53 protein-coding genes and 2 pseudogenes (1 of these 55 cut by a window edge) are annotated in these 55,033 nt (G+C 69.0%); 29 read left to right on the top strand and 26 right to left on the bottom strand.

Annotated features, from left to right (window positions below; all coding sequences use genetic code 11):
* Positions 1–105 precede the first annotated feature (105 nt).
* Positions 106–861 carry a hypothetical protein gene (locus ACWCP8_RS24075; RefSeq protein ID WP_451118030.1) on the top strand — a complete coding sequence of 252 codons (756 nt, stop codon included), beginning with the start codon at positions 106–108 and terminating at the stop codon, positions 859–861.
* A 184-nt stretch (positions 862–1,045) separates the two neighbouring features.
* Here ACWCP8_RS24075 and ACWCP8_RS24080 read toward each other — a convergent pair whose 3' ends face one another.
* The 11 genes from ACWCP8_RS24080 to ACWCP8_RS24130 all read right to left on the bottom strand — a co-directional run bounded on the left by ACWCP8_RS24080 (position 1,046) and on the right by ACWCP8_RS24130 (position 13,178).
* Positions 1,046–1,885 (bottom strand): LLM class F420-dependent oxidoreductase, encoded by an 840-nt coding sequence (locus tag ACWCP8_RS24080; protein ID WP_451118032.1) that lies wholly within the window; start codon positions 1,883–1,885, stop codon positions 1,046–1,048.
* A gap of 171 nt (positions 1,886–2,056) precedes the next feature.
* On the bottom strand, positions 2,057–2,275 hold the full coding sequence (locus tag ACWCP8_RS24085; protein WP_352267147.1) for a hypothetical protein: 219 nt from the start codon (positions 2,273–2,275) through the stop codon (positions 2,057–2,059).
* The gene (locus ACWCP8_RS24090; RefSeq protein WP_382838819.1) at positions 2,275–2,673 is read right to left on the bottom strand and encodes a hypothetical protein; all 399 of its coding nucleotides are present in this window, start codon (positions 2,671–2,673) and stop codon (positions 2,275–2,277) included. The genes ACWCP8_RS24085 and ACWCP8_RS24090 overlap by 1 nt, the downstream gene beginning before the upstream one ends.
* 57 nt (positions 2,674–2,730) lie before the next feature.
* Positions 2,731–4,224: a sensor histidine kinase gene (locus ACWCP8_RS24095; RefSeq protein ID WP_451118035.1), complete on the bottom strand. Its 1,494-nt coding sequence runs from the start codon at positions 4,222–4,224 to the stop codon at positions 2,731–2,733.
* A complete protein-coding gene (locus ACWCP8_RS24100) occupies positions 4,221–4,928 on the bottom strand; it encodes a response regulator transcription factor (RefSeq protein ID WP_451118037.1) in 708 nt (235 codons plus the stop codon). The genes ACWCP8_RS24095 and ACWCP8_RS24100 overlap by 4 nt, the downstream gene beginning before the upstream one ends.
* Before the next feature lie 201 nt (positions 4,929–5,129).
* Complete coding sequence (locus ACWCP8_RS24105) at positions 5,130–7,355, bottom strand: FUSC family protein (protein ID WP_451118039.1); 2,226 nt, start codon at positions 7,353–7,355, stop codon at positions 5,130–5,132.
* 616 nt (positions 7,356–7,971) lie between these two features.
* Positions 7,972–8,877: a 3-hydroxyacyl-CoA dehydrogenase gene (locus tag ACWCP8_RS24110; RefSeq protein ID WP_352267142.1), complete on the bottom strand. Its 906-nt coding sequence runs from the start codon at positions 8,875–8,877 to the stop codon at positions 7,972–7,974.
* Positions 8,874–9,863 carry a 3-hydroxyacyl-CoA dehydrogenase NAD-binding domain-containing protein gene (locus tag ACWCP8_RS24115; RefSeq protein WP_352267141.1) on the bottom strand — a complete coding sequence of 330 codons (990 nt, stop codon included), beginning with the start codon at positions 9,861–9,863 and terminating at the stop codon, positions 8,874–8,876. The genes ACWCP8_RS24110 and ACWCP8_RS24115 overlap by 4 nt, the downstream gene beginning before the upstream one ends.
* A gap of 71 nt (positions 9,864–9,934) precedes the next feature.
* Positions 9,935–10,717: a crotonase/enoyl-CoA hydratase family protein gene (locus tag ACWCP8_RS24120; protein ID WP_352267140.1), complete on the bottom strand. Its 783-nt coding sequence runs from the start codon at positions 10,715–10,717 to the stop codon at positions 9,935–9,937.
* The gene (locus ACWCP8_RS24125; protein ID WP_451118042.1) at positions 10,714–11,946 is read right to left on the bottom strand and encodes a CaiB/BaiF CoA transferase family protein; all 1,233 of its coding nucleotides are present in this window, start codon (positions 11,944–11,946) and stop codon (positions 10,714–10,716) included. The genes ACWCP8_RS24120 and ACWCP8_RS24125 overlap by 4 nt, the downstream gene beginning before the upstream one ends.
* Before the next feature lie 5 nt (positions 11,947–11,951).
* On the bottom strand, positions 11,952–13,178 hold the full coding sequence (locus ACWCP8_RS24130; RefSeq protein ID WP_352267137.1) for an acyl-CoA dehydrogenase family protein: 1,227 nt from the start codon (positions 13,176–13,178) through the stop codon (positions 11,952–11,954).
* 372 nt (positions 13,179–13,550) lie between these two features.
* Between ACWCP8_RS24130 and ACWCP8_RS24135 the strand changes: the two genes are divergently transcribed.
* Positions 13,551–14,834, top strand: a complete 1,284-nt coding sequence (locus tag ACWCP8_RS24135) for a hypothetical protein (protein WP_451118044.1) — start codon at positions 13,551–13,553, stop codon at positions 14,832–14,834.
* A 180-nt stretch (positions 14,835–15,014) separates the two neighbouring features.
* A complete protein-coding gene (locus ACWCP8_RS24140; protein WP_352267134.1) occupies positions 15,015–15,197 on the top strand; it encodes a DUF6381 family protein in 183 nt (60 codons plus the stop codon).
* Positions 15,198–15,352: 155 nt separating this feature from the next.
* On the opposite strand, the gene ACWCP8_RS24145 is transcribed toward ACWCP8_RS24140, so the two are convergent.
* Positions 15,353–15,712, bottom strand: coding sequence for a peptidoglycan-binding domain-containing protein (locus tag ACWCP8_RS24145; RefSeq protein ID WP_352267133.1), 360 nt, complete (start codon positions 15,710–15,712; stop codon positions 15,353–15,355).
* A gap of 144 nt (positions 15,713–15,856) precedes the next feature.
* Positions 15,857–16,414, bottom strand: a complete 558-nt coding sequence (locus ACWCP8_RS24150) for a TetR/AcrR family transcriptional regulator (protein ID WP_451118047.1) — start codon at positions 16,412–16,414, stop codon at positions 15,857–15,859.
* 173 nt (positions 16,415–16,587) lie between these two features.
* Here ACWCP8_RS24150 and ACWCP8_RS24155 point away from each other — a divergent pair.
* Together ACWCP8_RS24155 and ACWCP8_RS24160 are read left to right on the top strand one after the other, a co-directional pair.
* Positions 16,588–16,788 (top strand): annotated as a pseudogene (locus tag ACWCP8_RS24155) (short-chain dehydrogenase); the annotation flags it as partial.
* A 61-nt stretch (positions 16,789–16,849) separates the two neighbouring features.
* On the top strand, positions 16,850–17,911 hold the full coding sequence (locus ACWCP8_RS24160; RefSeq protein ID WP_352267130.1) for a hypothetical protein: 1,062 nt from the start codon (positions 16,850–16,852) through the stop codon (positions 17,909–17,911).
* A 98-nt stretch (positions 17,912–18,009) separates the two neighbouring features.
* On the opposite strand, the gene ACWCP8_RS24165 is transcribed toward ACWCP8_RS24160, so the two are convergent.
* The 3 genes from ACWCP8_RS24165 to ACWCP8_RS24175 all read right to left on the bottom strand — a co-directional run bounded on the left by ACWCP8_RS24165 (position 18,010) and on the right by ACWCP8_RS24175 (position 19,786).
* Positions 18,010–18,795: an HAD family hydrolase gene (locus ACWCP8_RS24165; protein WP_451118050.1), complete on the bottom strand. Its 786-nt coding sequence runs from the start codon at positions 18,793–18,795 to the stop codon at positions 18,010–18,012.
* A 65-nt stretch (positions 18,796–18,860) separates the two neighbouring features.
* Positions 18,861–19,301: a CBS domain-containing protein gene (locus ACWCP8_RS24170; protein ID WP_352267128.1), complete on the bottom strand. Its 441-nt coding sequence runs from the start codon at positions 19,299–19,301 to the stop codon at positions 18,861–18,863.
* Between the two features lie 182 nt (positions 19,302–19,483).
* Complete coding sequence (locus ACWCP8_RS24175; RefSeq protein ID WP_352267222.1) at positions 19,484–19,786, bottom strand: hypothetical protein; 303 nt, start codon at positions 19,784–19,786, stop codon at positions 19,484–19,486.
* 284 nt (positions 19,787–20,070) lie between these two features.
* Here ACWCP8_RS24175 and ACWCP8_RS24180 point away from each other — a divergent pair, with 284 nt between their 5' ends.
* From ACWCP8_RS24180 to ACWCP8_RS24205, 6 genes are read left to right on the top strand one after another with little or no spacing between them, the layout of a single operon-like run.
* Positions 20,071–20,808 (top strand): DUF1684 domain-containing protein, encoded by a 738-nt coding sequence (locus ACWCP8_RS24180; RefSeq protein WP_451118052.1) that lies wholly within the window; start codon positions 20,071–20,073, stop codon positions 20,806–20,808.
* A gap of 45 nt (positions 20,809–20,853) precedes the next feature.
* The gene (locus ACWCP8_RS24185; protein ID WP_352267125.1) at positions 20,854–22,374 is read left to right on the top strand and encodes an ABC transporter substrate-binding protein; all 1,521 of its coding nucleotides are present in this window, start codon (positions 20,854–20,856) and stop codon (positions 22,372–22,374) included.
* Positions 22,374–23,339 (top strand): ABC transporter permease, encoded by a 966-nt coding sequence (locus ACWCP8_RS24190; protein WP_352267124.1) that lies wholly within the window; start codon positions 22,374–22,376, stop codon positions 23,337–23,339. Before ACWCP8_RS24185 ends, ACWCP8_RS24190 begins: the two co-directional genes overlap by 1 nt.
* Positions 23,336–24,163: an ABC transporter permease gene (locus ACWCP8_RS24195; protein ID WP_326601935.1), complete on the top strand. Its 828-nt coding sequence runs from the start codon at positions 23,336–23,338 to the stop codon at positions 24,161–24,163. Before ACWCP8_RS24190 ends, ACWCP8_RS24195 begins: the two co-directional genes overlap by 4 nt.
* Positions 24,160–24,960 carry an ATP-binding cassette domain-containing protein gene (locus tag ACWCP8_RS24200; RefSeq protein ID WP_451118055.1) on the top strand — a complete coding sequence of 267 codons (801 nt, stop codon included), beginning with the start codon at positions 24,160–24,162 and terminating at the stop codon, positions 24,958–24,960. The genes ACWCP8_RS24195 and ACWCP8_RS24200 overlap by 4 nt, the downstream gene beginning before the upstream one ends.
* Positions 24,957–25,721, top strand: coding sequence for an ABC transporter ATP-binding protein (locus tag ACWCP8_RS24205; protein WP_352267122.1), 765 nt, complete (start codon positions 24,957–24,959; stop codon positions 25,719–25,721). Before ACWCP8_RS24200 ends, ACWCP8_RS24205 begins: the two co-directional genes overlap by 4 nt.
* Before the next feature lie 78 nt (positions 25,722–25,799).
* Here ACWCP8_RS24205 and ACWCP8_RS24210 read toward each other — a convergent pair whose 3' ends face one another.
* Entirely contained in the window at positions 25,800–26,498 is a 699-nt protein-coding gene (locus ACWCP8_RS24210) for a response regulator (protein WP_326632669.1), read from the bottom strand.
* A complete protein-coding gene (locus tag ACWCP8_RS24215) occupies positions 26,495–28,093 on the bottom strand; it encodes a sensor histidine kinase (RefSeq protein WP_352267121.1) in 1,599 nt (532 codons plus the stop codon). The genes ACWCP8_RS24210 and ACWCP8_RS24215 overlap by 4 nt, the downstream gene beginning before the upstream one ends.
* A 218-nt stretch (positions 28,094–28,311) precedes the next feature.
* Here ACWCP8_RS24215 and ACWCP8_RS24220 point away from each other — a divergent pair, with 218 nt between their 5' ends.
* From ACWCP8_RS24220 to ACWCP8_RS24240, 5 genes are all read left to right on the top strand, one after another.
* On the top strand, positions 28,312–29,127 hold the full coding sequence (locus ACWCP8_RS24220) for an ABC transporter ATP-binding protein (RefSeq protein WP_352267120.1): 816 nt from the start codon (positions 28,312–28,314) through the stop codon (positions 29,125–29,127).
* Complete coding sequence (locus tag ACWCP8_RS24225) at positions 29,117–29,980, top strand: ABC transporter permease (protein ID WP_352267119.1); 864 nt, start codon at positions 29,117–29,119, stop codon at positions 29,978–29,980. The genes ACWCP8_RS24220 and ACWCP8_RS24225 overlap by 11 nt, the downstream gene beginning before the upstream one ends.
* A 95-nt stretch (positions 29,981–30,075) precedes the next feature.
* On the top strand, positions 30,076–31,119 hold the full coding sequence (locus tag ACWCP8_RS24230; protein WP_352267118.1) for an ABC transporter substrate-binding protein: 1,044 nt from the start codon (positions 30,076–30,078) through the stop codon (positions 31,117–31,119).
* 183 nt (positions 31,120–31,302) lie between these two features.
* Positions 31,303–31,767, top strand: a complete 465-nt coding sequence (locus ACWCP8_RS24235; protein ID WP_352267117.1) for a hypothetical protein — start codon at positions 31,303–31,305, stop codon at positions 31,765–31,767.
* Between the two features lie 154 nt (positions 31,768–31,921).
* Positions 31,922–32,431 carry a mycothiol transferase gene (locus ACWCP8_RS24240; RefSeq protein WP_451118059.1) on the top strand — a complete coding sequence of 170 codons (510 nt, stop codon included), beginning with the start codon at positions 31,922–31,924 and terminating at the stop codon, positions 32,429–32,431.
* Positions 32,432–32,503: 72 nt separating this feature from the next.
* Here ACWCP8_RS24240 and ACWCP8_RS24245 read toward each other — a convergent pair whose 3' ends face one another.
* From ACWCP8_RS24245 to ACWCP8_RS24255, 3 genes are all read right to left on the bottom strand, one after another.
* Positions 32,504–33,469 (bottom strand): aldo/keto reductase, encoded by a 966-nt coding sequence (locus ACWCP8_RS24245; RefSeq protein WP_352267221.1) that lies wholly within the window; start codon positions 33,467–33,469, stop codon positions 32,504–32,506.
* An 89-nt stretch (positions 33,470–33,558) separates the two neighbouring features.
* Positions 33,559–33,951, bottom strand: coding sequence for a hypothetical protein (locus ACWCP8_RS24250; RefSeq protein ID WP_451118061.1), 393 nt, complete (start codon positions 33,949–33,951; stop codon positions 33,559–33,561).
* 241 nt (positions 33,952–34,192) lie between these two features.
* Complete coding sequence (locus tag ACWCP8_RS24255) at positions 34,193–35,593, bottom strand: amidase (protein ID WP_451118063.1); 1,401 nt, start codon at positions 35,591–35,593, stop codon at positions 34,193–34,195.
* A gap of 172 nt (positions 35,594–35,765) precedes the next feature.
* On the opposite strand from ACWCP8_RS24255, the gene ACWCP8_RS24260 reads away from it, so the two are divergent.
* From ACWCP8_RS24260 to ACWCP8_RS24295, 8 genes are all read left to right on the top strand, one after another.
* Entirely contained in the window at positions 35,766–38,210 is a 2,445-nt protein-coding gene (locus ACWCP8_RS24260; RefSeq protein ID WP_451118065.1) for a SpoIIE family protein phosphatase, read from the top strand.
* A 643-nt stretch (positions 38,211–38,853) separates the two neighbouring features.
* Positions 38,854–39,219, top strand: a complete 366-nt coding sequence (locus tag ACWCP8_RS24265; RefSeq protein ID WP_451118067.1) for a hypothetical protein — start codon at positions 38,854–38,856, stop codon at positions 39,217–39,219.
* A 42-nt stretch (positions 39,220–39,261) separates the two neighbouring features.
* Positions 39,262–40,725: a basic amino acid/polyamine antiporter gene (locus ACWCP8_RS24270; RefSeq protein ID WP_352267109.1), complete on the top strand. Its 1,464-nt coding sequence runs from the start codon at positions 39,262–39,264 to the stop codon at positions 40,723–40,725.
* Between the two features lie 48 nt (positions 40,726–40,773).
* Complete coding sequence (locus ACWCP8_RS24275) at positions 40,774–42,033, top strand: arginine deiminase (protein WP_352267108.1); 1,260 nt, start codon at positions 40,774–40,776, stop codon at positions 42,031–42,033.
* A 124-nt stretch (positions 42,034–42,157) separates the two neighbouring features.
* Positions 42,158–43,384, top strand: a complete 1,227-nt coding sequence (locus tag ACWCP8_RS24280) for a PP2C family protein-serine/threonine phosphatase (protein ID WP_451118069.1) — start codon at positions 42,158–42,160, stop codon at positions 43,382–43,384.
* Positions 43,385–43,491: 107 nt separating this feature from the next.
* Entirely contained in the window at positions 43,492–44,670 is a 1,179-nt protein-coding gene (locus tag ACWCP8_RS24285) for a low temperature requirement protein A (protein WP_451118071.1), read from the top strand.
* 110 nt (positions 44,671–44,780) lie between these two features.
* On the top strand, positions 44,781–45,449 hold the full coding sequence (locus ACWCP8_RS24290) for a TetR/AcrR family transcriptional regulator (RefSeq protein WP_451118192.1): 669 nt from the start codon (positions 44,781–44,783) through the stop codon (positions 45,447–45,449).
* A gap of 107 nt (positions 45,450–45,556) precedes the next feature.
* Complete coding sequence (locus ACWCP8_RS24295) at positions 45,557–45,787, top strand: DUF6296 family protein (RefSeq protein ID WP_267006842.1); 231 nt, start codon at positions 45,557–45,559, stop codon at positions 45,785–45,787.
* 310 nt (positions 45,788–46,097) lie between these two features.
* Here ACWCP8_RS24295 and ACWCP8_RS24300 read toward each other — a convergent pair whose 3' ends face one another.
* Positions 46,098–46,286 carry a DUF6381 family protein gene (locus ACWCP8_RS24300; RefSeq protein ID WP_030973195.1) on the bottom strand — a complete coding sequence of 63 codons (189 nt, stop codon included), beginning with the start codon at positions 46,284–46,286 and terminating at the stop codon, positions 46,098–46,100.
* Between the two features lie 141 nt (positions 46,287–46,427).
* Here ACWCP8_RS24300 and ACWCP8_RS24305 point away from each other — a divergent pair, with 141 nt between their 5' ends.
* Both ACWCP8_RS24305 and ACWCP8_RS24310 read left to right on the top strand, forming a co-directional pair.
* Positions 46,428–47,120: a ribonuclease H family protein gene (locus ACWCP8_RS24305; RefSeq protein ID WP_451118073.1), complete on the top strand. Its 693-nt coding sequence runs from the start codon at positions 46,428–46,430 to the stop codon at positions 47,118–47,120.
* A 131-nt stretch (positions 47,121–47,251) separates the two neighbouring features.
* A complete protein-coding gene (locus ACWCP8_RS24310; RefSeq protein WP_352267102.1) occupies positions 47,252–47,983 on the top strand; it encodes a CDP-alcohol phosphatidyltransferase family protein in 732 nt (243 codons plus the stop codon).
* Here the strand turns inward: ACWCP8_RS24310 and ACWCP8_RS24315 are convergent.
* A complete protein-coding gene (locus ACWCP8_RS24315) occupies positions 47,949–48,398 on the bottom strand; it encodes an adenylyltransferase/cytidyltransferase family protein (RefSeq protein ID WP_267006845.1) in 450 nt (149 codons plus the stop codon). The genes ACWCP8_RS24310 and ACWCP8_RS24315 overlap by 35 nt on opposite strands.
* A 213-nt stretch (positions 48,399–48,611) precedes the next feature.
* Between ACWCP8_RS24315 and ACWCP8_RS24320 the strand changes: the two are divergent.
* Together ACWCP8_RS24320 and ACWCP8_RS24325 are read left to right on the top strand one after the other, a co-directional pair.
* A pseudogene (locus tag ACWCP8_RS24320) lies at positions 48,612–48,815 on the top strand (glycosyltransferase WbuB); the annotation flags it as partial.
* A 148-nt stretch (positions 48,816–48,963) separates the two neighbouring features.
* Positions 48,964–49,947 carry a GDP-L-fucose synthase family protein gene (locus ACWCP8_RS24325; RefSeq protein ID WP_352267101.1) on the top strand — a complete coding sequence of 328 codons (984 nt, stop codon included), beginning with the start codon at positions 48,964–48,966 and terminating at the stop codon, positions 49,945–49,947.
* Positions 49,948–50,059: 112 nt separating this feature from the next.
* Here the strand turns inward: ACWCP8_RS24325 and ACWCP8_RS24330 are convergent, their stop codons facing one another.
* On the bottom strand, positions 50,060–51,610 hold the full coding sequence (locus ACWCP8_RS24330) for a sugar transferase (protein WP_451118194.1): 1,551 nt from the start codon (positions 51,608–51,610) through the stop codon (positions 50,060–50,062).
* 325 nt (positions 51,611–51,935) lie between these two features.
* Between ACWCP8_RS24330 and ACWCP8_RS24335 the strand changes: the two genes are divergently transcribed.
* The gene (locus ACWCP8_RS24335) at positions 51,936–53,201 is read left to right on the top strand and encodes an FAD-binding protein (protein ID WP_352267099.1); all 1,266 of its coding nucleotides are present in this window, start codon (positions 51,936–51,938) and stop codon (positions 53,199–53,201) included.
* Between the two features lie 51 nt (positions 53,202–53,252).
* Here ACWCP8_RS24335 and ACWCP8_RS24340 read toward each other — a convergent pair whose 3' ends face one another.
* Both ACWCP8_RS24340 and ACWCP8_RS24345 read right to left on the bottom strand, forming a co-directional pair.
* On the bottom strand, positions 53,253–54,248 hold the full coding sequence (locus ACWCP8_RS24340) for an MASE1 domain-containing protein (RefSeq protein ID WP_451118076.1): 996 nt from the start codon (positions 54,246–54,248) through the stop codon (positions 53,253–53,255).
* 65 nt (positions 54,249–54,313) lie between these two features.
* Positions 54,314–55,033: the 3' portion of a PP2C family protein-serine/threonine phosphatase gene (locus ACWCP8_RS24345; RefSeq protein ID WP_352267097.1), read on the bottom strand. Its footprint extends 111 nt past the window's final position; the window shows 720 of its 831 coding nt (coding positions 112–831); its start codon lies beyond the right edge, outside the window; the stop codon is at positions 54,314–54,316.

Genomic DNA, 55,033 nt, shown 5'->3' on the forward strand with positions numbered 1-55,033 from the left:
TGCGTCCTTGCAGGTTGCTCGGCCGGTGCGGGGCAGTCCGGGAAGCATCTCGAAAACCCCGCGGCGCAGTCCCTCCGTATCCCCACGGCCGTGGAAGCCGCTCGCATGGAGGTGCCGCTGGCCCGTTACACCGTCGGCCTGGCCGACGGGCGCGCCATCAACGCGGCCGAGAGCCGCCTCGTCGCGCAGTGCGCGGCGCGCTACGGCCTCACCCTGGCGCCCGAGCAGCGGGACGGCGGCGCGGAGCCCGGCACCAGTGTCGAGCGCCGGTACGGGATAACCGACCGGAAACTGGCCGCAGTGAGCGGGTACGGAATGGGCGACAAGCCCGCGAAACGGACCGCCGAACCACATGCGAAGATCCCCGAATATCTCCGGACGGCAATTCTTTCCGGCCGTGGACCGGCCACCGTGAACGGCCGTAAGGTGCCGGACCAGGGATGCAGCGGAGAAGCCCGCGAGACGCTAGCAAAAAGAGCGGCTCCCAGTCGGAACCAGAATCTTGCCCTCAGTCTCATGGACGAGAGTTTCTATGTGTCACAACGTGACCCCCGGGTGCGGAAAGTGATTTCCGGATGGTCGGCCTGCATGCAGCGGAGTGGTTACGACTACAACGATCCGCTCGACGCGGCAGGAGATACCCGTTTTGGTACCGGACAGACCCGGCTGGAGCGTGCTGTGGCCTTGGCGGACATTGACTGCAAGGAAGCGGTGAATCTCACCGGGATCTGGTTCGCGGTGGAGTCCGAATATCAACAAGGACAACTCGCCGAGAACCGGGCACAGCTCGAGGACGCCCGTCGAGCAGGTCGTGCACGGGTCGTCGCCGCACAAGGGATTCTCGATCGGGCCGGGAGCTGAACGGGGTCCCCTGGTCCGCTGGGTCGGCCCCGCCCGAATATGGCGAGTTCATCGTGGCCACGCTCAGATCGTGCGACCGCCCGCACTCGTGTCGCGCACCGCTCAGTTACCGCCTCTCGTCACTTGACTGCGCGCCCTCCCCATCGGACGTTCCGGCGCCGACGAACCAGCAGGCTGAGCCGCCTCAGCACAGCTCCGACAACGCGCGCGCCACCGGCTCCAGCACAGCCGGTGTGTACGGCGGCCGCAAGTAGACGATCGCGAGCTCCGCGCCTGCCGCGTGGAGGGCCACGGCTGTTGCGGCCGTCTCCGCCGGGTCTCCTGTGAACTGCACTTGGCCGGACAGCAGGATCTCCGCCGGGTCGCGACCGATGTCCGCGCAGTGCTGGTGCAGCACGTCCCGCGCCCGGCTGAATTGTTCGGGTGTGCCGGTGTCGAAGTTCCAGTGCTGGGCGAATCGGGCCGCGGTGCGGAGTGTGCGTTTCTCCCCACTGCCGCCGATGCATATCGGCGGGTGCGGCTGCTGCACCGGCTTGGGGTTGCATCGCGCGTCGGTCAGTTCGTAGTAACTGCCCTTGAACGTGGTGGTTTCCTGCGGCGACAGCAGCCCGATGAGCACCTCGCAGGCCTCTTCGAACCGGTTGCTGCGCTGCCTGGGCGTACCCAGCTCGATGCCGTAGGCGCCGGACTCCTGCTCATTCCAGCCGGCACCGAGGCCGAGCTCCAGTCGTCCGCCGGAGATGAGGTCGAGCGTGGCTGTCATGTTGGCCAGCACCGCCGGATGCCGGTAGTGAATGCCGGTGACCAGTGTGCCCATCCGCAGCCGTCGCGTTGCCTGCGCAAGTGCGGTCAGCGTGATCCAGCCCTCCAGGCGGGGGTCGGCGGGGGAGGAGGTGTGGGTCGGGTGGAAGTGGTCGGAGGTCCAACCGGACTCGAAGACCTCGATGTCGTCGGCTGCCCGCCAGACATCGAGCATGGCGTCCCAAGTGGTGTTCTGGGGCGAGGTCTTGAAGGCGAATCGCATGGCCCCAAGCTAATTGGGGAACCCCGTGCAAGGTCGCAGGACCCTCAATGAACTCCTGTGGCGGTTCACGGGGGTTGACTTTCCAGCCGTTTCGGTGGGCGCCGGTGCGGTCCCGGCGGACGATCTCCGCCCCGAGGTGGCCGGCAGCCACGTGGGGAAGGCGGCGCTGCGTCAGCCCTTGCCGTCCTCTGCCGCTGCGGAATCCGCTGCGGCGGCGGCCGATTCGGCGGCATCCACGAGACGTTTCATGCGAGTGACCTCTGCGGGGCCGGTGGTCACGGGGCGGTCGGCGGTTCCGCTGCCCTTGCCGTCACTGCCCTGACTGCAGCCGGTGACGGCGGTGAGAAGCAGGAGGGCGGCCGCGACAGCGGTGGCGGTGCGGCGGGCCATCAGTTCTCGCTCCCGTTGTTGTTGGTCTTGCACCAGGTCTTGACCGCGGTCAGGTCCTTCTGGCGCTTCTCGATGGTGGGAACGAGGGAGCGGCGGAAGGTGAGCTTGTCGTTGAGGTAGGTCTCGATCTCGGTGTGACCGGCTGTCTTTGCGTTCTCCACCCGCTTCGCCAGCCGGGCGATTGAGCCGCGTCGCGTCGCGTCCGCGCCGAGGCGGTTCAGGGCTCGCTCAAGACGCTTCTCGATCTTCGGTACCCGCTTGCACAGCACCTGCGCTCCGTCTCCGGCCGGCGTGGTTTTCGGTTCCGGCGTTCCGCCGCCGGCCGAGGCCGTGCCTGCGGCGGCGAGCAGTGCGCTGACGGCGGTGAGAGCCAGGGCAGCGGTCTTGGTGGTCCTCATGACGGTGTCTCCTCAGGGAGCGGGCGCGAGGCCCATGTGCCTGCGCATGCGGAGAAGTTAGGAGCCATCTTTGTGGAAACCTTGTGGGCGCCCGGCGGTCGCGATCAGCCAGTCCCGCTCGGCCGGCAAGGGGATCTCGTTCTTTCTGTTGTCTCGCACGGGGAGCCGGACCTCGATCCGCGTACCCGGGCCGCCAGGGCAGTCCTGGATCCGGACGCGGCCTGTGTGCAGGGCGGTCTGTTGCGCGACCAGGGTCAGGCCGAGTCCGGAGCCGGGGCTGTCCGGTCTGCGCTCGAAGCGATGGAACACAGCATCACGCTGCGACGGAGGGATGCCGGGGCCGCGGTCGTCGATGGTCAGCACGGCAGTCGACCCCGTGGGGTGTCCGCCCGCTCGAAGACCCAGTTCCACTCGTGCCCGTCCGTCCCCGCTCCGTCCGTGGAGCAGGGCATTGCCCAGGAGGTTGTCGATGATGGTTCGCACCCCGGGCTCCCATGCGTGCACGCTCAGACGCGGCATGACCGGCACAGTGATCTCCGCCGTGGGGTACCTGCGCCTGGCGTCGGCGACGGAGGCGTCGATCACTTCGGTGAGGTCCACGGGGCCGAAGGCATCGGCCTCGACCAGGTCGCCCCGTCCGAGTTCCCTGAGCATCACCAGCAGGCCCAGGAGCCGAGCGTGCTCGGCCTGGAGATCTCCCAGGACCTCGTCCCGGTCCGCCGATGCGAGGTCGGGATGCTGGGCGAGGATCTCCAGGTTCGTCTGCATGCTCATCAGCGGGGTGCGCAGTTCATGTGCCGCGGCGGCGGCGAACGACCGGGCGGTGGTCAGGGCCTCCGTGGTCCGCGCGGCCTGTTCGTCGTAGCGGGCCAGCACGGTCTGCAGAGTCCGGGCCAGGTCGTCGACTTCGGTGACCCCGGTCCGTGTGTGGTCGAGCCTCGCCGCATCCACCCCCGGGTCGAGGCCGCTGGTGCGCTGTTGCAGTCGGCGCAGCGGGCGGCCGGCCCGTGAGGCGACAGCCAACGCCATCAGACCGGACGTGACGGCTGCCAGCAGGGCCACGGTCACCACGCGTCGGCGTACGAGAGCCAGTTGGTCCTCGCTCGCGGTGTCGGGGGAGAACAGCCAGAGTGTGCCCCGGACGCCGGGGCGCGAGCCCTGCACGCGGACCGACAGCACCCGCCAGCTCCTGGCCCCGTCCTCGACGGTGACCGGCGTCCGTGCACGGGCCGGCAGGGGCACGGAGGCGTCGGGCTGCGGGCCGCCCGAGACGGTGCCGTGCGGTCCCGCCAGCCGGATGCCGACATCCAGGCCGGAGGCGTACAACTGCCGCTCGCGGGCTTGCTCAACTGCTGCGGGACGGTCGGCGGCGGTGACCCGCAACAGCTGGCGGGCGTTCACGGCAGCTACCTTCGCGCGCTCTCGCAGATGCGCGTCCTGCTCAGCATGCAGGTCATGGGCGACCAGCAGGAGCAGCAGCCATCCCGCGGCCAGCACCAGCACCGGCACGGTGGCGCCGACGGCGAGCGCAATACGCGTGGCCAGTTTCACGCGTTCCCACCCCCGTTGTCCGGGCGCAGGACGAAACCGACTCCCCGCACGGTATGGATGATCCGGGCCCGACCGCCGCTCTCCAGCTTGCGCCGCAGATAGCTGACGAAGGTGTCGACGGCATCTGTACGCACCTCGACGTCGTACCCCCAGACGCGCTCCAGCAGCTGGTCCCGGGTGAGTACGATCCCCGCATTGCGCGCGAGGATCTCCAACAGCTCGAACTCCCGCCGGGTCAGCGCCAGCAACTCGCTGTCCAACCGTGCTTCACGGGAGGCCGGCTCCAGCACAAGACAGCCGACGCGGACCATGTCCGTGTTCCTGGGCGGCCGTCGGCGCAGCAGAGCATCCAGCCGCAGCACCAGCTCCTGCAGCGAAAACGGCTTGATCAGGTAGTCGTCGCCACCCGCCTGCAGTCCGGCGATGCGGTCCGCCGTCTCGTCCAGCGCCGACAGCATCAGCACGGGCAGGTCGTTGCCGTCCTCGCGCAAGGCCCGGCACACCTGGATTCCGTCGAGATCGGGCATGGAGATGTCGAGGACGACCACATCGGTCGGTTCCCGGCGCACATGGGCCAGAGCAGGCCGCCCTCCCCCGGCAAGGGCTACCGCGAAACCGGCCAACCGAAGTCCCCGCTCCAGCGAACGCCGGATCGCCGGATCGTCGTCCACCACCAGCACCTGTCCGCGACCGACGCCACTCATCCGGCCCTCCCTCTTGCGGTCCCTGCACCGGAGTGGTGCACCCCTGACCGTGCTTACCGGACAATGCCAGAGATGTGTCTCGCTCATCCCTGGATGCCTGATCGAGGATGTGGGAGGGAGCGGTTGTCCGGGCGAGCACCGTATGACTGCGGCGAGCGGACGGCCTGCTCAGAAGGGCAGTTGGAGTGCGGCTGTCCTGAGTCAGGATGGGCCGCCCGGCCTCGCCGCAGCTGTCAGGATCGGCTGGAGGCGGCGGGCGGCGTTGAGGTGGTCGGCAGTCCAGATGATGCGGACAGCGGTGGCTGTGGCCAGCCCGCTCTCGTCACGCAGGTCGTGGCGGAGGGAGTCGACCAGGCGAGCCTCGGCGGCAGGATTGCATGGCAGCGGATCCGGGAGCGAGGTGTGCCGACCGAGACTGGTCGCCAGGTCGCGGTACCAGGTGGACACTCGACCGGCGGCGTCCAGCAGTACGAGGCGGGCTTCGGCCCGGTCCGCTTCAATGCGCTGTTCGCTGTCGCGCTGCCATAGTCCGAGCACGGCGTCGGCGGCGAGGCGCAGTCCGACGACGCCGGTGACCAGGGCGGTCATGTCCGCCAGCGGCACACGTTTCGGACCGCGTTCGGCCAGATAGCTGCGGAAGGCGTCGTCGAGTCTTCGGGCGGCGGCGGCAGCCTGGCGTCTCTCCTGCAGCGGAGCGTCGGCTGGTGCAGGACCGGAGCTGCAGCGGCTGACCGCGTAATCCACCGCCCCGGCCAGATACCGGGCGCTGTCCGTGTACGCCTCGGCGAGGGCCTGGTTGACGGCTGCGGAGGCGCCGCGCGGCCAGAAGAACAGGCCCACCAGGACGCTTACCGCGCAGCCGATGCCGATGTCCTGGATCCGCAGCAGCGCGATGTGCCAGTCCGGGCTCTGGCCGATGTTGAACATGATCACCAGCGTGATGGTGAAAGCCGCCTGGCCGGCGGCGAAGGAAATGGCTGAGGGGGCGATGCCGGCGATCAGTACGGCGAGCGGCAGCAGGAACCAGAGCAGAGTGCCGTGGTGGCCGATGAGATGCAGCAATCCGGCCCCGATGAGCGAACCCGCGATCGTGCCGCCCAACGCGCGGACCGCGTTCTGCCCGGTGTTGAGCGCGTTCGAGCGCAGCACGGAGAGGGTCCCCAGGAGTACCCAGAACGAGTGCTGAACGCTCGTCAGGTCAGCCAGGGCAACCGCGATGCCCAGGCCGACCGCTCCCCGGAGGCTGTTGTGCAACCAGACCGAGTTCGGCCGGAGATGGGCGGCTGCCCGCTCGCGGGCCGAGGCCAGTGGTCGAGTCAGGGCGCCGGGCTCGCGGCCGAGCAGCCGATCCCGCCAGCTGCGTCGTTGGGCCGCCGCTGCCAGGTCCACGTTGTTTGCGATCTGGAGGGTTGCGAAACCCAGTTCCTGGGCGCGGAATGACAGGTCCAGGGTTTCGATGAAGGCGCGGGGTTCCCACTCCGTGCCAGACGCGGGCGGGTGCACTGGCAGCCGGGTGGTCGCGCTGCGTTCCATGGCGGTCATGGCCTCGTGCAGGTCGACCGAGGCAGTTCGGAGCGCGTCGGGTGCGCCGTACGGTGCGTCGAGCAGGTCGGCCGCCTGGTCCAGGACCGCGGCGGCACCCTGCCGAACGGCGTGTGCCTCGGGATCGCAGGTCGGGCGGCCGCTGTCCGGGGGACTGCTGTCGGCCACGATGGTGCTCAGCCAGGTGAGTTCGTCGACCAGGCGGACCAGGGCGCGGGAGCTGGTGGACAGTCCGGTGGGCCGATAGGGGGTGGCGTCGAAGGCAGTACGGAGGTCGGATGCCGCTGCAACGGCCTGATCGGCGGTGTCCTTGCACTGCCGGGTGCTCGGTGCGTCAGGCTCTCCGGTCAGCCGGTAGGCGTCGGCGCGTAGTTGTGCTGCGGCGGTCCGGCAGACACGGGCGGCGTGCGGACCGAGCGGGTCGGTGGCGGGCCGGGGCCACAAGAGGGAGATCGCGAGCATGGCGCCGGCCGCCGCAAGGCCCGCTCCAGCGAGTCGGTCGGGCAGCTGGGACAGTGGTGCGGGCGAGGTCACCGGCAGGACGAAGGCCAACAGCAGAGCGGTCGTCGCTTCCGCGAGGACGGAGCTGACCACGCCGGAGAAGAGCACCAGGAAGCCGACCACGACGGTGATGGTGACCGCGAGCCAGGTCGCGCGGGCCACGAGCGTGCTCAGGCAGATGAGCACCGCCCAGGCCAACGCGAGCCCCAAGTGCGCGCGCAGCCGCTGCACCATCGGGCCGGTGAACTCCACCAGCAGCAGCATCGAGAACGAGCCGAAGGCTGCGAAGGTCGCCATCGTCGGCGAGTGGAGCACCTGGCTGCAGAATGCGAACAGCGCGGGCATCACCAGCGCAGTGCGTGCGGCCCGGCGGGTCGCAGCCAACTCCGGATCATGGGTACGCAACCACGCAAGTGGCCGCCCGAGCCGGATGTGGCCAGGTGTCCGCATTCGCTCGCACACCTCCTGTCACGGGGTCCCCGCCTATCCCGTCGATCGAGAGTATCTGCCCGGCCGGTCTGCCCGGCTCGGGGCTCGCGCGGCGTTGAGTGACGCTCCACCTACGGTCGTCGCTGCTGCTGCCGTACCGGGTGCACGCCCTGAGGGAGCAGCGGGCACACGAACTGTTGGGGGACGGCCCCCGCCAGGTGTGCAGCCGCGTCTTTCCGGCCGCTGCCTGTCACGGCGAACTGTCTGTGATCGGGCGGGCAGTTGGCGTCGTGCGGGCCTGCTGCTCGACGACGGCAGTGCTCAGGCTGTGCGGCCGGCTCACCCGGACCACGACATGGGCGGGGATTTCACGAGGCGTCTTACCGCAGGCGCTCCCGGGGCCCTGGTATGCGCTCCGCGCACGACCTCGGGGCCGGGGAGAGGGACAAACACGTATGCGCAGGACAACGGGCGTAGCTGTGGCGGCGGGGGCGGCGGCGCTGACGCTCGTCACCGCGAAGGGCGCGCACGCCGAGGGTGAGGCCCGGCGATGCACGGGTCAAGGATCAAGTCAGACCCTCGTTCCGGTCGGCAGGACGGCACGGGTGATGCCGGTGAGGTTGCCCTGCAGGACGAGGATCTCCCTCCGGTTCGATCCGTCGAGATCGGCCGCGTAGACGTTCCCGGCCAGGTCGGTCACGTACATGCGGCCGTCGTCCGGATCGAGGGCGAGGCCGATCCCTTCCATCAGGTGGGTCAACAGGATCTCGGGTGCCCGCCGCCCGTCCGGCGGGTCCATCGGCGAGCGGTTCACGCTGTTGCCCCGCGGCGGGTCCCCGCGATCCGTCCAGTACAGCGTGCGCTCCGCGAGGTCGAGCTCGAGGTCGATCGGCTCCGGCAACCCGTCGAACAGCACCTCGATGTCGCCGCGTTCGGCCGCTCTCTCCCCGGCGGGCAGGTCGACTCCGGCCCGCAGGATCTTCCCGAGCCCCGCGTCACTCGGGCCCTTCTGCGTCCAGTAGAGGTGTCCGCCCACAGGGTCGACGGCGACTCCCACGCACCATCTGGTCTCGTCGCGACGGTCGTCCTCTCCCTGTCCCGTCTGCACGAGGGTTTCGACGTTCGAGCCGTCGAGGTCGCAGCGCATCACGCGCATGCCCTCACGATCACCCCAGTACAGCTTCCGGCCGGCGGCCTCGAAGTGGAGTTGCTTGGGCGTGTGCGTGACGCCGCTGGGGACGATCGTCGTCCGGTTGCCTCCGTCCAGGTCCACGCGTTCGATCGAGCCGTCGTTCTCCGGTGGAAGGCCCATGTTCGTCCAGTAGATGTGCCCCGCCACGACATCGGCGGCGACCCCGTCGGGAATCCTGCACCCGGTGACGACGACCTTCTTGTCGGAACCGTCGGGGTTCACGGAGAACAGCCGACCGCCACTGCTGGCCTCGAGCACGAACAGTTTCTCCCGGCCCCCCGTCACGGTCCCTCCTTCGCCGGGTGACCGGCTGCGGCGCTCGGCGGGCCGGACGGGTCGTACTGGGCGCGCACGGCCAGCAGGGCCGAGAGCATCGCGTCGCGCCGAGCGGCCAGTTCATCGACCGAGTGGCCGTCCGCCTCTTCCAGGACGCCGCCCACGATCTTCTCCTTGAGCTCGGGCGTGAACTCGGGCGTGCCCAGTTCCTGCCAGGACGCCACCATCCGAGGCATGAGGGTGTCCATGAAGTGCTCGATGCCGCCCTCTCCTCCGCCGAGATGCCACAGCAGATGGGGGCCCATGACGCCCCATCTGAGCCCCGGTCCCCAGGACACGGCGTCGTCGGAGTCCGCCACGTCGAGCACTCCCTCCTGCACCAGGTGGACGACCTCGCGGTACAGCGCGGCCTGGATACGGTTGGCGACGTGCCCGGGAAGCTCCTTCTTGAGGTGGATCGGCTTCTTGCCGATCGCGGCGTAGAACGACATGGCGTCGCGGATCGTCTCCGGGGCGGTCTTCGTGCCGCCGACGACCTCGACCAGCGGGACGATGTGCGGGGGGTTGAAGGGATGACCGATGACGGTCCGCTGCGGACGCCGGCACTCGGCCTGGATGACGCTCATCGTGATGCCCGACGAACTCGACGCGATGATCGCGTCCGGCGGCGTGGCGTCGTCGATGTCGGCGAACAGCCGGACCTTGAGCTCCGGGCGCTCCGGCGCGTTTTCCTGTACGAAATCGGCGTCCGCGACGGCCTGACGCAGGTCCGCGGTGAAGCTCAGGCGATCGGGCGAGGCTTCGGGTGCGAGCCCGATCGAGGCCGCCGCGTCCCATGCCGTGTCCACGTACGCACGCAGGGCTGCCTCCGCGGTGGGGGAGGGGTCGGTCGCCGTCACGTCGAAGCCTCGGACGAGATAGTGCGTCGCCCAGCTCGCACCGATGGTGCCCGTGCCGACGATTGCCACGCGGTGGACGGGTCTGTGCGCGTTCATGGCTGGTCACTGCTCCTTGGATTGGGACACGGGCTGTGGGGGAGGTAGGCGGCTGGTATCCGGCCAATGCATCAGCGGCCGTGCCAGACAGGGGCGCGCTTCTCGGCGAACGCCCGTGCGCCCTCCTGCGCGTCCTCGCTGGAGAACAGCCCGCTCGTGAGCTCGTCCTGGCGTGTGAAGGCGTCACTCTCGTTCAGGCCCTGTGTTTCACGCAGGACTTCCTTGACGGCCGCCAGCGCCAGCGGCGCGTTTCGCGCGACACGCCCCGCCAGCTCGCGGGCCGCGTCCAGCGCGGCGCCGGGTGGGGTCAGCTCATCGACGAGGCCGAACTCCTTGCCTTCGGCTGCGGTCAGCGGTTCGCCCGTGAGCAGTACGCGCGCGGCTACGTGGTACGGAAGGCGGCGCGGCAGCCTGACCAGTCCGCCCTCTGCTGCCACGAGACCACGCGTGACCTCGGGAAACCCGAACCGGGCGTCCTTCGCGGCGACGATCAGGTCGCAGGCGAGCACCAGCTCGAAGCCGCCGCCGAGCGCCCAGCCCTCGACCGCGGCGATCAACGGCTTGCGCACCACCGCGCGGGTGAGCCCGCCCAGTCCCCGGCCCGGCAGCAGGGGCAACTCACCCTTGGCGAACGCCTTCAGGTCCATGCCCGCGCTGAACACCCCGCCCGCGCCCGTGAGTACGCCCACCGACAGCTCCGGGTCCGCGTCGAGCAGATCCAAAGCCGCGGCGAGCCGTACCGCGACCTCGTGGTCCACGGCGTTCTTCTGCGCCGGGCGGTTGATGGTGATGGTCAGCACGCCGTCGCGGCGCTCGTGGAGCACCATGTCGGACGCTTCGGACGCCGTGCTCATTGCGACGCCTCGCCTTCCGTCGTGCCGGGGATCGTTCCCTGGGCGCGCAGCTCGGCGATCTCGGCGGGACCGAATCCCAGCTCGACGAGGATCTCGTCGTTGTGCTCGCCCAGATCGGGTGCTCGCTTCGCCGGCACCTTCGGCACCCCTCGGAGGTTGACCGGACTGCTGATGGTTTCCTCCAGCCCGCTGACTCCTTCCAGCGGCACCACGATGTCGTTCGCGCGCAGCTGCGGGTCCTGCGCGGCCTGCTCCGGCGTCTGAATGAGGCTGTAGGTGACGCGTTCCCGGCCCAGGGCGTCCTTCCAGTGGGCGAAGGGCTGCGTGCGGAACTCGGCGTCGAGCAGCTCGCTCAGCGCGGTGGAGTTCTTGACGAAGCCCTCGACGTCCGCGAAACGGGGGTCCTCGAGCAGCTCGGGGTGCCCGATGGCCCGCGTCAGCCCCGGCCAGTGCGGAGGTGAGGCGACCAGCATGAACCACTCGCCGTCCGCGGTCCGGTAGGGGTTGATCAGCGGGTTCGCCGGCGCCTTCCGGTCGTGCAGCTCGAACGGAGTGCCGCCGGCGAGCGCGCCGGCCACGAGCGTTCCCGTGGCCCAGACGCCCGCAGCCAGCAGCGACGTCCCGACACTGGCCCCTTGCCCCGTACGCTCACGGCGGTACAGGGCGGTCACGATCGCCGCGTAGATCGCGATCGCCGACATGTAGTCGCCACTGCCCCAGACGGGCACTGTCGGCGGGGCTCCCGCGTCCCGGGTGGAGGCCAGCAGTCCGCTGCGCGACCAGGCGGCGGTCAGGTCGAAGCCCGGCTGTCCGGCGTCCGGGCCGGTGTCCCCGAAGCCGGTGATGTCGGCGTAGACGACCTGCGGATTCCAGCCCGCGACCTCCTCGTAGCCAAGGTGCAGCTTCTCGCGTGTGCCGTGCGGGAAGTTGGTGATCACCACGTCGGCCCACTCGACGAGGCGCTTGAGGACCGTGGTGGCCGCCGGTGACTTCAGGTCGATCACCATGCCGCGCTTGTTGCGGTTGGCGAGGTGCCAGCTGTAGTTGGCCTGCGCCCGGGGACTGGGCGGCACGGAGCTCAGCCGCCGCTGGGGATCGCCCGTCCCCGGCGGCTCGATCTTGATGACGTCCGCTCCGAAGTCGGAGAGCACGGTGGCCGCGGCCGGTCCTGCGATGAAGCTCGACGCGTCGAGGACCTTCAGGCCGGTGAAGACGGATTCGGTGGTCATCTTCGTCACCTCACGAAGGCGCTCAGGCCGCCGGTCACGGCACGTCCGACGATGAGGGTCTGGATCTCCCGCGTGCCCTCGTACGAGTAGATGGCCTCGGCGTCGGCGACGAAGCGGCCGATCTTGTAGTCGAGGAGGATGCCGTTGCCGGCCAGCAGTTCCCGCGCCCACCCCACGTTCTCGCGCATCCGCACGGTGCAGTAGGCCTTCGCCAGGGCGGATTGCTCGTCCCGGTACACCCCGGCGTCCTGCAGCTGGGCCAGGCGCGCCATCATCCCGCACGAGGCCGTGGCATTGCCGAGCATCTTGACCAGCAGGTCCTGTACGAGCTGGAAGCCCCCGATCGGGCGCCCGAACTGCTCGCGCTCCTTCGTGTACTGCAGGGCGATCTCGTAGGCGCCGAACATCACTCCCACGGCCTGCCACGCCACGCCGCTGCGCGTCTGGCGCAGGATCTTGGCGGTGTCCTTGAACGAGTTCGCGTTCTGCAGCCGGTTGGCCTCCGGCACGCGGCAGCCTTCGAGCACGATGTCGGCGTTCTGCACGATCCGCAGCGCCATCTTGTTCTCGATCTTCGTCGCGGTGAACCCGGGGGTGTCCTTCTCCACGACGAAGCCCAGCACGTGCTGCGTCTCGACATCGCGGGCCCAGATGACGACCAGGTCGGCGAACGTCGCGTTTCCGATCCACCGCTTCGCGCCGTCAAGGATCCATACGTCGCCGTCGCGGCGCGCGGTCGTCCGCAGGCCGCCGGCCACGTCGGAGCCGCCGTGCGGCTCGGTCAACCCGAAGGCGCCGATCTTCTCGAAACGGCTCATCGCCGGCAGCCACCGACGCTTCTGTTCGTCGGAACCGCAGGTGAGGATGGTGCCCATGGCCAGACCCGTGTGCACGCCGGCGAACGTCGCCATGGACGCGTCGACATGCGCCAGCTCCAGCGCGATGAAGCCCGCGAGGAGGTTGCTCGGCCTGGATTCCGGGGAGTCCGGGTCGGCCCAGTCCATCGTGCCCAGTTTCCCGAAGCCCTCGACCAGCTGGAAGGGGAACTCGGCCCGGGCCCAGCAGTCGTCGACGATCGGGGCGACCTGCGTGCGGAGGAACGCGCGAAGGGACTCGACCTTCTCCCGCTCGCTGTCCGACAGCAGTTCCTCGTAGGCATAGAAGTCGGCGGGCAGCAGCCCTTCGTCCAGGTAGGGACCGGATGGTGTCGGCAAGGCCGTCGTGCCGCTCATGGCAATCTCCCTCAAGCGCTGTGGGGCGTGGCCCGGGGATCCGCGCCCGTCAGCGCTCTCCGTGCCCGGCGTTTCGGTTCTCGGAGGCGATTAAACGCGGATCCGGAGCCGGTCCCCAGGACCCGCGCCGCCCACGGGTGCCGTGTCGCCGCGGACCACCCCAGTGGCCCGTAGAGGTGAGGCAGGACTGAGAGGACTGACGGAACGTCATGTCAATGGTGGTGCTGCTGCTGGTGGGCCGTTTCTGCTGCGATCCCGCTGCCGCGGGCCGGGCGCGCGCCGAAGCGGCGGTGGGCAATGCAGGCGACGGCCTCGATCCACTCATGTCCGGTGCTAGCGTCAGGGAGAAGTTCCGGGACACGGGGGAACCGAATGCAGGAACTGAATCGGCTCACCACACTGCGGCGGCGAATCGTCCAGTACGAGCAGGGCGGGCGCGACGCGGTGACCGACCCGACGGCAGTGACCGCCGCCGAGGAACTGTTGGCCCGGGCACCTCAACTGGACCTGGAGGCGACCGCCGTACTGGCCTGGTTCTACTGGTATCTGCGTCTGGAGGTTACCGAGCACGCGCACGAGGAGGCGACAGACGCCGCCGTGCGGCTGTTCTTCCGGGTGCGCGACCTGGATCCCGATGCAGTGCTGCCACCGGTGATGGAGCAGCAGTATGCGGCCCGTGCCGCTGCTCGGGAGCTGGACACAGCCTTGGCGGCGGCGCTCGCGCGCGATGCCTCGCACGGGCGGGATCCGGACGCGATGTATTGGGCGATCGCGGTGCTGACCGAGGCCGAGGTACTGGCCATCGAGGCCGGCGCGCACGCCGACCGCGTGGTCTACCGGTGCCTGCGCGGCCATCAGCTGTGCGCGCTCTACGAAGTGCTCGGACGGGCGCAGGACCTGGACAGAGCTGTCGCCGATCTGAGCAACGCACTGCGGCACGCCCCCGACGACCCGGCGACGGCGGCCGTGATGCACGGTTACCTGGGCCGGGCCTTCTTGCGGCGCCACCAACTGCAGGGCCGGCCGGAGGACCTGGAGGCGGCCCTGGCCGAGCTGCGCCGGGCCCACCGAGGGCTGGCCCCCCTCGGTCCGGACGACCGCAGGGGCGGCAGGAAGACCGCGCCGGCGGCCGTGACCCAGCCGATGGGAACCACCCCCAGCACCAGGATCCGAACTGTCCAGTGGGTGAGAGCGTCGCATCGCGCGACGAGCACGAGGACGGGTCTCGCAGTGGGTGCCCTCCAGACCCATGAGGAGTCCGTGAAGGGCCACCGCAAGAGCCAGCATCGTGGCCGTCACCCCACCCAGCACGCGAAGCGCGATCGTTACGGCACGCCGGTCGGATCGACTGTCCGTCATGACCGAAACGTAGAGGGAGGCGGCCTGATGGTGCATCAGTACGGGTACTCACTTTGCCGTTCAGCCCTCTGCTCGGAGGCCGGAGGGCAAGGAACAAGTGAGGCGGACGACATACGTAACGTCGTCACGTCGCAGCGTGAACGTTCTCCATGCGAGCGCCCGAAAAGGCGATCAGGGCAACCGCAGTCATCACGGCGCCTATCGGTCCGGCCCAGCCGCGCACGAGCGCGTGCACAGGTGATCGTCCTCGCGACCGGGCAGGACACCAGAGACTGGTTCGACCGTCCGCGCCCGTAGCGGAGACGTCTTCCATCGGCTCGGTTGCCGGTCTGGTCGGCCCCGCGGATGCGTTCGAACCCTCATGTGCGTACCGCGGCCTGCGCGGATAACGGTGGGTGAGCCTTCGAGATGCGAGGGCACAGGTGCGCTGCTTCGCTGGTGTGGCCCGCTCTTCCCCGATGACACCAAGGAGTGATCATGAGCGTTGCAGGCGAGTCCGGTGCCCGTGCCCAGCAACTTCTCCAGAAGGCACAGGAGATGGAACAGGCCGCAGAGCGTATCTCCGACCCGCAGGAGCGTCAGCGGCTGAAGGACAAGGCCCGCGAGCTCAAGCAGCAGAGCAAGCAGGCGAGCAGCGGGGACATCGACCCCACGGTGTAACAGCCGTGTGCATGCGCCAGCCGGTGGCTGCCGCGCGACCTTCCAGGCGCGCGAGGCCATCGGCTGGTCATTTGTGCGGGGCCACCCCGACAGCACACCTCCACTCACTCTTCGCGCGATTTCCGCTCCAGCCGTCGCGGCCCGACCTGGGCAGGTCACTTCGGATACGGGTCGTAGCAGTCCAGTGCGGGGTGGTAAAGCACCTGCCAGGTGTCCCGGTCGACGACCCCGGTTCTGCCCAGGCCGTGACATCCCTGAATCCAGATGATCTTCTTCGACGTGGCTGTGCCGAAGACCCCGTCGACCGCGAGTTTCGGAACGCCGCCCCACACGTTGCTCAGACACTGCGCCTGCTTCACGGAACGACCGGTGCTCACGTACGTGAGCGCGGGGCGATCGATGGAGGACGTGTAGGGGCATGTCTTCTCGGCGGCGGCCGCCTCGGGCGTCGTCGCCGCCAGGGCCCCGGCGGTCAGCAGCGCTGCGCCGAGGACCGAACACTTGCGGCGGATCATCTCGCGCACTCCTCTCCGTGCGGGCCATGTGCACACGCATCCAGCATGGGGGTGCAAGCGTCGTCTCGCGCATTTTCGAGCCGTTGCGCCCGCGCAAGGGGTCCTGACAAACGCCGCGTCGGTGGGTAACGAGGCCCGGACGGGTCAGCTGTCGCCCGACAGGGCCGCGTGGGCGGCGTGGAGGATCTCGTCGGACAGTGGGGAGCCGTTGGTGGCGCGGGCCAGCAGGAGGGCGCCGACCAGGGTGGCCAGACGGGCCAGGCCGTCTTCGTCGTCGGTGGCGAGCCACTGGGCGAAGTCGCGCACTCCCTCGATGTAGACGTCGTGGGCGGCGTCACCCGCGTCCCGGGCCATGTCGGCGGCGAGCGCGGCGGCGGGACAGCCGTCGCCGGCGTTGTCGCGGTGCCGGGTCGACAGGTAGTGGTCGATCAGGCCCTGACGGGCCGCGTCACGTTGCCCGTCGTGCTCGTCGAGCTCTGCCCTGCGGCGCGCCTCCAACTGGGCGAAGGCGTGCACGGTGGCCTCGCCGACCAGGGCGTCCTTGGAGGGGAACTGCTTGTAGAAGCCGCCCTGCGTCATCCCGGCCGACTTCATCAGGTCCGCGACGCTGACGCCGGTGCCCTGCTCCCGGAACAGCCTGGAGGCGTTGGCGACCACGCGCTTCCGGTTCTCCTGCGCCTGTGCCTGTGACACGCGGCCCATCGGGCCACCTCCTCCATATGGATGTCGGTTGCAATCTATCGTACGACCCTGTTTAGATTGTTAGTGAAATCTATTTTCGGTCCGCTGCGTTCACGAAGGGTGGCCGCCGCGGCCGGTGCAGGGAGAAGGCATGGGACTGAAGGACTTCGTCACCGGCGGCCACCTGCCCGGTACGGGGCCTCGTAGCCGCCTTGTGCGTCGGCTTCATGGACACCGACATGGCCGCTCACGTCCCCGCCGGCCAGAAGATCGACCCGGCCTCGATGGCCACGCAGGCCTTGGACGGCCTGCAGTACGGACTCCCCGAGATCCTCACCGACGACTGCAGCCGCCAGGTCGAGCAGAGCCTGGCCGCACAGCCGGCCGCCGCCTGAGCTGCACGGCCCCCACGGCCTCGCGCGGCCCCATCATCTTTCAGAACACCGGAGTTACCTCATGACACCCACCGTCGGTTCCGTCTCCGTCCGCAGCGAGGAAGTGACCGCACCGCCCGGCTCCGTCCCCGGCGAGGCGGTCGCGCCGCGCCATCCGGGCCCGAGCAGCCGGCCGCCGCTGCGGACGCTGCTGCAACCCGCGGTGATCGCCCTCGTCCTCGTCTCGGCCTTCATCAGTTGCTACGTCGGGCTGCAACGCGACCCGAAGCCGCATCAGCTGCCGGTGGCGGTCGTGGGCAACACCCTCGCGCACAGGATGGAGCTGTCGCTGGGCGACAGCGTCGACGTTCGCCCCGCGGTGAGCGCGGCCGCAGCCCGCGAGGCCCTGGAACAGCACGACGTGGTGGCTGCGCTGAGCTCCGGCGGCGACGGACAGCTGAGCCTGGAGGTGGCCGGGGCGAACGGCCTGTCCACCACGGGCGCGGTCAAGAGCGTGGTGTCCGCGTACGCCGCGGGATCCGGCCAGCAGGTCACGACGACCGACGTGGTGCCGCTCGCTCACTTCGACGGGCGGGGTCTCGCCGGGTTCTACGTGTCGTTCGGTGTCACCCTCGCCGGATTCGTCCTGGCTCAGAACGCGCTGGGCATGGCGAACGTGCTCCACCTGCGGCACCGGTTCTGGCTGATCACGGGCGTCTCGGTGGCGACCGGCACCGTTGCCGCGATCATCGCAGGCCCCGTCCTGGACGCGGTGCCTGCCCCGTTCTTCCCGCTGGTGGCCACACTGGCGCTGCTGGCGGCCGCGGCAGCGTTCACCACGAAGCTGCTGGGCACCTACCTCGGCCCCATCGGCGTCCCGGTGGCGACGTTGCTTCTGCTCACGGTCGGTAACTCCACCAGCGGCGCCACCATCAGCTCCGACCTGCTGCCGGCCGCGGCCCGAGCCGTCTCCGCTCTGTTGCCGCCCGGCGCGGCGGTACGGGCGGTGAGCGACCTGAGCTACTTCGACGGTGCCCACGCAGGAGTGCCGCTGCTCACGCTCGCCCTCTGGGCCGTGCTGTCGGCCGTGCTCGTGGGCATCAAGTCCCGTCTGCGCTCCACCCGCCCCGCCGCGCACGCCTGACCGGCCGAACCCCTGCCTCTTCCGGGCGGTGGCCGCCCGGAAGAGGAGCGGCCACCGCTGTGACGAGTACCCCTCGGGCCTCGCCTCGGCCCTGAGATTCAGGGCGCTCCAGGGGCCGCAGCGTCGTCCGGGCATGCTCCCGCCGATCCGAGCGCAGAACCTGTTCGTATCAGGGCAGGAAGTTCGTGAAGGGAAGTGATCTCGTGTGACGGGGGACGCAGTAGGGGGTCACGCGCCACGTGCGACCGGTTCAGCCATATCGAGGCACCCAGACCCGCGTTGAGCGCTCCGCCGATGTCGGTCACCAGGCTGTCGCCCACGTGGCAGACATCGGCGGGCCCGAGCCCCATGCGTTCGAGGGTGATCTCGAAAATCCTCCGATCGGGCTTGGATACGGCTACCTCGCCCGAGATCACGGTGACGTCCAGGAACCTGTCCAGACCGGTCGCCGTGATCTTGTCCCGCTGCGCGTCGCCCGGACCGTTGGTGACAAGCCCCAACCGGTACGAGGCGCTGCGAAGCGCACTCAGCGTGTTCGCCACGTCGTCGAACAGCACGTAGCGCCGACAACGCTGCCGCTTGTATTCATCGGTCGCAGGGCCGGCGAGCTGGGCGTGCCCGCACTCGTCGAGTGCCTGCCGCCAGCACTCCCTCCAGATGGAATCGGCATCCGGGATCCGGCCGGGCGGGTGCTGCGCACCGTCCCCGCCCGCGCGCATGTGGTCGAGATAGCGGCGTGTATAGGCGTCGTGCAGCGAGTCGGCATCGAGGTCGGGGGCCGACCGGACCAGGACGTCGCACACGGCCCGAACAGTCGCCCTCCAGGCGGGCATGCCGTAGTCGAGCAAGGTTGCGTCGAGGTCTAGCAATACCGCCTGGATCATTCGCAGAGCATACGCACCGACTGCGTCAGGAGAAGCCTGCACTGCGACGGCAGTTGAAGGAGCTGCTACGTCTGAGCAGTCGCGTACACGCAGCTCACGAATTCAGCGATCTGTTCGTCGCTCAGGTTCTTCGCGAGATCGGCCTCCGTGATCATGCCGACCAGACGGTGGCCGCCCTTTACGTCGATCACCGGCAGTCGCTTGATCTGATGTTCCTCCATGGTCCTCAGGACATCGGCGGCGTCCGCTTCGGTATCGATCCAGTGGATCTTGGCATTGAGGGATCCGGCCTGCACGGTTGCAGGGTCGATGCCCTCGGCGCAGCACTTGACGACGATGTCCCGGTCGGTGATCAAGCCGGTGAGCCTGTTGTTGTCGCCGCAGATGGGTAGGCAACCGACACCCAGATCGCGCATCGTCTTCGCTACCTCGAACAGCGACTCGTGTGCACCGACGCACTGCACGCCACCGGTCATGATGTCTCGAGCCAGCAGCTTCTCGGACATGATTTCCTCCCGCCCTCGACCGGCGTGTTTCCCTGTCTTCGATCACAACACGAATGGCTCAACCCCGCTTGCCGGCTGCGTCGGCGAGGTAGCGGATCCCGACTCGGCCGCGAGCGGACCTTGGTCAGGGCCGTGATGTCGGCCCGGCGACTCTGCGTCGCCGGCAACGCCTGGAGCGCTGACTACGACGGCTCCACATGACTGAAACCCACTTCGAAATGCTCGACCGAGGCGACGCGCTGGCCTTCCCTGTGCGCAACCTCCTCGCGGAGCCGGGCGGCACTGTCCTCGCTGGCCTGCATGGCCTCCTCGTCCTCCCACAGGGTCAGCGACGTAGCCTTCCCGGAGGCCCGGTCGACGAGGTAGAACACTCCACGGAAGCCCGAAGCCTCCTGGATCTGCTGGAGGACCGCTTCCCAGTTCGCGGTCAGGTCTCCCTCTGCAGGAACCGGTGAACCCTGGTAGGTGCTCAGCCGCGCGAACATGGCTGTCACCCCTTTCCTGGCCGGCTGCCGGTCGGGGGACAGGCAGCTTCAGGACCAGGGTGCTCCGGCGGACCGTGTGTCGCATGCCGAGCAACCTGGGATGCTCCCTCCAGGGGTGGCACGGCGGGCCTTCCGGGCTTGACCTGCTGGAACAGGCAGCCCCATCTCGGCCAGTGGCCTGAATTTGACATTAGCTTGCCTTATGAAAGATAAAGAAGGTCCTTTGGGCTGAACTTCACGCAGCGTGATATCCGACGTGTGACAGCCGACGATCGTCTACGCGAATGAGTGAAGCCGTGTCCCACGCCGCCGCCCCGGACCAGCCGACCGACCCCGCTACGGACTGGGAGGCATGGCGCGCCGAGCGACGGCGCTCCATCACTTCGTCCTCCGGGAACCTCGCCCTCGTGGAGACCCGCTGGGCCCCGACCGGTGAGCGTCCCGACCTCGACGCGGCCCGTGCCGGACAGCCGGGGAATGTGACTGTCACCACGGTCGAGCGCACCGACCTCGTCACCGGCGAGCCGGAGCACGGTCTGCGCTTCTGGGACGCGCAGTCGCCCGCGATCCAGAACTTCGATCGCACCGATGTCTTCCCGTACGACCCGGCCTGGGTGCTGGAGGCCTCGTACACCCCGGTACCGGGCGCCCGGCGGGTCGGTTTCGAGCACATCCGCGACAACGGCGGTACCCGTGACCTCGCCGTGCCGGGTGACATCGCGCTCACCCTGGACGGACAGGACTACGTGCTGAGCGCCTTCGACGACGACGGCACCCTGCTTCTCGTCTTCGGTGACCCCACCAACGGCGACATCACCTACGGCGCCGGGCGCTTCCTCTTCGTCACCCACACCGGCGAGGGCCGCGTCCTTCTCGACTTCAACCGCGCCTTCGTGCCGCCGTGCGGATTCTCGGACCAGTACAACTGTCCGATGCCGCCGCGGCAGAACCGTTTCCACCTGCCCGTCGAGGCCGGCGAGAAGCGCCCCGTCTTCCGCGACGGCTTCCCCGCGCAGCACTGATCGACCCCGTACTCCCGCCTCGCAGCACGAAAGCGCGTACTCCTCATGAGCATCAAGAAGACCTCTCTGTACGGCGGCGCCACGGCCGCTGCCCTCGCCCTGACCCTCACCGCCTGCGGCGGGGGCTCCAACGGGGGCGGCGCCGCCGCCGGAGGGGCGTACGACAAGAACGCCACCGTCAATATCGGTTCGCTCTACGAGCCGCAGAATCTGGACAACACCGCGGGTGGCGGCCAGGGCGTCACCGAGGCGCTCAACGGCAACGTGTACGAGGGGCTGTTCAAGCTCACCGACGACGGCAAGGTCGAGAATCTGCTCGCGCAGGACTACAAGGTCAGCGGCGACGGACTCACGTACACCTTCACCCTGCGCGACGGTGTGAAGTTCCACAGCGGCAAGAAGCTCACCAGCCAGGACGTCAAGTACAGCCTGGAGAAGGTGATAGCCAAGGACTCGCAGTCCGCGCGCAAGAGCAATCTCGAGGTCATCAAGTCCGTCGAGACACCGGACGCGCGCACGGTGAAGGTCCAGCTGTCGAAGAAGTCGATCTCCTTCGTCTACAACCTCTCCTACGTGTGGATCATCAACTCCGACGCGAAGAGCCTCAAGACGAGCGAGGACGGCACCGGCCCGTACCGGCTGAACAAGTGGACCCGCGGTTCCGCTCTCGGCCTCGACCGGTTCGCCGGGTACTGGGGTGACGCGGCCAGCAACAAGCAGGTCGTCTTCCATTACTACAAGGACGCGACCGCTCTCAACAACGCGCTCCTGACCAACGCCGTGGACGTCGTCACGAGCGAGCAGTCGCCCGACGCCCTCGACCAGTTCAAGAGCAACCAGAACTACAAGGTCAACGACGGCAACTCGACGACCAAGCTGCTGCTCGCCTTCAACGACAAGGCCAAGCCCTTCACGGACGTCAAGGTCCGCCAGGCCGTCTCCTCCGCCATCGACGACAAGAAGCTTCTGGAGTCGGTCTGGGGCGGCTACGGCAAGCTCATCGGCTCCATGGTGCCGCCCACCGACCCGTGGTACGAGGACCTCACCAAGGTCAACGCCCACGACACCGCGCGAGCCAAGAAGCTGCTCGCCGAGGCCGGATACAAGAACGGCTTCACCTTCACCCTCGACACCCCGAACTACGACCCGCACCCGACGGCGGCGACCTTCATCAAGTCGCAGCTCGCCAAGGTCGGCATCACCGTCAAGATCAACACCATTACGCCGGACGAGTGGTACACGAAGGTCTACAAGAACCACGACTTCACGGCCACGCTCCAGGAACACGTCAACGACCGCGACCTGGTCTGGTACGGCAACCCCGACTTCTACTGGGGCTACGACAACAAGCAGGTCACGAAGTGGGTCGAAGAGGCCGAGCAGGCGTCCGGCACGGCTGAGCAGACCGAACTGCTGAAGAAGGTCAACCGCCGGACCGCGGAGGACGCGGCCAGCGACTGGCTGTACCTGTACCCGCAGATCGTCGTGGCGAGCAGCAAGGTGTCCGGATACCCGGTCAACGGCCTCAACTCGCAGTTCTTCGCGTACGACATCGAGAAGGGCTGATGGCGCGGTATCTCCTGCGCCGCCTCGCCTTCCTGCTGGTGTCGCTGGCGCTCGCGAGCGTGGTCCTGTTCGTGCTGCTGCGGATGCTGCCGGGCGACCCCGCCAACGCGCTCACCTCGGTGGGCGCCAGCCCCGAGCAGATCGCGGCGGCGCGGCACTCCATCGGCTCCGACAAGCCGCTGCCCGAGCAGTTCGTCCACTGGATCGGGCAGCTGGCCGGCGGTGACCTCGGTACGTCGTTCGTCAGCTCGCTGCCCGTCGCGCCCGAGGTCGCCTCGCGGCTGAACGTCACGATCCCGCTCACGCTCACGGCGTTCGTCCTGGCGGTCCTCATCGCCGTCCCGGTCGGCTTCGTCGCCGCGCACCGGCGCAGGACCTGGTACGGCGCGCTGCTCAGCGGAGTCTCCCAACTGGGTATCGCCGTGCCCGTGTTCTGGCTCGGGATGATCCTGATAGCCGTCTTCGCGCTGAACGCCGGCTGGCTTCCCGCAGGCGGCTTCCCGCCGGACGGCTGGTCGCAGCCGGCCGAGGCGGTCCGCTCGCTCGCCCTGCCCGTCATCACCATCGCGCTCGTGATGAGCGCCTCGCTGATCCGCTACGTCAGGTCGGCCACGCTCGACGTACTGGACAGCGACTATCTGCGCACCGCGCGCGCCCTGGGCTCGTCGTTCGGGCGGGCCATGTGGCGCCACGGGCTGCGCAACGCATCGGTGCCGGTGATCTCGATCCTCGGCATCGAGCTGGCGTCCACACTGCTCGGCGCTGTGGTCGTGGAGTCCGTGTACGCGCTCCCCGGCCTCGGCTCGCTGCTTGCGACGGGCATCGCGCAGCACGACTATCCGGTGATCCAGGGCGTGCTGTTCGTCTCCACGCTCGCGGTGCTGGTCATCGGCTTCGCCGCCGACTTCGTACAGCGGATCATCGATCCTCGGCTCCGCGGCAGGCTCTCCGGAGGTGTCCGATGAAGCAGTCGACGAAGCGCTCGTACACGCTGACCTCCGGATGCGTGCTGGCCGGCCTGATCGCGCTGCTTGCGCTGGTCTCGCTCGTCTGGGCCCCGTACGCCGCCGACGACACGTCCGGCGGGCGGCTCACGGGCCCCGGTGCGGGCCATCTGCTGGGCACCGACAAGCTCGGCCGTGATCTGTTCACCCAGCTGATGACCGGCTCCCGGGTCGCGTTCGAAGCAGGCCTGGGTTCGGTCCTCATCGCGGCCGCCGTCGGCGTCACGCTGGGCGTGCTGGCCGCGTTCGCCCAAGGCTGGCTCGACGACACGCTCTCCGCGTTCCTCGACATCCTGATCGCCTTCCCGACGCTGCTGCTTGCGATGCTCATCGTCGCCGCGCACTCGGCCACACTGGGGTCCGCCGTGCTGGCGATCGGCCTCGCGCAGAGCGCGGTCGTGGGACGGCTCGTGCGGGTCCTGGTCAAGCGGGTCCTGGCACAGGACTACATCACGGCCGCGCGCACGTCCGGCACGTCGTGGCCGCGGATCGTGGCCGGGCATGTGCTGCCCAACATCTGGCCGACGCTCGTGGTGAACCTGGCCCTCCAGTTCGGACTCGCGGTGCTGGCCGAGGCCGGCCTGTCCTACCTGGGCCTGGGGGCGCCGCCGCCCAACGCCTCGTGGGGCCGCATGCTCCAGGAGGCTCAGGCCACCTTCACCACGGCCCCGGCCGGCGCACTGGCCCCCGGCATCCTGCTCGTCCTGCTCGTCATCGGTGTGAACCTCATCGCCGACGGACTGCGCGACACCCTCGACCCGGCGGCCCGACGGAGGAGCGCATGAACATCCTCGACGTACGCGACCTCGCGATCCGTACGGCCGACGGGCGCATCCTTGTCGACGGCCTCTCGCTGACCATCGCTCCCGGCGAACGACTCGGCCTCATCGGTGAGTCGGGCTCCGGGAAATCGCTGACCACTCTCGCCGTGCTCGGCCTGCTGCCCGACGGCATGACAGCCACCGGCAGCGCCGAACTCGCCGGCACCCAGATCGTGGGCGCGAGCGAGAAGCAGCTCACGGGTGTACGCGGCCGGGACGCCGCCATCGTCTTCCAGGAGCCGCTCACCGCACTCGACCCACTGATGCGCGTCGGCAGGCAGATCGCCGAACCCCTGGGCAGAAGGCGAGGGCTGAGGGGCGCCGGGCTGAAGCGGGCCGTCGTGGAAGCCCTGAAGCAAGTGCGACTGCCCGAGCCCGACCGTATCGCCCGCGCCTTCCCGCACGAGATCTCCGGCGGACAGCGGCAGCGCGTCGCACTCGCCATGGCGCTGGCCTGCGACCCGAAGCTGCTCATCGCGGACGAGCCGACCACCGCGCTCGACGTCACCGTGCAGTCCGACATGCTCGACCTGCTCGACACCCTCGTACGGGAACGGGACATGGCCGTCCTCTTCGTCAGTCACGACCTCGCGGTCGTCTCGAAGGTCACCGATCGCGTTCTGGTGATGAAGGACGGTCGCGCCGTGGAGCAGGGCGACGTCCGCGAGATCGTGCAGGCCCCGCGCGAGGAGTACACCAGGGCGCTGGTGGCAAGCGCGCGGCAGCTGGAATCGGCTCTTGACCTGAGGAGCGCACGATGACGCCCGTACTGGAGCTGAACGCGGCCTCCTTCGCCTACCGGGGACACCCGGCGCCCGTCGTCGAGGACGTCTCCTTCGCCGTCGAGGCGGGGCACAGCCTCGCCCTCGTCGGCGAATCCGGCGCGGGAAAGACGACTCTGCTGCGGCTGCTGCTCGGGCTCGCCCGGGCCACCTCCGGCAATGTCCGGTTCGACGGCGACGAGTTGAAGCCACGCGACCGCGAGCAGATGCGGCGTTTCAGGCGCAGCGTGCAGTGTGTCTTCCAGGACCCGTACTCGTCGCTGGACCCGCGCCGGCGTGTCGGCAGCATCGTGTCCGAGCCACTGCGTTCCCTCGGCATCGACAGCCGGAGCACGGCCGGGCCCAAGGTGGCTGACGCCCTGGAGCGGGTCGGTCTCCCGGCCGACGCCGCAGAGCGCTATCCGCACGAGTTCTCCGGCGGCCAGCGCCAGCGCATCGCGATTGCCCGGGCGACCGTGTGCGACCCGCGGGTGCTGCTCGCCGACGAACCCGTCAGCGCACTCGATGTCACCACCCGGGTCAAAGTCGTCGACCTGCTCAACGAGTTGAAGCAGAAGCAGGGTCTGACCCTCGTCATGGTCTCCCACGACCTGTCGGTAGTGGCCTCGCTGTGCGAACGCACCGCCGTCCTGGAGCGCGGTCACATCGTCGAACAGGGCGAAACCGGACAGGTGCTGGGCGCTCCCGCGCACCCTTACACACGCCGCCTCGTCGAAAGTGTGCCGCGGCTGCCCGCGTGACCGGTGGGCCTGATCACGAGGCCTCTCCGTCCCGACCTGATCCGTGCGGCGCCCGATACCTCCGGCGCTGCACGGACCTCAGCTCGCCCTCGCCCACGCGTAGCGGTGCTCGGGCCGGCCGGTGTCGCCGTATTTGAGACTGAGGCTGATGCGGCCCGCGCTCTCCAGATACTTGAGGTAGCGCTGGGCGGTGGAGCGGCTCAATCCGGCCCGGACGGCGACCTCGTGTGCGGACAGCGGTTCGTCCGCCGCCGACAGTACGTGGCGGATGACCTCCGCGGTCGGCGCGGAGTGTCCCTTGGGCAGACCGGCTGCGGGAACGGCCTCCGGGGTGCGGAGCGCCCCGAAGATCTGGTCGACCTGCTCCTGGCCGGCCTCGCCGCGGCCGCTGCCCACGCCTTCGAGAGTGCGGCGCAATGCCGCGTAGCTCTCCAGCTTGGACCGCAGACCGCCGAAACTGAACGGCTTCACCAGGTACTGCAGGGCGCCGTAGCGCATGGCGGTCTGCACGGTCGTCACATCGCGAGCGGCCGTCACCATGATCACGTCCGCCGTGTGGCCGAGCTGGCGCAGTCGCCGTACCAGCGTCAGACCCGTCTCGTCCGGAAGATAGTGATCGAGAAGTACGAGGTCGACATGGTTGCGTTCCAGGACGGACAGTGCCTGTGCGGCGGTGTGTGCGCGAGCGACCACGCGGAAGCCGGACACCTTGGCCACGTACGCCGCGTTGATCTCGGCCACCCGGAAGTCGTCGTCCACCACGAGGACGTCGATCATTGCACCCCTCCCACTTCGGTCAGCTGCCGGACGGTGAGCGTTTCGGGCAGTACGACGGTGAAGACCGCGCCACCACCGGCCCTCGCACCGACGCGGGCCACCCCGCCGTAACGCTCCGCGAGACGGCGTACCAGCGCGAGGCCGAGCCCACGGCCCCGATGTGCGGGGGACTGCTTGGTGGACCAGCCCTCGGTGAAAATCTGTTCGCGCAGATCGGGAGCCACGCCCGGACCGTTGTCGCTGACCCGCAGGACCGTAGCGGTGCCCTCCGCACGGATCTCGACTTCGATGAGGGAAGCGACGTCCAGCGCGTTGTCGATGAGGTTGCCCAGGACGGTCACCAGATCGCGCGGGTCCACCACCACGTCAGGGAGCATGGTGTTCGGGGAGATGTGCAAGGACGCGCCCCGCTCCGCCGCAATGGCCGACTTGCCGACCAACAGCGCGGACAGCAGAGGGTCATTGACGCGTTCCGCGACCTGCTCCGCCGAGGCCCGGCGACCGTTGGCCACCTCTGCCACGAACTCCACCGCCGCTTCGTGCCTCCCGAGTTCCAGGAGTCCGAGCAGGGTGTGGAGCCGGTTGGCGTGCTCGTGGTCCTGGGCGCGGAGCGCGTCGAGAAGGCCGTGCGTGGAGTCCAGTTCGCGGCCGAGCAGCTCCAGTTCGGTGCGATCGCGCAGGGTGACCACAGCACCGCCGTCACCTGTCGGCATGCGGTTGGCGATCAGCACGCGTCCCCTGCAGACGGTGAGCAGGTCCACGCCGTCGACCTGCCCGGTCAGCACGTCTGCCGCACGGCCCGGCGGCAGCACCTCGCTCAGAGCACGGCCGACGGCGTCCGGCGTGAGCTCCAGCAGACGCTGCGCCTCGTCGTTCAGCAGCCGGATCCGCCCCCGGGCGTCGAGGGCGAGAACTGCTTCGCGAATGCTGTGCAGCATGGCCTCGCGTTCGTCGAGCAGCGCGGAGATGTCGGCGAAGGCAAGACCATGGGTGCTGCGCTGCAGACGTCGCGAGACGGCCAGGGCGGCGAGGACACCCGCGGCGAGAGCAGCCCCCGCGTAGAGCAGAAGTCCGGGAATGGTACCGAGCAGCCGCTCGCGCACGCTGTCGTAGGCGATGCCCACCGAGACGGCGCCGACGATTGTCCCGTTCGCGTCGCGGAGGGGGACCTTTGCACGGGCCGAGCGGCCCAGGGTTCCGTCGTCGATCTGCATGATCTCCCGGCCGGCCAGGGCCGTGCTGGGATCGGTGGAGACGTGTCTGCCGATCTGTGGGGTGTCGGTGTGCGACCAGCGGACCCCACGGGTGTCCATGACCACGATGTAGAGCGCACCGGTGGCCCGGCGAATCCGCTCCGCCTCGGCCTGTACCGGGCCGCCGGGGCTGGGCTCGGTGCTCGTCAGGTTGTGCACCAGACCGGGTTCGGCGGCGGTCGTCTGGGCGATGGACAGAGCCTGGCGCATCGCCTGGTCGTCGAGCTGGTGGCTGAGCGGGGCAAGGAAGAGCCCGGTGACGAGCATGACCACCCCGGTCGTGATGGCGACCTGTGTGAGCAGGACCTGGGCGAAGACACGGCGGGGCCAGTGAATCCGCATGTGCTCGTCCTCTGCCTTCCGCCCGCCTGGGAATCTGCTGATCCGCTTTGCTTTGTGTGAACGCAACGTAAACGTCGCAGCCGTCGCTGACCAGCCCTCGTAGCACTTTCGTTCTTCCGGCGTGAGCAGAACGAGCAGAACCGCAGGTTATAGGCAGAAGCAGGAGTTGTGAGCGCAAGGGTGCCGTCGTGCCCGGGCCGCCTCTAGCGTCCCGCCTCATGAACAGCGAAACGAGCCCCGCCATCGAGCTGCGGGGGGCGAGCAAAGCGTTCCGGACTCCCTCGGGGGCGCTCCACACCGCCGTACGGGATCTGGACCTCACGATCGGGCGCGGTGAGTTCGTCGCCGTGGTGGGACCTACCGGATGCGGCAAGTCGACAACGCTGACACTGGTCAGCGGCCTGGAGGAGCCCACCGAGGGGGAGGTGCTGGTCGCCGGTGAGCCGGTGAGCGGCATCGGCGACAAGGTCGGCTTCGTCTTCCAGCAGGATGCGGTCTTCCCCTGGCGCACCGTGCTGTCCAACGTGATGGCAGGCCCCCGCTTCCGGGGCGTGCCGAAGGCCGAGGCGAAGGAACGCGCCCGGGAGTGGCTCGCCCGGGTCGGTCTGTCCTCCTTCGAGGACCGCTATCCCCACCAGCTGTCCGGCGGCCAGCGCAAGCGTGTCGCACTCGCGGCCACGTTCGTCAACGATCCCGAGATCCTGCTCATGGACGAACCCTTCTCCGCGCTTGATGTGCAGACCCGGGCCCTGATGTCCGACGAACTGCTGGAGTTGTGGGCCGGGACCGGCGCCTCCGTCGTCTTCGTCACCCATGACCTCGAGGAGTCCATCGCGCTGGCCGACAAAGTCGTGGTCATGACCGCGGGACCGGCCACCGTCAAGGAGGTCTTCGAGATCGATCTGCCCCGCCCGCGCAAGGTCGAACAGGTGCGTCTGGAGCCCAGGTTCCTGGAGATCTACCGGGAGATCTGGTCCTCGCTCGGCGAAGAGGTCCGCATCACCCGCGAGAGGGGTGCTCTCGATGTCGCCTGATTCCCTCACCGCGAGCGCCGCCGTCACCAAGACCGAGCGGACCCAGGCCAGAGCGCGAGCCACCCGCAACCGCAGGTTCCTGGTGCTCGGAAGCCGGATCGCACTGCTCTTCGCAGTCATTGGGCTGTGGGAGTGGCTGGCCCGGACCGCGGTCATCGATCCGTTCAACTTCTCCATGCCGTCGAAGATCTGGGACCAGATCCGCACCTGGGTCATCGACGGCACCGCGCAGGGCTCCCTGTGGGAGCAGATCTGGTACACGCTCTACGAAGCACTGCTCGGCTGGGTCATCGGTGTGATCGCCGGTGTTCTGCTCGGTATCGCGCTGGGCCGGATCCGCTTCGCCGCCGACGTTCTCGGCCCGTACATCAAGGTGCTCAACGCCCTGCCGCGCATCGTGCTCGCGCCGATCTTCCTGATCTGGTTCGGCCTCGGCCCCGCCTCGAAGGTGGCCTCAGCGGTCGTCCTCGTGTTCTTCCCCGTCTTCTTCAACGCGTTTCAGGGCGCCAGGGAGGTGGACCGCAACCTCGTCGCCAATTCCCGCATTCTGGGTGCCAGCAACCGCCAGGTCACCTTCCAGGTGGTCATCCCGTCGGCCACGTCATGGATCTTCACCAGCCTGCACGTGAGCTTCGGCTTCGCGCTCATCGGCGCGATCGTCGGTGAGTACATCGGTGCCACCAAGGGGCTCGGACTGCTGGTCGCCGCTTCCCAGGGCACCTTCAACGCCGCCGGCGTCTACGCCGCGATGGTGATCCTCGCGGTCGTCGCACTGCTTGCCGAAGGCCTGTTGACCTTCCTCGAGAAGCGGCTCTTCCGCTGGAAGCCTGCTGACGCCGACTCGCCGCGCTGACGTCTGTTCCACACGCCGGCGCCGACTCCGCACGCCGGCGCCGCCCGCCATTCGAATATCCGATCGTTTCTTCTCTTCACGAGGACGTGAACCAGATGCGTACACTCACCCGGATCTCGGCCGTCGCCGTTGTCGGCGCACTCGCCCTGACCACCCTGACCGCCTGTGGCTCCAACTCCGAGTCCAGCGGCGCCTCCGACGGCAAGAACGTCAAGGTCAAGATCATGGTGGGTGGCCTCGACAAGGTCATCTACCTGCCCGCGATGCTCACCGAGCGGCTGGGCTACTTCAAGGACGAAGGGGTGTCGGTCCAGCTCCTGACCGAGCCGGCGGGCGTCCAGGCCGAGACGGCCCTGGTCTCCGGTGATGTGCAGGGCACGGTCGGCTTCTACGACCACACCCTCGACCTCCAGGTGAAGGGCAAGCAGGTCGAGTCGGTCGTCCAGTTCTCACAGGCTCCGGGCGAGGTCGAGATCGTCTCCAACCAGGCAGCGGGCGACATCAAGTCACCGAAGGACTTCAAGGGCAAGAAGCTCGGCGTGACGGGCATCGGCTCCTCGACCGACTTCCTGACGAAGTACCTCGCCGTCAACAGCGATGTGCAGACCAGCCAGTTCACCCCCGTCGCGGTGGGAGCGGGTCAGACCTTCATCTCCGCCCTCCAGCAGGGCTCCATCCAGGGCGGGATGACCACCGACCCGACCGTCGCCACCATCCTGGACAAGAAGCTCGGCAAGATTCTCATCGACATGCGCACCCCCGAAGGCTCCAAGCAGGCGCTCGGCGGGCTCTACCCGTCCTCCAGCCTGTACATGCAGACCGAATGGGTCAACAGTCACAAGGAAACCGTCCAGAAGCTGGCCAACGCCTTCGTCAGGACGCTGAAGTGGATGTCCACGCACAGCGCGGACGAGATCGCGGCCAAGATGCCCGCCGACTACGCGCAGGGCGGCGGCAAGGCCCTCTATGCGCAGGCCATCAAGAGCACGCTGCCCATGTTCACCACGGACGGCGTCATGCCCGCGGACGGACCCGCCACCGTTGAGCGGGTCCTGAAGGCCTTCAACCCGAACCTGAAGGACGCCAAGGTCGACCTCGACAAGACCTTCACCACTGAGTTCGTCAAGAACGCGAGCTGACTCAGGGCAGTCCGATCCCCCGAACGGCGGAACGCGCCGTGCGAGGCCGATGCGATACGGACCGGTGCCCCGGCGAAGGCTGACGAGGCGCTTGACGGAGAGGCCGACCTCTCCGTCAAGCGCCTCTGCCACCTTCTGGCTAAGGTCGACGAGGGGCCCTAGTACCTGATCGACGGAGCTCCCATGACAGTGAATCTTGAAGCACGCGATGTGGCCCCGCGCCTCGCCACCGGTGCGTTCATCCTGAACTCAGGTTTGAGCAAACTGAAAGCGGACAAGGAGACGGCGGCGGGCGTGCACGGTATGGCCTGCATCGCCTATCCGTTCCTGGAGAAGTTGGACGCGCAGCGCTTCACCCGGCTGCTCGCCTGGTCCGAGATCGCCATCGGCGGGACGCTGCTCGCCCCCTTCGTACCGACCCGACTGGCCGGAGTGGCGCTCACCGGCTTCTCCGCGGGGCTGGTCGGCCTGTATCTGAGGGTCCCCGGAATGCGGGAGTCCGACAGTCTGCGACCCACCCAGGCCGGCATCCCGCTGGCCAAGGACTTCTGGATGCTGGGCATGGGAATCGGATTCCTGGGCGCGCACGCACCCCGCGGAGGCGACAGCGCGACACGGTGTCCGTGGCACCGGTGCCGACGTCGCTGACGGGACGGCCTGCGCCCGGCCGGCGGTCAGCGTCCGCAGCCCGCGAGGCACGTCGCGTGCGGCGGGGTGTGCGGCGCGTGTCGATGGCAGGGTCCGGGCGCGGGAGCGGCGATGGTGTTCGTATGAACAGCGCAGACCTTTTGATGGTGTTCGTATGAACAGCGCAGACCTTTTGACGGACGCGTTCACACGAATCCAGGAAGCGGTGCACTCGGCGGTCGAGGGCCTTTCCGTCGACGACCTGCACGTCCGGCTCGACGACGGCGCGAACTCCATCGCCTGGCTGGTGTGGCACCTCACCCGGATCCAGGACGACCACGTCTCGGATGCGGCCGGTGTACAGCAGGTCTGGTTCTCCCAGGACTGGACCTCCCGTTTCGACCTGCCCTTCGACAAGGGAGCCACCGGATACGGGCAGAGCAGTAAACAGGTCGCGGCTGTCCAGGTGGGCTCGCCCGAACTGCTGCTCGGTTACTACGACGCCGTCCACGAGCAGAGCGTCGAGTTCATTCGTGGCCTCCGCCCCAGGTCCCTGGAGCGCATTGTGGATGAGACCTGGTCGCCGCCGGTCACCCTCGGTGTGCGTCTGATCAGCGTCATCGCGGACGACCTGCAGCATGTCGGCCAGGCAGCATTCGTCCGGGGTTCGCTGGAGCGCCGGTAGAACCGCTCACGGCCGGGCGGTGCGCGGGGCTGAATCCGCGTGCCGCCCGGCCCCGGCGATGGTGCCCGCGGATCACGAGTAGAAGTTGCGCTCCCACCGGTGCTTGGCCAGCACGGAGAGCTGGTCGGCGGTGAGCGGACGCCCGTCGCTCAGGGCCGTGTTGCGCTCGACGTTGCGTACGGAGCGCATTCCGGGGATGACGGTGGAAACCGCCGGCGAACTCAGTACGAACCGCAACGCATGCTCGGCGATCTCGTCGGGGGCGATGCCGAGGTCGGCGACGATCGCGGCCACCCGCTGCTCGACCTGTGCCGGGCGGTCGTCGCGGAAGTAGCGGTTGCGCCAGTCGCCCTCGGGAAACGTCGTGCCGGCGGTGATCCGGCCGGTGAGGCCGCCCTCGTCCAGCGCCACCCGCACGATGACACCGACGCCGTGCTCCTCACAGGCCGGCAGCAGCGCGTCGGCGGGCGCCTGGTCGAAGAGGTTGTAGATGACCTGCACGCTGTCCACGGCGCCGCTGCGTACGAGTGCGAGTGCATTGTCGGGCTGGTGGTCGTTGATGGAGACGCCGAACAGGCGGATCTTGCCCTCCTGCTTCAGTTCCGCGATCGTCTCCAGCCAGTCACCACGGCCGACCCAGTCATCGCTCCAGACGTGGAACTGCAGTACGTCGAAGTGGTCCAGGCCGCTGGTGCGCAGACTGGTCTCCAGGCTCTTGCGGATGTGCTCGCCCGGGAACGTCTCGGCCGGGTCCAGGCCGTCGGGCGCCGGCCACGTGCCGTTCTTCGGCGGCACCTTGGTCGCGACGAGCACCTCGTCGTCGGCCCGCTCGCGGACGACCCGGCCGACGATTCGCTCGCTCTCGCCGTAGCCGCGCGCCGTATCGATGAAGTTCACGCCGAGGTCGATGGCACGGTGCAGGGCGCGTACGGATTCGTCCTCCGTGGCGCCCACCCAGCTGGACTCACCGATGCCCCACGCGCCGTATCCGATCTCGGACACGGACAGTCCACTGCGTCCCAGCTCGCGGTAGCGCACAATCATCCTCCACGTCATGGTCCTCGTCCTGACCGAGCCGAGGCATCTGCCAGGAATCACGTTGACAATAAGCGACTGGGGCGCCGGGGTCAGTCGGGTTTTGCCGAGGCCGGAGCTGCCTGTCCGTATGTCGGTGGTGCAGGTGTCGCGGAGTGGCCGCAGTGGAAGCCGTTCACTGCTGCCAGAGCCTGATTCCCGCCCGTCAGCCGGATCTGGAGTTCCCGTACGGTGACGGGCTCGAATCCATGGTGTTCGGCGTCGTCGATCCGGCCCCGCCGGTCCGGTGGAACGCTGAGCAGCAGGCCCGCACCGAGGCCGACCGAGTGATACCGGATGGTCAGGAGATGGTCGCGGCTCGTGAGGGTGTGGAGGTCGTCGGGCTGCCAGAACCGGTTGGCCCGGATGGGCACGTCACATTCCGGCGGGAGACAGCGGGCCGTGTCGAGGGCGGCCTGTCCGGCGTCGTAGAGGCTGATGTTCATCGACGACCGCCATGATGGCGTCCCAGTCGTAGGTGCGGCCCTCGCCGAAGGCGCGATCAGGCGGAAGGTGCGATCCCGGACCACCGGCTGGGGTGCGGTGCTTCCGCCGTCGGCCGGGGAACGGTCTCCGCCCAGGCGCCGGGAAGCATCGCACCGCCGTCACTCGTCTCTTCCTGAAGCTCCTGAGTGAAGAGGAACGACAAACGACAGCTGTCGCCGACCGCGGCACCTGAAGCCGGTGTCAGGCTTCTTCCGCGATCGGGGGCCCGGCGCCGTCCGTGGCGTCCGCGGCATAGCGCGGCGCGTGCCGCGGCCAGGGTTTGGCGGCTTCGATCTGCGCGGCGAGTTCCAGCAGGCGCTTCTCGCCGCCGGGCTTGGCGACGAGCTGCACTGCGACGGGCATCACGTCGGCGTCCACCCCCACGGGGACGGCGAGCGCCGGCCAGCCCGCGATGTTCCAGGAGCCGAAGAGTGAGGCCGTGCGGGTGCTGACCGCCGAGGTGCGCAGCGCGCCGTGTTCGCCCCAGCGCTTCGCCTGCGCTGCAGGCCGGCTGAGCGCGGGCAGCAGCAGGACATCGATCTGACCGAAGAAGCGTTCTGCCGCCTCGGTGCGCCAGCGGTCCCGCGCATGGTCCCCCTGCAGATGCACGGCCGCCAGCGTCCTGCCGATTGCGGCCAATCGTCGGGTGCTCCGGTCGAGTTCGGTCCGGTCGAGTCCTTCGGCGCTCTGGTGCGCGGAGGCGTACCAGGAGGTCAGCGACGCAGGTCCCAGCCATGCCGGGTAGCGTCGGGTGTGCCGGGACACGGTGTGCCCGAGACCTTCCAGCAGCCTTCCGGTTTCCAGCGCGGCACGGCGGTATTCGGCGGCGATCGCAAAGCCCGGTGATATCGACCGGACCGACACACCGATACGCAGCGGCCCCGGATCGCCGAGTTGCGCGAAGTCCGGTTCACCGGCCATCACGGCCAGTCCGAGGGCGGCGTCCTGCACCGTGGTCGCGATCGGGCCGTTCTCGACCAGGTCGAACCAGGTCGGGTCGTCCGGTGCGTGCGGCACGACGCCGCGCCCGGGCTTGATCCCGATGGTTCCGCAGCAGGCGCAGGGGATACGGATCGAGCCGAACCCGTCGTTGCCGTGTGCCAGGGGGACGAGGCCGGCGGCCACTGCGGCCGCGCTGCCGCCCGAGGAGCCGCCGGGCGTGCGCTGCTCGTTCCAGGGGTTGCGGGCGATCCCGTAGATACTGTCGGCCATCGGGACCAGGCAGAGTTCCGGCACGTTGGTCAGACCTATCACCACGGCGCCCGCCGCCCGCAGCCGCTCGACGATCACGTGGTCGGCGGAGCTGCGGTCGGGCGCGGTGGCAGCGGATCCGCTGCGGGCCTGCTCGCCCGCGACCGCGATGTTGTCCTTGATCGCAACCGGGACCCCTGCGAGCGGCAGGGAAGCACGGTCGGCCCGCCGGTCCACCGCCTCCGCCTCTGCCTGCGCCTGCTCCGCCCGCACGTGCCGGAAAGCGGACAGGCCCGGATCGAGCCGGGCGATGCGGTCCAGATGCCGGCGGGTGACGTCGGCCGCGTCGGCCCGTCCTTCACGTACGGCGGCAGCGATGTCGACGGCGGTGCGGCCGGTCCAGTCAGTCATGGTTGATGAGTCAACCTCGCGCTGCCCGCGCCGCCAATCCCTCTGCACCCGTGTTACCGAACGGTAATCTCTTGCCGTATGGGGTGGGGAGGCCTTGGGACAAGTTGTGAGCGGGTTGCCGTGGAGGAGACTGGGAGCACGAGGACGCAGACGCAGGACGAGGCTGGTGGACATGGGTGCACCGGACGTCGAAAACCGCACGGACCGGCTCGACGAGCACACGATACGGAACCGGGCCCGGGCCGAAGTCGGCGTGCGAGGCGTCATCACGGGATGGAGCCCGGAAGCCGAGCAGTTGCTCGGATACCCGGCCGAGTGGGTGCTGGGCCGCCCAGCGACCGAGTTTTTGGCCACGGCCGAGGAATCGGCAGACGCCGATGGTGCCACGAGCGTGGTGCGTCATCGCAACGGACGACCGGTGCCCTGCAGGCTGTCCATCCGCCCTGTGGAATCGACTGGGGCAGGAAGCGGTGCCGACGCGCGGTGGACGGTGACACTTGTCCCGGCGGGGCCCCCGGAGTCGGATCTGGACCGGGCGCTGCTTGAGGCACTGTTCACCCGGTCTCCGGTGGGGCTCTTCGTTCTCGACCCGCAGTTGCGGCTGATGCGGTTCAGCAGCGCTGCGGAAGGCATGCACGGCGCCCCCGCTGAGGGAGCGATCGGCAAACGGCCGACCGAGGCATGGCCCGACTTCAGTCCGGAGCTGGTGGAACGGGTGTTGAGCCGCGTGCTGGATACGGGTGAACCGGTGATGGGTTTCGAGAAGCGCGGCAGGCCACCGGGAGATCCGGAGCACACGCACGTCTACTCGGTCTCCGCGTTCCGCCTCGAGGACGACGACGGCCGTGTCCTGGGCGTTGCTGACGCCGCGGTCGACGTCACCGAACGCTATCTCGCACAGGAGCGGCTCGCTCTGCTCGCCGAGGGCGGTTCACGCATCGGAACCGGACTCGATGTGATGTGCACGGCCCAGGAGTTGGCCGAAGTGGCAGTGCCCAGGCTGGCCGACAGCATCGGCGTGGAGGTCCTCGAGCCGGTGCTCATGGGCGAGGAAATCTCTTCCGGCCCGGTGCAGCCCGGCGCCGTGCTGAGGCGGGCCGCGTCGCGGTCCCGGCGAACCGACACCCGGCCCGGTGCCTACCCGGTCGGCGAGTCCAGCACTTTCCCGCCGACGTCACCGTCGTCCCGGGCTCTCTCGGACCTGCAACCGCGCCTGGTCAGCCCGCTGACCGCCGACAGCGACTGGGTGCTGAGCGATCCCGTACGCGGCCGTCGGATGCTGGAGGAGAAGATCCACTCACTCATGTTCGTGCCACTGGTCGCACAGGACCGTGCCCTGGGGATCGCCACCTTCTACCGCTGGGGGGAGCAGGGCCCCTTCCAGCAGGACGATCTCACGGTGGCCACCGAGCTCGGCCGCCGCACCGCTCTCTGCCTGGACAACGCCCGCCGCTACCTGCGCGAGCACGACTCCCTGATGGCACTCCAGCGCAGTCTGCTTCCGACGGAACCTCCCCGGAACAACGGGGTGGAGGTGGCCTACGAGTATGTGCACGGCGGAGCCGGCGGTGACTGGGTCGATGTCGTGCCGCTGTCGGGGGCCAGGGTGGCGCTCGTGGCAGGCAGCGTGCCCGGACGCGGAATGGAGACCGCCGCCGCCATGGGACGGCTCCGCGCGGCCGTGCACACGCTCTCCGATCTGGACCTGGAGCCCGACGAGATGCTCGCCCGCCTCGATGACCTGGTACGGCGTCTCGCCGACGACGCCGGTCCCCGGCGCGACGGCAACGAACCGCCGCAGGACGCAGGCTCCGACGCGCCGCATGCCGACTCGGGCGCCTGGTGCACCTTCCTCTATCTGATCTACGACCCCATCTCCCTGCGCTGTTCCGCAGCCGGTGCAGGCCATCCCGGCCCCGCTGTCGTCCACCCGGACGGGACAGTGATGATGCTGGACGTCCCGTCCGCCGCCCCACTCGGCCTCCCCGGGCCGTCGTTCGGAAAGACCGAGGTGATGCTGCCGGAGGGCTCGGTGCTGGCGCTCCACACCAGTGGGCTCCTGCAGGCGCGCGGCGGCGACCCGGAAGAGGCCGGACTCGCAGATCTGCTCGCCCGGCAGTCCGGCTCGGTGCAGGAGACGGCCTGCAGGCTCACCGAGGCGCTGGTTCCGGAGCAGGCCGACGAGGACGCCGCCGTCCTCGTTGCCCGTACACACGCACTGGACCCCGGCCGGGTCGCATCGTGGGACCTGCCTGCGGACCCGGCCATCGTCTCCACGGCCCGGTCGCTCGTCACCCGCCAGCTCACATCATGGGACCTGGACGAGGAGGCGTTCGCCACCGAGCTCATCGCCAGCGAGCTCGTCACCAACGCCATGAGACACGCCAAGGCCCCCATCCGACTGCGCCTGATCCACGACCTGGTCCTGACCTGCGAGGTCTTCGACGGCAGCAGCACCGCGCCACGGCTTCGACACGCCCGCACCACCGACGAGGGCGGCCGGGGACTGTTCCTTGTCGCCCAGTGCTCCGACCGCTGGGGAACGCGTTACACGCAGCAGGGCAAAACCATCTGGACCGAGCAGAAGCTGGTCCACGACGCCGGGGAGCCGGCCTGAACAGCCCGTGTTCGGGTTCCGGATGGGCACCGGGCGCGGCCCAGCAGCAGATGCCGCATCAGATGTTCCTGTCGAAGAAGGAAACAGTCCGATCGATGGCCGGAAGTACGTAGGTGTCGTCGCAGAACTCGACGTGGAAACCCGTCTCTTGTGCGACCTCTGCGATCCCCGTGCCGCGCCGGAGCAGCTCCCTGGGCCGCTTGAGCCACAGACGTGGATGCAGCTCGTGCAGCGACCGGCCGAGTCACGCCGTAGACACGCGTACGGGCCGGTACTTGCTCGACCCTGTTACCGCGCTGAGTCCGTCCAGCGTCACGTTGCGGGCCAGGCTTTCCCGCACCTGCTCACGTGCGGTCCCGGGTCCGGAAGCGGCCTGTCGGCACGCTGTGCCGGCCATCGGCAGGCTCGGTGCCGTACGACCGGCCCCGCAGGAGGCGGGCAACAGGCACCGATCCGAACGGGTGGCAGCCTCCCGCCGGCCGCTTGGGAATCGGAAGCCCTGTGACGCAGGGAGTACAGCAAGGGCCGCATAAAGTTCTAAATGGCGCAAAGCGCGACAAAGCTATTGAACGGTACTAGATTTCCGTCTCGGTGGAAGTGCGGTGGTGCGGTCGGCGGGGCCCCTGTGTGAACCGGAGCTGATGTGGCGGACGATGACCAGGCGGAGCGCGAGCGCGCGGTCCGGGTGCCTTCATTGGCTGACGCGGCCGTCCCCATTTCTGTTGTGCCGGCCGTCCTGATGGCCGGCACGCTCGCGCTGTTCGGTCTCGACGCTCTGGACGGGTCGATGCAGGTGGCCCTGGTCATGTGCGCGATGACCGTCGCGCTCGTCGCGATGAAGAACGGTCACAGCCGGTCCGCCGTGCAGCGGACCGGCCGGGGTGTGTTGTGGAACCCGCCGTACGCCGTCTTCGACTGCGCGAGCCCCGCCCTGAGCGTGTTCCACGGAATCACCGGCTTCGAGATCGAGACGACGGTACCGGTCACGGCCGGTCCCGCGGCCCACTAAAAGCCAGTTCGTCCGTCACAGGGCGCGTCGACGAGGGAATTGATGACCGACTCCGACACCGGCACCACCCCGTCCGCCGCGGCCGAAGGGCGGCCAGCGGTCAAGCTGACCCTGTTCACGCTGACGACGATGGTCGTCGGCTCGATGGTGGGCGCCGGGGTGTTCTCCCTGCCACGGCGGTTCGCCGAGGAGACCGGAGTCGCCGGGGCGCTGATCTCGTGGGTCATCGCGGGCATCGGCATGCTGATGCTGGCGTTCGTGTTCCAGACCCTCGCGGTGCGCAGGCCCGACCTCGACGCGGGTGTCTACGCCTACGCCAAGGCCGGTTTCGGCGAATACCTGGGCTTCTTCTCGGCGTTCGGATACTGGGCCAGCGCGTGCGTCGGCAACGTCACCTACTGGGTGCTGATCATGTCGACGATCGGCGCCATCGCGCCCGCACTCGGCGACGGCGACACGCTCCTCGCGGTCGTCCTGTCCTCCGTCGGGCTGTGGGCGTTCTTCCTGCTCATCCGGCGCGGAGTGAAGGAAGCGGCGGCCATCAACCGGGTGGTGACCGTGGCCAAGGTCGTACCGATCCTGGTCTTCATCCTCCTGTCCCTCTTCTACTTCGACCCGTCCGTCTTCGCAGAGAACTTCGGTGGCGCCGACTACGCCGGCTCGCTCTTCCACCAGGTCCGCGGCACCATGCTCGCCACTGTCTTCGTCTTCCTCGGTGTCGAGGGGGCCAGCGTCTACTCCCGCCACGCCAAGCGACGCGAGGACGTCGGCAAGGCCACCGTCCTGGGATTCCTGAGCGTCTTCGCCGTCTTCGCCTCGGTCACCATCGTGTCGTACGGAATCCTGCCGATGAGTGAGATCGCCGAACTGCGCCAGCCCTCCATGGCCGGCGTGCTCCAGGCCGCGGTCGGCACCTGGGGCAAGGTCTTCGTCAGCGTCGGGCTCATCGTCTCCGTGCTCGGCGCCTATCTGGCATGGACGCTGATGGCGGCCGAGGTGCTGTTCGTCGCGGCCAAGGACGACGACATGCCCCGCTTCCTGGGCCGTGCCACCGCGGCCGACGTCCCCGTTCCCGCCCTTCTCATGACCACCGCACTGAGCCAGATCGTTCTGGTCGTCACGATGTTCTCGGACGACGCCTTCAATTTCGCCCTCGACCTGACCAGCGTGCTCAGCCTGATCCCGTTCTTCCTTGCGGCCGCGTTCGCCGTCAAGATCGCATTCGGACCGGGCCCGGAGAGCGCCGTGGAGCGCGGACCCCGCAGGGAGCTGGTGATCGCCCTGCTGGCGACGCTCTACACCGCGTTCCTGGTGTACGCCGCCGGGCTGAGGTTCGTACTGCTCTCGTTCATCCTCTACGCCCCGGCGACGTTCTTGTTCGTCAAGGCGAGGCGGGAGCAGAACAGGCGCCTGTTCTCGCCCGCCGAAGCGGGCATCTGCGCTGTCTCGATCGCCGGTGCCGCCGTGGGCGTGATCGCCCTGGCGGTCGGCTGGATCGAACTCTGACCTGCCTCAGCCGTCCCGTCCCTCGCCCCATGCGGAAAGGCACACACCGTGACCGACACACCCACGTCCGCGCCGGCACTCGGCGTCCATTCCGAAGTCGGCAGGCTGCGCAAGGTACTGGTCTGCGCGCCGGGCCTGGCACATCGCCGGCTCACCCCGACCAACTCCGACGACCTGCTCTTCGACGACGTCATGTGGGTGGAGAACGCCCAGCGCGACCACGCCGACTTCGTCGACAAACTGACGCAAGGCGGTGTCGAGGTCGTCGAACTGCACGATCTGCTCGCCCGGACCATGGCGATTCCCGAGGCCCGGACGTGGCTGCTGGACCGGAAGATCACCGCGAACGAGGTGGGCATCGGGCTCATCGACGACACACGGGCCTTCCTGGAGTCACTCGATCCGCGCCGGCTCGCCGAGTACCTGATCGGCGGTCTCGCCACCACCGACCTGCCGGACGAGTTCCGCTCCGGGTACGTCAGCCTGGCCCGCGATTCGACGGGGGCGCGCGAGTACCTCATGCCACCGCTGCCGAACACGCTCTACACCCGTGACACCACCTGCTGGCTCTACGGCGGCGTGACCATGAACCCGCTCTACTGGCCGGCCCGGCACGGCGAAACCCTCCTGATGAAGGCCATCTACACCTTCCACCCGGACTTCATGGGCTCCACTGTGTGGTGGGGAGACCCGGAACTGGACTGGGGCCAGGCCACGTTCGAGGGCGGCGACATCATGCCCGTCGGCAACGGCGTCGTGCTCATGGGCATGAGCGAACGCACCTCCCGCCAGGCCATCACCCAGGTCGCGGCCGCACTCTTCAGGAACGGCGCCGCCGAGCACGTCATCGTCGCGGGAATGCCCAGGCTGCGCGCGGCGATGCATCTGGACACCGTCTTCACGTTCGCCGACCGGGACATCGTGACGGTCTACCCGACGATCATGGAGGCGGTGCACACCTTCTCCCTGCGCCCCGGCGACAAGGCTCCTGGTGTCGACATCACCGACGAGGGATCGGCAGCGTTCGTCGATGTCGTGGCCAAGGCGCTGGGCCTGCCCGGCCTGCGGGTGATCGAGACCGGCGGCGATGTGTACGCCTCCGAGCGGCAGCAGTGGGACAGCGGAAACAATGCCGTCGCCCTGGAGCCCGGCGTCGTCTTCACCTACGACCGCAACACGCAGACCAACACCCTCCTGCGCGAGGCCGGGGTCGAAGTCATCACCATCGTCGGCGCCGAACTCGGCCGTGGGCGTGGCGGCGGCCACTGCATGACCTGCCCGCTCATCCGCGAAGCCGTCGACTTCTGACACCGGCTCGCCCGCTGCGGGCGAGCTCTCGCGCAGACGGTTGTGCTCCCCGGCCCGTTCCGTCGGCGGCACGGGCCGGAGCGTGAGGTCACACGGTGACGGCGGACACTGAGGCAGGCGGACCATGACGGACGACGGGATCGACTACGCGGCAGTGTTCCAGGGGCTGCCCGGCATGGTGGCGCTGATGACCCCCGAGCTGGTGTTCGCGGATGCGAACGAGGAATTCCTCCGCATGGCCGGGCGCACGCGCGAACAGGTGATCGGCCGGTACCTGTTCGACGTGTTTCCCGACAATCCGAACAACCCCGCTGCGACCGGCATGCGGAATCTGGAGGCGTCGCTCAAGCGGGTGGCGGCCACCGGCGAGCGGGACGCCATGGCGCTGCAACGCTATGACGTTCAGTCCCCGCAGCGGCCCGGCGAGTGGGAGGAACGCTATTGGAGCCCGGTCAACGCCCCGGTGTTCGGGCCCGACGGGCGGGTGGTCCTGCTGGTGCACCGGGTGGACGAGGTGACCGAGCTCATCAAGGCCCGCGGCGGCCCCGACATCGGCCGCACCCGCGTGCTGGAGGCCGAGCTCTACACCCGGGCCCGGGAACTGCAGGAGGTCAACGAACGGCTGCGGCAGGCCCACGCCCGGGAGCGTGAGGTGGCCCTCGTCCTGCAGCAGGCGATGCTGCCCGTCCCCGGACCGGTCGGCCGCCACCGCCCCGCCGTGCGCTACCGGCCCGCAGTCGGCTCGCTGAACGTGTGCGGCGACTGGTACGACCTGGTCGACCTGCCCGGCGACTGTGTCGGCGTCGCCGTCGGCGACGTCGTCGGCCACGGTCTTCGAGCCGCCGGCGTCATGGGTCTGCTCCGCAGCGCGCTGAGTGCTGCGTCCCGCGTCGCCGACGGCCCCGCCCAGGCCCTGGAAGTCGTCGACCTGTACGCCCGTTCGGTCGACGGCGCCGAGAACACCACCGTCGTCACGACCCACATCGACTGGGACACGCACACCATCACCTACAGCAGCGCCGGGCACCCCCCGCCCGCACTGCTGCACACCGACGGCACCGTGGAGTACCTCGACCAGGCCACCGACCCCCCGCTCGGTGCCCGCCCGGACCTCGTTCACCGGCCCGAGGACGCCACCGTCTTCGCCGCGGGGGACGCCCTCGTTCTGTACACGGACGGCCTGATCGAACGCCGCCGCGAGGACATCGACGTCGGCCTCGACCGCCTCGCCGACTCCCTCGTCCGCCACCAGGGAATCGACCCCGAACCCCTTGCCGACGCCGTCCTGCTCGAACTGCTCCCACCCGGCGGCGCCACCGACGACACCGCCCTGGTCATCGTCCGGCTCTGACCGTCCCCGTCGGCCGATGTCCTGCCACGCCCTCCTGGCCCGGACCATGCGCCGCCAGGCGTGGCCGCCTGCGTCGAGGAGCGGAACACCTGGCCCATGATTCCCCCATGAGTACACGTCAGCCGCCTGCCCAGCGGCATGCCTCCTGGATCGAGCTCTTCTTCGACCTGGTCGTCGTCGCGGGTGTCCTCCAGCTCTCGCACCTGCTGCACGACGGCCCGACAGTCGCCGACCTCGGCCTGTACGTAGTGCTCTATCTGGCTTTCTGGATCGCGTGGGTCTGCTTCACCGTCTACGGAAACGTCGAGGGAAGCCGCGCCTGGACGCCCGGTTTCCTGCTGGGGATGTTCGGGCTGGCCGTCATGGTCGCGGCCGTTCCCGGTATCCGTACCGACCACGCCCTGGCGTTCGCGATCGCATACGCCTTCCTGCGCTGGCTGTCCAGCCGGCTCTGGCGGCCCGGACAGGTCGTGGTGGACTGGCCGCTCGCCCAGGTGGGCGGTGGGACGCTGCCCTGGATCGTCTCGCTGTGGGTGGGTGCCTCGGTGAGGTACTGGCTGTGGGCTCTCGGCCTCGCGTTCGACCTGCTGATCATGCTCACCGCCTCGGGCAGCCGCATGCTCCGAGACGCACAGGACCGGGTGCAGCGCGTCGTCAGGAAGCGAGGGCACTCCGATCGGCTGCCGGTCATCGAGGCGGCCTACTCCGATGTGCCGCACATGGTGGAGCGGCTGGGCCTCTTCGTCATCATCGTGCTGGGTGAGGGGGTGGTCCGGATCACCTCGGCAGCTGCGGACACCGTCTGGGACGTACCCATGGCCGGCGTCGCGACCGGTTCATTCGTCCTGCTCGTCCCGCTGTGGAGCATGTCACTGCTGCACGGCTCCGGCGGCGTGCCGAAGCCCGGCCCGGACGACCTACCCGTGCGGGTCACCCTGACGCTGCACTGTGTGACAACCTGCACGATTGCTGTCCTGGCCGCGGGACTGGGGCTGGCCATCGCGCATCCGCACGGCCCCGCCCCGGACGAGGCACGCTGGTTGCTGTGCGCGGGCCTTGCCGTGTACTTCGGTGTCGGGGTGCTGGCCGCGGCGGTTGCCGGTGCGCCATGGGGGCAGACCCTCGCCTGGGCGCTGCCCTGCCAGCTGCTGACGCTCGCGCTCGCCGGATTCGCCGGCCACTTCGGTGCGGTGGGGCTGGTCTGGGGACTGGCCGCAGCGGTGGTCTGGCAGATCGCATGCGTATCGGATGCGGGCGCCCGATTGCGCGTGCGGAGCCGGGCCTAACCCTCGCGGGCAGATTGTTTTACCTGTACGAAAACCGTCCCGGGGGAGGTGGGAGGGACAATGGTCATGTGTCGGGTGCAGACAAGAAGCAGGCGGCGGGCAGGCGGTCCATGGGACGGCCGCGCAGGCTGGACCCCGACACGATGGTCGCCACCGCGCGCCGCATCCTCGAGGAAGAGGGCCTGGACGCCCTGAGCATGCGACGGGTGGCGAAGGAGCTCGGCAGCACGCCGATGGCGCTCTACCACTACGTACGCGACAAGGACGAGCTGCTGATGCTCACCCTGTCCGGGACCGCGGGCGCCTTGCCGCGCCCCGAACTGCCCGAGGACCCGCGCGCGCGGCTGCTCGCGGTGTCTGTGCACGCGCATGAGATCCTCCGCCGGATCCCGTGGGTGCTCGACGTCCTGGCGCTGGGCGAGCTCACCGACAGAGATGCCCTGTGGATAGTGGAGGAGATCCTCGACTGCGCCCAGAAGTGCGGTCTCTCCCCGGCCCGGTCGGTACGTGCCTGCTGGACGATCTGGCAGTACATCTACGGCGACCTGATCTTCCGCAGGGCCGCCGCCCGCCGTGCGGAGCACCCGCCGAGCAGGCGCTACTTCCCCGAGATGGTCACCGAGGAGGACGCGGAGGAGCTGCCGCGGCTCACCGCGATCAAGGACCAGTGGCGCGCCTACGCCGCCGACTACTCGGTCGCCGACGAACTCGACGCGATCATCGAGGGGCTTATCCGCCGGGGAACTCGTGGACCGGACGAGCCCGCGCTGCCACCCTGAGGCTCCTGTGCCCCCAGATCCTCTTGAGGCACAGGAGGCGGGTGTGGGCGACAATGGAAGACGCAGGCAGCGGACTCGCCGCCGAAGATCGTTGGCCGGAGCCCCTCATGGATTACCCAGAAAGTTACGAGCTGGTATTTCAGGCATCTGCCGTCGAGGACGACGCTGTGATAGTTCGGCGGACTGCGCGGGAGGGGGCCGGCGGCTACCCGATCTACGAGGACGAGACAGGCATCGTACGCGCGGAGATCAGCGACAACGGCGAGGTGCGGATGATGGCCAGTGGCGGCCACCAGGTGCTCGGCTCACCGCTGGTCCGTGCGGTCAGCGAGCACTGAGCAACCCCGTGCCCGGCGCAGAACCCGTCTCCTTGTCCGGGGTGGATTCTTCGTTCGCCCGGGAGCTGACGTCCGGTCAGGCGGCCGTTCGTGCGAGGGAATTCGATGCACTGGTCGTCCAGCAGCGTGCGGTGATTTCCTTGCGGCACGTCAATCGCTGTCCGCGGTCCGGCCGTGTCGGGAAGGTGGCACCGAGTAACCACGCTCCGAGTGGCCGACGGCGGAAGGCGGAACCAACGGCACAGGCCGATGGTTCGCCGCCCACTCATGGACAGAGCGGCGAAACCATCGGCCTGTGCGTGGTGCGGTCCTACTTGTGCGGGCGCGTCTCGCCGCTCATGTTGCTGAGCTGCTCGCTCTGCTCCTGCAGCTTCCGAGCCTTCTCCTCGAGCCGCTGACGCTGCTCGGGGTCGGTAGCGCGCTCCGCGGCCTCGGTCATGTGCTTGGCCTTCTCGCGCATCTGCTGGGCTCGGCCACTGGTTTCGCCTGCAACGCTCATCGTCACTCCTTGGACGCTAGGGAAGAGCGGGCTCCATCAGGGAACCAGCGTCGCGGGCTCTCCGCATTCCGAAGCGTTACGTTCCGTTACCGTCGGGGCCGCGCGGCCGTGGGCAGGCGTGACGCTGGCATGATCGGGGGCATGAACGAGCGCATGATCGCCGCGTGTGACGGGGCATCGAAGGGCAATCCGGGGCCTGCGGCCTGGGCATGGGTCGTGGCCGATGCGCAGGGGAGCCCTGAGCGTTGGGAGGCGGGGCCGCTGGGCACCGCCACCAACAACATCGCCGAACTCACTGCACTACAGGAGCTGCTGGAGTCCACCGACCCGGGCGCAGAGATCGAGGTCCGGATGGATTCGCAGTACGCCATGAACGCAGTCACGAAGTGGCTGCCGGGGTGGAAGCGCAACGGGTGGAAGACCTCGGCCGGCAAACCCGTGGCCAACCGCGATCTGGTGGCCCGCATCGACGCGTTGCTCAGCGGTCGGACCGTGAACTTCGTCTACGTGCCCGCCCACCAGGTCGACGGAGACCCGCTCAACGCCCTTGCCGACCAGGCGGCCAGCGAGGCCGCCGTCGCGCAGCGGGCGGCGGGTTCCGCACATGGCTCCCCGCTGCCGACTCCCGCCCCTGCCAGGGCGTCCGGGGGCCGGAGCGGCGGTACGGCGGTGAAGAAGACGGACGGTGCGGCAGGCCCCGCGCGCACCGGGGGCACCATCCGGGCCAGGTTCGCGGGGCGTTGCCACTGCGGAAAACCCTACGCGGCCAAAGACATGATCGCCAAGAACCCGAACGGCTGGGGCCACCCCGAGTGCCGTACCGCGCCCGCCTGAGGCGACCGCCTGCCGGTCCGACCCCGGGAGTAGCCCCGTAACAGGGGCTCTCCGTGCCATGATGCGGCTCCGACCGCAGCGTCCGCGGTGCTCCGCCGACGCTGCGGGAACGGCTGGACGCTGGGGGGCGTATGGGATCCACAGGCACGGTGCTGCGCGAGTTGCGCGGCGCACAGAAGACCGCCAAAGGTGTGTCGCTCTACTCGCGTTACGTGAACCGTCCGGCCGGGCGGGTGCTCGCGGCCGGCGCCTATCGATTTGGGCTGACGCCCAATCAAGTGACACTGGTCAGTGCGGCGTTCACCTTCGCCGCCATCGCTTCGGTGGCGCTGGCCCGTCCGTCCTGGGGGCTCGCGGCCGTCGTGTACGCCGCTCTGGTGGTCGGCTTCGCCTTCGACTCGGCCGACGGGCAGCTCGCCAGGCTGACCGGGCGGGGCGGGCCCGACGGTGAGTGGCTGGACCATGTCGTGGACTGCGCCAAGATGATCCTCGTACACACCGCCGTACTGATCTCGTTCCACCGGTTCTTCGAGCTGCCCGGCGAGGGCTGGCTGCTGCTGCCGCTGGGCTTCCTGTTCGTCGCGGTGCTGACCTTCTGTGCCGGTCTGCTGCGCGAACAGCTCGGCAAGGCCGCCGCCCGCCCCGGACCGCCCGGCAGCGCCACGGCCCCGGTGTCCCGGGTGCGGGCCGTGGCGCTGCTTCCCGTGGACTACGGGGTGTTCTGCCTGGTGTTCCTGCTGCTCGGGGACGAGGCCGCGTTCCGTCTCGGCTATGCCGTACTCGCCGTCGTGCACGCGTTGTTCCTGGTGGCTTTCCTCGTCAAGTGGTTCAGGGAGCTGAAAGCGCTCCGGGCGGCGGGCTGACGAGCGTGTCCAGTGCCCGGCGCAGCTGGGTACTGGACGTATGCACGGTGTACGGGAAATAGACGACCTCCACGCCGACTTCGGCGAAGTCGCGCTCGAGCCGTTTCCCCTTCTCCGTGCCCCGCCAGTCGTCCCCCTTGAAGATGACGTCGAACCTGACCTGCTGCCACGTCTCGACCTTGTCGGGCACGGTCTCGACGAACGCTGCGTCCACGTAGCGCACGCTGCGGACGATCTCCAGCCGCTCCGGCAGTGGAATCACCGGCTTGTGGCCCTTGGCGAGCGCGGCCATCTCATCCGAGACGACCCCTGCCACCAGGTAGTCGCACTGGCTGCGGGCATGCCGCAGGATGTTCAGGTGTCCTACATGGAACAGGTCGTAGACCCCCGGCGCGTAGCCGACCCTGTGCACCATCCGTTCTCTCCCCCCACGGTGAACGTGACGTCCGTGTCCCGGATTCAGGTGTCCGGACATGGCATCCGGTCCTGCGGGATATCGGTATCGGTGTTGATGGTGCAATGACCTTACTGTGAAGACCACTTGCGCATCACGTGAACGGATAAGCTCACTTTTGGGGTTGTTCCCTGGAGGGAACAGAGGCTGTACCGGGGGGAAAGCGATCGTCCGATGTCCGATGCTGATCATCACAAGCCGTTCGAGGATCGTGGGCTTCTCGTGGTCTCGACCAACTACGCGCCGGAGCTGACCGGAATCGGTCCGTACGCTGCCCGGCTCGCCGAGCACCGGGCCGCGTCCGGGGCCGAGACCCGTGTCCTGACCGGCATGCCGCACTACCCCTCCTGGCGCACGGAGGCCGAGTACCGGGGCCTGCGGTCTCACCGGTGATGAGCGCGGTCTTCGCCACGCCTTCCCCCTTCTCGGGTCGCCTGAGAGGCGGTTGGTTCACCGAAATATCGGAATTTGCGTGATCTGCGGCAAAACGGCACCGCCATGTACAGCTGCTGGCACAATCCGAGCCATGACGACTGATCTCCCCGGCCCTCCCCAGGAATCCGTCCGCCCCCTCCTACGACCTGGCGCCCGCATATTTGTCGCGGGCCACCGCGGGCTCGTCGGCTCGGCAGTGGTGCGCCGCCTCACCGCCGAAGGCCACGAGGTGATCACCCGCGGTCGCGACACCCTCGATCTGCGCGATGCCGCACCGACCGAGGCCTTTCTGCGTGACATCCGCCCGGACGCCGTGGTGCTGGCCGCCGCCAAGGTCGGCGGAATCATGGCCAACAGCACGTATCCGGTGCAGTTCCTCGAGGAGAACCTGCGCATCCAGCTGAGTGTGATCGCCGGCGCGCATGCCGCCGGGGTCGAGCGGCTGCTCTTCCTCGGCTCGTCCTGCATCTACCCCAAGCGCGCCCCGCAGCCGATCCCCGAGGACGCCCTGCTCACCGGCCCGCTGGAGCCGACCAACGAGGCATACGCGCTGGCCAAGATCGCCGGCATCGTGCAGACCCAGTCGTACCGGCGGCAGTACGGCGCCTCGTACATCAGCGCCATGCCCACCAATCTCTACGGGCCCGGCGACAACTTCGACCTGGATTCCTCGCACGTCCTGCCCGCCCTGATCCGCCGCTTCCACGACGCGCGACAGGGCGGAGCCCCCGAGGTCACCCTCTGGGGCTCCGGTAGCCCCCGGCGCGAGTTCCTGCACGTCGACGACCTGGCCGCAGCGTGCCTGCTGCTCCTCGAACGTTACGACGGTGACGAACCGGTCAACGTCGGCTGCGGCGAGGATCTGACCATCCGTGAACTCGCCTCCACCGTTCAGGACGTGACGGAATATCGAGGCTGTGTCTCGTGGGACACGTCGAAGCCCGACGGCACCCCGCGCAAGCTTCTCGACATCTCCCGCCTCTCCTCTCTCGGCTTCAAACCGCAGATCCCGCTGCGCGACGGCATCGCCCGCACCTACGCGTGGTGGCTGGACCACCGGGGCAGCGGCCGCTGACCGCTCCCGGTTGTTCCGCCGGGACCGGGCGGCCGTCGCGCTGCGGCGGCCGCCCGTCCGGCCCCGCACGGCCGGGCGGCGTTCACTTCTCCCATCCGGTTCCCTGCCGCTCTCAGTACGCCCCGCGGCCGTCGGTGACGGCGCGCAGCGTACGGGCCATGAGCCCCAGGTCCGTGGCCACCGACCAGTTGTCGACGTACCACAGGTCGAGCGAGACGGTCTCCTGCCAGGACAGGTCCGAACGTCCGCTGACCTGCCACAGGCCCGTAAGCCCGGGTCGGACCGCGAGCCGCCGGAGCTCACGCTCGTCGTAGCGGGACACCTCCTCCGGCAGGGGCGGCCGCGGGCCCACCAGCGACATGTCGCCCCGGATCACATTGAGCAGCTGCGGCAGCTCGTCGAGCGAGGTCCGGCGCAGGAACCGGCCGATCCGGGTCACCCGGGGATCGCGGCGCATCTTGAACATCGGACCGTCGTTCTCGTTCGCCGTCGCCAGCTTCGCCTTGTGCGTTTCGGCGTCCTCCACCATCGTGCGGAACTTCCACATGGTGAACGGCTGGTTGTGCTGCCCCTGACGGATCTGGCGGTGGAACACCGGGCCGTCGGAGGTGAACCGTATTGCCGCCCCGATGAGGAGCAACAGCGGTGTCAGCAGCACGAGTCCGAGGGCCGCACCGGTGCGGTCCACCGCGGCCTTCAGCGCCATCTGCGGCCCCCTGCGCAGCGGCGGCACGATGTGCAGCAGCGTCAGCCCGGCCGCGGAGGCCGGCCGCACCCGGCCTGCCGCGATGTCCGAGAGGTCCGACAGCACGGACAGCTGGAGCCCCCCGTCGTGCAGCCCCCAGGACAGGCGTCGCAGCCGTTCCCCGGAGAGCTGCGGTCCGGGCACGACGAGCGCCAGATCCGCGTCCTGGGCGAAGGCTCCGCCCAGGACCGTCGTCACGTCGTCGTCGGCCGGGGCGGGTGCGAGCCGGCCCGGCACCGGAGCCTCACAGCTCAGTGACGCCGTACCGACGGGAATGGCGGCCACCACGGTGTAGGCGTGGTCCGTACGGGAACCGAGCAGCTGCACGGCCCGGTCCACCCCCGGCGCCTCGCCGACCACCAGTACCCGGTGCACGGCACGCTGTCGCCGTCCCGGCCACGGGAGGTGACGCGCCGTCGACACGGCGACGGTTACCAGCAGGCCGGGCACCAGCGCCACGACCGCGGTCACCGGCTGGACCGGCTCCCTGAACACGGTCGCGAGCACGGCCAGCACGCCGATGAGCAGCAGCCAGTCCCCGGGAGCGGTCAGCGCGCCACTGAATCCCCCCGACCGCCGGTCCGCGTATCGGCCACGCACCGCCCGGACGCCGGTCCACGCCAACGAGGCTACCCAGGCGGCGAGTTGTGCCCGCGGTTGTCCGTAGGTGCCCAGTACGAGCCAGGCCGGTATCCCCAGGCCGAGGAGATCGGCGCAGATGATGAGCGGCAGGTACCGGCCCGGTCTTCTCTTCGGGCCGGGCCGGTGGTCAGAACGATTGCGCTGTACGGTCGGGGCACTCCACAGCTGTTCGAGTTCCTTGCTGTGAGGCCGGTTTGAAGCAGTCCGCGGACGTGGCGCCCCCGCCGGTCCCGCGGGTCCTGATATTTCGGATTCGGGTAGCTCGACATGCCCCATGAACCCCCCAGTCACAGTTGCATCTCCACAAACGGGACGCATCCGCCGATCCCGTGGACTGACGGATGCGCCCTCGCTCGGTGCACGATATCCACACACGTGCCCTTTCGCTGGAGTTCTCGTGAAGTTCAGAACGCGAGCCGCCGCTTTGACCTCGTCCCGATCCGAGCCGGATCGCAGGGTCTTGTGGGTGGCTGGTGGCGTTTGGGAGGTTACGTGCTGGGATTGTGCGCGGACATGTCACCACCTCGTACGGTCGCTTCCGCGTCTGGGAGACTGGTCAGGAAGGCGGCGAGGGCCGGCCACGAGGGAAAGAGGACGTGCGGTGACTCCCGCGGAGAAGAACTGGGCCGGAAACATCACCTTCGGTGCGCGGCGGCTGCGTACTCCCGGCTCGGAGGCCGAGCTGCAGGAGATCGTCGCCACCGGCACAAAGGTGCGGGCGCTGGGCACCCGGCACTCCTTCAGCACCGTCGCCGACACGGCCGGAGACCTTGTGTCGGTGGCCGGACTGCCCCGCACCGTCGACATCGACCGGGAGGCGGGGACGGTCACCGTCAGCGCGGGACTGCGCTTCGGGGAGTTCGCCGATGAACTCCACCAGAACGGCTTCGCTCTGCACAACCTGGGTTCGCTGCCGCACATCTCGGTGGCCGGAGCCTGCGCGACCGGAACGCACGGCTCCGGCGTGGGCAACACCTCGCTGGCCGGTGCGGTCCGGGCGCTGGACATGGTCACGGCGGACGGGACCACCGCGCGGCTGACCCGGGGCGACGCGGACTTCCCCGGAGCGGTGGTCGCCCTGGGCGCCCTCGGCGTGGTGACCCGGCTGACGCTGGACCTGGCGCCCGCCTTCGACGTGCAGCAGTGGGTCTACGAGGATCTGCCGCAGGCCCGGATCGGCGACCGGGCCGGATTCGACGAGGTGATGTCGGCCGCGTACAGCGTCAGCCTCTTCACCGACTGGCGGGGCGGCCCCGTCAACCAGGTCTGGCTCAAGCAGCGGGTGGGTGCGGACGGGCCGGCGGAGGCGCCGGCCGAGTGGCTCGGCGCCAGGCTCGCGGACGGTCCGCGCCACCCGATCCAGGGCATGCCGGCCGAGAACTGCACGCGGCAGCAGGGTGTTCCCGGCGCATGGCACCAGCGTCTGCCGCACTTCCGGCTGGAGTTCACCCCGAGCAACGGGGACGAGCTGCAGTCGGAGTACTTCGTGGCACGGAGCGACGCCGCGGCAGCCTTCGCGGCGCTCGACCAGCTCCGGGACCGGATCGCCCCGCTGCTGCAGATCGGCGAGATCCGGACCGTGGCCCGCGACGACCTGTGGCTGAGCCCCGCGAGCAGGACCGACGCGGTGGCCTTCCACTTCACCTGGGTGCAGGACATCGCCGCCGTCACGCCGGTGCTCGCGGCGATCGAGGAGGCACTGGCACCGTTCGGCGCCCGCCCGCACTGGGGCAAGGTGTTCACTACCGCACCCGAGACACTGCGCACGCTGTACCCGCAGTACGCCGACTTCGAGAAGCTGGTGGCCAGGTCCGACCCGACGGGCAAGTTCCGCAACGACTTCCTGGATCGCCACTTTCCGCGGTGACGCCGGGCGAGCGGTGCGCGGGGGCGGAGCCGGGGACCTGGCCGCCTGGCGTCAGTAGCCGTCGCGTCTGTCCTTGGACCGCGACGGCCACGCGGTCGCCGATCTGCCCGGCGCGAGATGGTCCACCACGTCGGCCAGCTCCACACAGGCCTGCTCGATCCGGCGCCGGATGTCCATCTTCTCGGTGACGATCGCCGCCAGCAGCAGCCCGGTCAGCGCCACGGAACCATTCAGGACCGCCAGGTTGAGCATCACCTCGAGGACGGTGTGTCCGGCGAACGGACCCACCGCCTCCCCTCCAGCGATGATTGCCAGGACGGACACCAGTAGCGCACAGGGCGCACTACCCGCCAGCTGGAAGCGCAGGGCGGCCCAGATGAGCAGCGGGAACACCAGATAGAGCATCGACAGTTCGCTCCGCGTGGCCACCAGCGAGACCACGACGGAGACCACCGCCAGTGCGGTTGCCTCCAGCCATCTGTCGTCGGCCCGGGGCAGCCGCGCCTTGCGCATGACGAGCATCAGCGGGGTGACCACGAGCACCCCCATGGCGTCCCCCGACCACCACGCCGCCCAGACCGGCCAGAAATGGCCTGCGGGCAGCTTGCCGTCGAGCACGAAGAGCACGGTGCCGGCGGTCGCGCTGATCAGCATTCCGGCCATCGCGCCGAGGAAGACCAGGACGACGCCGTCGCGCAACCGGTCCAGCTCCATCCGGAACCCGAATCTGCGGAGCATGAGGTACGAGCAGACGGGCGCCGCGGTACTGCTCATCATGATGCCCCAGTCGGAGAGCATGACTGTGTCGGAGAGTGTGACGATGTTGAGCAGGGAGCCGAGGGTGATGCCGGGCCAGACGCCGATGCCGAGGTACAACAGGCAGCCCAGGGCGATCCCCGTCGACGGCCAGAGCGGCGTGACCGTGGCGCCGTGGACGGTCACCCTTCTCAGCAGACCGATCTGTCCTGCCCCGTAGTAGCCGGCGGCGACGACCAGGATGCGGACCACAGCTGACGCCGTACGTCTGGTTTCATCGCTGCGGATCACAGACCTCATCAGACACCGCGGCCCGGGACGCGCGGCTGCGTGACACGCTAGGCCCGGCCCCCTCGTCACCCGGAGCCGGCGAAGCCTTTGTGGCGCAGGACCAGGACGGCCGCGTCGTCCTGGTGACCGGTGCGCTCCGCCGTCTGCATCACCTCGTCGGCCAGCGCCTCGGCCGACGCCGAGGCCCGGGCGGCCACCAGTCGCACCACCGCGTCCAGCCCCTCGTCGATCGGGAACGAGGGCCCTTCGACGACTCCGTCCGTGACAAGCACGAACGCCCCCGGGGCGGGCAACGGGTGCCGGGTGACCGGATACTTCTCCGCCGCACCGACACCCAGCGGCAGTCCGCCCGCGTCCTGCGTAATGCCCGACCGTCCGTCGGTCGTGGCCCAGACGGCGGCCACATGTCCGGCCCGAGCCGTGCACAGTTCCCCGGCGTGCGGGTCGAAACGGACGAAGGTGCAGGTCGCCAAGAGGGTGGAGTCGATGGACAGCAGCAGATCGTTCGTCCGGCCGACGATCTCGCCCGGATCCGCGGTGGTGGCGGCGATCGCCCGCATGCCGATCCGGATCTGCCCCATGAACGCGGCGGCCTCGACGTCATGGCCCTGTACGTCCCCGATGGCGAATCCGAGTGTGCCGTCCGGCAGTGGAAAGCCGTCGTACCAGTCGCCACCGATGTCCAGTCCGCTGCGGGCCGGTGCATAGCGGGCGGCAGTCTGCAGCCCCGGGATCGAGGGCAGGCCGACGGGAAGCAACTCCTGCTGCAGCGCCTCGGCCAGCTC

Source organism: Streptomyces sp. NPDC002206 (genome assembly GCF_053593595.1).

Bases quoted from the DNA above. Each gene is read 5' to 3' on its own strand.
- ACWCP8_RS24075 (WP_451118030.1), top strand. From the start codon at position 106: ATGGAGGTGCCGCTGGCCCGTTACACCGTCGGCCTGGCCGACGGGCGC.
- ACWCP8_RS24080 (WP_451118032.1), bottom strand. From the start codon at position 1,885: ATGCGATTCGCCTTCAAGACCTCGCCCCAGAACACCACTTGGGACGCC.
- ACWCP8_RS24085 (WP_352267147.1), bottom strand. From the start codon at position 2,275: ATGGCCCGCCGCACCGCCACCGCTGTCGCGGCCGCCCTCCTGCTTCTC.
- ACWCP8_RS24090 (WP_382838819.1), bottom strand. From the start codon at position 2,673: ATGAGGACCACCAAGACCGCTGCCCTGGCTCTCACCGCCGTCAGCGCA.
- ACWCP8_RS24100 (WP_451118037.1), bottom strand. From the start codon at position 4,928: ATGAGTGGCGTCGGTCGCGGACAGGTGCTGGTGGTGGACGACGATCCG.
- ACWCP8_RS24115 (WP_352267141.1), bottom strand. From the start codon at position 9,863: ATGAACGCGCACAGACCCGTCCACCGCGTGGCAATCGTCGGCACGGGC.
- ACWCP8_RS24120 (WP_352267140.1), bottom strand. From the start codon at position 10,717: ATGAGCACGGCGTCCGAAGCGTCCGACATGGTGCTCCACGAGCGCCGC.
- ACWCP8_RS24125 (WP_451118042.1), bottom strand. From the start codon at position 11,946: ATGACCACCGAATCCGTCTTCACCGGCCTGAAGGTCCTCGACGCGTCG.
- ACWCP8_RS24130 (WP_352267137.1), bottom strand. From the start codon at position 13,178: ATGAGCGGCACGACGGCCTTGCCGACACCATCCGGTCCCTACCTGGAC.
- ACWCP8_RS24135 (WP_451118044.1), top strand. From the start codon at position 13,551: ATGCAGGAACTGAATCGGCTCACCACACTGCGGCGGCGAATCGTCCAG.
- ACWCP8_RS24140 (WP_352267134.1), top strand. From the start codon at position 15,015: ATGAGCGTTGCAGGCGAGTCCGGTGCCCGTGCCCAGCAACTTCTCCAG.
- ACWCP8_RS24145 (WP_352267133.1), bottom strand. From the start codon at position 15,712: ATGATCCGCCGCAAGTGTTCGGTCCTCGGCGCAGCGCTGCTGACCGCC.
- ACWCP8_RS24150 (WP_451118047.1), bottom strand. From the start codon at position 16,414: ATGGGCCGCGTGTCACAGGCACAGGCGCAGGAGAACCGGAAGCGCGTG.
- ACWCP8_RS24160 (WP_352267130.1), top strand. From the start codon at position 16,850: ATGACACCCACCGTCGGTTCCGTCTCCGTCCGCAGCGAGGAAGTGACC.
- ACWCP8_RS24165 (WP_451118050.1), bottom strand. From the start codon at position 18,795: ATGATCCAGGCGGTATTGCTAGACCTCGACGCAACCTTGCTCGACTAC.
- ACWCP8_RS24170 (WP_352267128.1), bottom strand. From the start codon at position 19,301: ATGTCCGAGAAGCTGCTGGCTCGAGACATCATGACCGGTGGCGTGCAG.
- ACWCP8_RS24175 (WP_352267222.1), bottom strand. From the start codon at position 19,786: ATGTTCGCGCGGCTGAGCACCTACCAGGGTTCACCGGTTCCTGCAGAG.
- ACWCP8_RS24180 (WP_451118052.1), top strand. From the start codon at position 20,071: ATGAGTGAAGCCGTGTCCCACGCCGCCGCCCCGGACCAGCCGACCGAC.
- ACWCP8_RS24185 (WP_352267125.1), top strand. From the start codon at position 20,854: ATGAGCATCAAGAAGACCTCTCTGTACGGCGGCGCCACGGCCGCTGCC.
- ACWCP8_RS24190 (WP_352267124.1), top strand. From the start codon at position 22,374: ATGGCGCGGTATCTCCTGCGCCGCCTCGCCTTCCTGCTGGTGTCGCTG.
- ACWCP8_RS24195 (WP_326601935.1), top strand. From the start codon at position 23,336: ATGAAGCAGTCGACGAAGCGCTCGTACACGCTGACCTCCGGATGCGTG.
- ACWCP8_RS24200 (WP_451118055.1), top strand. From the start codon at position 24,160: ATGAACATCCTCGACGTACGCGACCTCGCGATCCGTACGGCCGACGGG.
- ACWCP8_RS24205 (WP_352267122.1), top strand. From the start codon at position 24,957: ATGACGCCCGTACTGGAGCTGAACGCGGCCTCCTTCGCCTACCGGGGA.
- ACWCP8_RS24210 (WP_326632669.1), bottom strand. From the start codon at position 26,498: ATGATCGACGTCCTCGTGGTGGACGACGACTTCCGGGTGGCCGAGATC.
- ACWCP8_RS24215 (WP_352267121.1), bottom strand. From the start codon at position 28,093: ATGCGGATTCACTGGCCCCGCCGTGTCTTCGCCCAGGTCCTGCTCACA.
- ACWCP8_RS24220 (WP_352267120.1), top strand. From the start codon at position 28,312: ATGAACAGCGAAACGAGCCCCGCCATCGAGCTGCGGGGGGCGAGCAAA.
- ACWCP8_RS24225 (WP_352267119.1), top strand. From the start codon at position 29,117: ATGTCGCCTGATTCCCTCACCGCGAGCGCCGCCGTCACCAAGACCGAG.
- ACWCP8_RS24230 (WP_352267118.1), top strand. From the start codon at position 30,076: ATGCGTACACTCACCCGGATCTCGGCCGTCGCCGTTGTCGGCGCACTC.
- ACWCP8_RS24235 (WP_352267117.1), top strand. From the start codon at position 31,303: ATGACAGTGAATCTTGAAGCACGCGATGTGGCCCCGCGCCTCGCCACC.
- ACWCP8_RS24240 (WP_451118059.1), top strand. From the start codon at position 31,922: ATGAACAGCGCAGACCTTTTGACGGACGCGTTCACACGAATCCAGGAA.
- ACWCP8_RS24250 (WP_451118061.1), bottom strand. From the start codon at position 33,951: ATGAACATCAGCCTCTACGACGCCGGACAGGCCGCCCTCGACACGGCC.
- ACWCP8_RS24255 (WP_451118063.1), bottom strand. From the start codon at position 35,593: ATGACTGACTGGACCGGCCGCACCGCCGTCGACATCGCTGCCGCCGTA.
- ACWCP8_RS24260 (WP_451118065.1), top strand. From the start codon at position 35,766: ATGGGTGCACCGGACGTCGAAAACCGCACGGACCGGCTCGACGAGCAC.
- ACWCP8_RS24270 (WP_352267109.1), top strand. From the start codon at position 39,262: ATGACCGACTCCGACACCGGCACCACCCCGTCCGCCGCGGCCGAAGGG.
- ACWCP8_RS24280 (WP_451118069.1), top strand. From the start codon at position 42,158: ATGACGGACGACGGGATCGACTACGCGGCAGTGTTCCAGGGGCTGCCC.
- ACWCP8_RS24285 (WP_451118071.1), top strand. From the start codon at position 43,492: ATGAGTACACGTCAGCCGCCTGCCCAGCGGCATGCCTCCTGGATCGAG.
- ACWCP8_RS24290 (WP_451118192.1), top strand. From the start codon at position 44,781: ATGGGACGGCCGCGCAGGCTGGACCCCGACACGATGGTCGCCACCGCG.
- ACWCP8_RS24295 (WP_267006842.1), top strand. From the start codon at position 45,557: ATGGATTACCCAGAAAGTTACGAGCTGGTATTTCAGGCATCTGCCGTC.
- ACWCP8_RS24300 (WP_030973195.1), bottom strand. From the start codon at position 46,286: ATGAGCGTTGCAGGCGAAACCAGTGGCCGAGCCCAGCAGATGCGCGAG.
- ACWCP8_RS24305 (WP_451118073.1), top strand. From the start codon at position 46,428: ATGAACGAGCGCATGATCGCCGCGTGTGACGGGGCATCGAAGGGCAAT.
- ACWCP8_RS24310 (WP_352267102.1), top strand. From the start codon at position 47,252: ATGGGATCCACAGGCACGGTGCTGCGCGAGTTGCGCGGCGCACAGAAG.
- ACWCP8_RS24315 (WP_267006845.1), bottom strand. From the start codon at position 48,398: ATGGTGCACAGGGTCGGCTACGCGCCGGGGGTCTACGACCTGTTCCAT.
- ACWCP8_RS24325 (WP_352267101.1), top strand. From the start codon at position 48,964: ATGACGACTGATCTCCCCGGCCCTCCCCAGGAATCCGTCCGCCCCCTC.
- ACWCP8_RS24330 (WP_451118194.1), bottom strand. From the start codon at position 51,610: ATGGGGCATGTCGAGCTACCCGAATCCGAAATATCAGGACCCGCGGGA.